Raw genomic sequence first — 56,605 nt, 5'->3', positions numbered from 1 at the left:
ATTTTCCCAGCACAACCTCCACTGCACGTCAGGGCGCATGCGAAGACTTCCTCTTTTTCGGGTTCTTTTGTGCACCTCACGCGGTAGAGCAATGGCGGTGCATGTCATGGGTCTATGAACGACCCTCCCGGATTGGTAAAATTGATTGTTTAGATCGCGAGCATCCACGCTATGGATGTTAAAACCATGCCTTTCAAAGGCCCTGATCTGAACCTTCTGGTCGTGCTCGATCGGCCTGATAAAGCGACGGCACCGATGGCCGTTCCGCGAAGCCTGGCTCGACAAGTTGCGGCAAGGCGGCATGCCAATGGCGCGCTGGTCGCGCTCGCCAACAGGAATCGTCTGGTCAATGCTCTCGAGTGTTGCCTGTCAACCGGACTGTCGGTGAAAGCACCTGGAGAGCGGGAAGGAGGGCGCGCCCGGATGGCGCTACTTCGAACGAATTGTTTGAGGTTTTGGCCGACTGGAACACCCGGCTTGAGCACCTGAAGCCTGAAGTGAGCGAAGGGGCTGGCCCCTAAGTCTTCATTCCCTGCGAGGGATCAAAGATCGCCGCACACAGAAAAGGCAGCCTAAGGAGCGTCAGCACTTGCGCCCGCCGAAGGGCCGGGACGCGGGACTGACTGCAACGACGAGATCGGTTAAAAGGGCACCCGTAGGAGTGTCAGCATAGCGCCGCCTAAGGCGGGACGCGGGACCGACGGCCCCCGACGAGGAGTGCCGCATTCCCGGCTAGGGATCGTCACCCACCTGGGCCGAAACCCCTTTGAGGTTTGGTGGCGGCAGCCACAGAGCCCGTCCCGCATAGGGAGAGCCAGGCAAAATAAGGACTTCGCTTCATTTGGGTATTTATGGGTCATTTATTGGGTAAAGCCGTTACGCAAAATGGCAGAGGTGGGGAACGGTCACCCCGTCGCTTCCGAACCTGATGTCTGGACCGGAAAGGCTTCGGCCGACGTCTGGGGGCCGTTGAGGTGGAAGCCGGCGAAAACCCCTCGAGGCTCGCGGCGCAGAACGTCGAGCCGCATGAAGAAGCCGGATGTAGTCAGCAGTTGTTACCATCAACCGGATCCAGCTAACTTGTTGCAATCGGGCGCTCTTATACGTCCCCATATTGGGTCAGCTTGACACCACAGAAAGCGCACAGAGGCTCCAAGTGTTTCATCAGGAAGCGGAAATCGGCTTTCGGAAGAGGGCCAACAGGCAGTCTTCATTGATCGACGCGCCCCGGCACTCGATGCACTCGATCTCGGTCAACGATTCGTTCAGCATGGCGATGGTGGTCTCTGCACCAGCAGCGTGCCCCCAACGTTGGCAATTGGCGTCACGTGCCGACCCGAAAACCAGCTGCCCGCCTGGCGCAAGCAGGCCTACCAAGTTGCGGACTGCCGCGCGGATCTGAACGAGGTCTCCGACGTAGTAAAGAACCTCCGCCACGACGATCAGGTCGAACAACTCATCACTCGAAAACTGTTGAACATCGGAAATTATCCAGCTGATGTGCGGCGGCTCCTTCATGCGTAAACGTGCTCGCGTAATCGCTGGCTCCACGACATCGATCACAGTGAGCCGCTGGCAAATGGGGGCTAGCCGCTCCGTAAAGGCGCCGGCAGCGCACCCGACTTCGAGCGCATTTGCGACTCGACCTTGCGCAAGTGACAACCGGAGAATTTGGGTGTGGCGCTCCCGCTCGAACGGGTTGCCATCAAGCCGCCATGGATCGTCTGCGGCCATTTCTCGATTCAGCAGTTCATGATCGATTTTATGGGTCAAATTCGCACCTAGCTAAGGCAGCAATCACCGGCGCTGCAAATGCCGTCAGATGTCGGTAGGGTCGGGACCCGCGCACGCTCATTCTGAGAAGCGGGGGCGTTCGTGAGACCCGAGGTCAAAACACCGCCACGGTTCATCGTGTGGCCCACCTCCCGGCACCAATTTCCACTGCCTTCGGATCGTTGCTTTCTGCTGCTCCCTTGGGCCCAGGTGGTTGGTGCTCAGGCTTTTTCGTCGGACGTACTTCGGGCCGAGGCAGTTGATTTCGGTCACGCTCCTAATTGGGTCGGCAGGATTGGCAAAATTGATTGTTTGGATGACAACCATCCACGCGCTGAACACATCGAAGGCGGAATTGGGCGTGGCTGGGTCCACTTCTGTGTGGCGCCGGCCGACAAACGCTTTGCGGCGGTCGGGAATTCCGCGCACACACGGCGATTGACACGCTGACGATCCGCGATGGAAGGGACTCGCGGCATTCAGCAGCCCGTCTTCATCAAGCTGATCCCGCGCAGCCGCGACCGCACCACACTCGCCCGCCTGCTACGACGCCGCACTGATGCTGACACTATGGTGACTGGGGTTTACCGCCTCAGCATGGCCGCAATGCCATGACGGACAAAGGGAAGATGTTGGCCGAGGCGCAGCCCCACATGCCTTGCAAGCCGTGCCGCCGGATGCTCGCTTGAGTAGAGTCCGACGAGGATATTCGTAGCATGGTAGAGCGGCGCCGCCGACAGGCGCAGTCGGCTTTCATATCTGTGGAGCATGTCAGGGTCGGCAATGTCGCGACGGTCGCGCCATGCGGTCTCTATACCGCGGGCGAGCTGCTTCTGGCCGCCGAGGCCGATGTTGAAGCCATGCGCGGTCACCGGGTGCATGCCAATGGCAGCGTCGCCGATCAATGCGGCGCTCGGCGCCCGGAACCTGTGCGCCCAGGTCGTGGCCAACGGATAGATATAGCGTTGGCTTGCCAGGCTCATGTTGCCGAGGCGCCCTCGACAGCGCTTTGTCAACTCCCTCAGGAACAACTCGTCGTCGAGGGCAAGCAGTCCGTCGGCCTCGTTTGAGGGCAAAGTTAGAAGCAGCGACGACACGCCTTGCGCGAGAGGCAACATCGCCACCGTCTGATGGTGATCGAACCATTCGATCGCGATCTGGTGGTGGGGGCGCTCGTGCCTCACCCGGCAAATCAGCATCGAGTTGCCAAGCCGATTGATATCGGCGCCAATGCCGAGCAGATTGCGGGTCGCGGAAAAACGCGAATCGGCTGCAACGAGAAGCCGAGCGCTCAGCTGCCTGCCATTGGAGAGCGTTATCACTGCTCCTTGACGGCTGTTTGTTGCACGCACGACCGAGTGGCCGCACAGCAGCCGGGCATGGCCCTGCAAGCGGATGATCTTGAACAGGGCATCGCGGATCTGGCAATTCGGGACCAGAACGCCCAGTGGTTCCGCGGATCCGCCGGGGGAATCGAAACACAGCGCAAAAGGGCTCGATCCGTTGAGGACGCGTGCGCCTTGAAGCGGTGACTTGTCCGAAGCAGGGATAACATCCCAGGCGCCGAGCTCGCGAAGGATTCCAATCGAGGCGTGGGTGAGAGCGATCTCGCGACCGTCGAAAGCCGGACTTGCCAGTCTTTCCAGGGATTGCCCTTCGACAACCGCCAGTTTGAGCTGGCTATGGGCAAGCGATGCGGCGAAGGAAAGTCCGACCGGCCCGGCGCCAACGACGATGATGTCGAAGCTGTCGTCACAGCCGGCCATCAGCGTGCCGCCAGCGCGTCGGCTCTCTTCGTGAGATGTTGAGGGAGTCGAGCCGCAGGTCGTGCATCGATTGCGCTGTGATCTATTGCCCGCATCGCCTCAGGCGCGTTTCTCACGTCGGTTCCTGGCTGGTGAAGCGTCATTTGCCCGCCATATGATCTGGATTGTCAAGATGTTGGGAGCGACGACCAGGCTGTCGGTCAGCACATGCGTTTTTCCCTGAAGGACTGATCGATCAAACCACGCCGACAAGGGCATGGCCCTGATCTGGGTCAGTCGAGGCGGAACCGGCGTCGGATGACATCGATCCGATCCAGTCATGCGTCAGCTGATCCCATGGCGGCGCAATGGCACCGCCAGCCCGAGGGAGAACCAGGCACGTCTGGTCTGGGGAAGGCGGTTTCAGGACTTTTGCGAGATCAGCGAATGACCGGCTCGCCATGGAAGCGCCGGCGCGAGGGCGGCGAGACACCGAAGCCGACTTCCATCATCAGCCGTGGCGTGCGCGAAGGCACGGTGCCCATGTGAAAGCCGAACGGATCCTCGACGAAACCGCCATAGACGTTGAGAACCTCTTGCGCCGAAGGGCCGACGAGCAGCGTCAGCTGATGCTTGAGGACGCGCCGCTTGTGGCTGCCCCGGACATAGACATGCGGGCCGGTGCCTTCGTCGACGGGCGTCAGGTAGAAGAAGAATTTCAGCATCCGCCAGTCATCGAGATCGAAATGATGCTTCCCGAGCGAGGCACGGTTCTTGTCGGCGTCGGAAGCCTGGCCGGTCGGAAAGCTCCACCAGACGCGTGTGGTGATCAGTTTCGCCTGAGCGCCAGATAATGCGCGGCGATGTCGAGCAGCAGCGGGTCGCTGTACGGCGAGCGCTGCCTGGCAATAAGGCCGCGTTCGAAATAATGGTCGCTGAGCAAGGGGCGGCCGAAGCGGACCTCTGCCTGCGCATGCTCACCGGCCAGGAATTCGAGACGGCGATCGAAGGCGTGCACCGGGCGAAGTGAGGAGAGCGGTTGATCAGGACGGATATGTGCGCGACGAGATCGTCCAGACGTGTCGCAACACCAAAGGCCGCCAGGCGCCTGCTGACGCGACCTCTGAAGAAGCGGGTCTGCCGCCAAAGCGTATGATCACCGACAAACTGCGCGCCTACGGGGCGGCCCAACGCCAGATCATGCCGAACGTGGAACACCGCTCGCACACAAATTCGGATCCATCGACGCCAGGCAATGGCCGCGTGGGAAGCCGTGAGTGCACGGCCTGCCTGAAAAAGCGCGGTGTCGGGCTCACGCGGCCACATTTCAAACGACGTGACAACGCCATGGCCTGCCACCGCAGAGCGCATCCTCTCCCGACAAGCAGGACGACCTTTGGTCATCTCTGTTGTCGGGTTGTCGAGTTCGCGACACGGCGATGTTCGACCCGGCGTGCCACCGCGCTCTCAATTAAGCGATTGAATCAAAGGCAATAAGCGCCGTTCACAAGTTTCCTGCGCAGTTGGCACGTCTCTTGATGTTCTCGTTATGCGGCGCCACACGCCGCTGACCGTGCACTACTGATTCATCCTCTTATTTTGAGCTCTAGGAAAGGAGAAAACAATGAAGGCGGAAATGTCAGCTTATGGTGTGACCGAACTGGCTCCCGAAGAAGCATCCAAAATTGCGGGAGGGATGTTTTGGGCAATAGCTTTCGCGATTTTGGGGACGTTAGGCCTTGCGCTTGTTTGTATAGGTGCAAAAATCCTCGACGAAAAAACCCACTGATTCACCCTCCTGTTTGAGATTTAGGAAAGTAAGACAATGAAATCAGACCTGTCGTCTTATGATGTGACCGAATTGACTCCTGAAGAGGCCTCTGCAATTTCAGGAGGGTTTTGGCAACTAATTTGGGCAGCTGCTACGATAATAGCCTTTGTAGCTGCATGTGTAGGGGAAGCGATAGTACGTCAGTCATATACGGATAGAACATAAGTGCCAACCCAACTATGCTTCATACTGAACATGGACCAGCAGTTCCCCTTTCTTCTGAGATAGCCTGCTACACCGCAGAGAGCATCCTCTCTCGCCGATCAGGGCGATCTTTGGCCATCTACAAGGTGGTTGTGCTCTCTGTGGTTGCGGCATTGTTGTCGCTGCCATTTATCACCATATCGGTGTCTGTCCAAAGTGCCGGTATCATTCGCCCCACCGTCGAGAAGACGCCCTTGGTCGCGCCCGTCTCCGGACGCATCTCCCGCATCCTTGCCGCTGAAAACGATCTGGTTGCTCAGGGGCAAGAGATCCTCGCCCTCGATGATGGGGTGGTTGAGGAAAAGCTCAGGGCGCTTACAGGCGATATTCGCGCAAAGAGCGATTTTGCCAGTGACCTCGAAATCCTGATCTCCTCCGGCACGCAAGCCAAGGACCCGATCCGCCTGTTGACCGAGTTCGCCACGGCCGAGCGCGCCCATTTCCTCAACCTTGTGCGGGAGAACCAATATGCCCGCGGTAATGCGGCTGCGGAACTGCAGCGTGTTAAGCGACTGCTCTCCGCTGCCGTAGCACCGGCAAAGGCCGTTGAGGAAAAGGCCTTCGCACTTCAGCAGGTTGAGATCCAGGGCGAGATCCTCGCCCGGCGCAAATTCGCCGAATGGAACCAGCAGCTGTCCGACGTTAAGCTGCGCCTTGAGGAACTCACGGCCGCCTTGCATCAGCTTGAGAGCGAACGGGACCTGACTCTCATTCGAGCTCCCATATCAGGCGCTCTCGAGCAATTCTCGGGCCTCACTTCCAGCAGCTACGTCCAGGCCGGGCAAACCGTCGCTTGGGTTTCGCCGGATGGTGAACTGGTGGCGGAAATCTTCGTTTCTCCCAACGACATCGGCTTTGTGCGCCCCGGCCAGTCGGTGCGTCTCCAAGTGGATGCCTTCAACTACAATCAATGGGGTGTCATTGACGCGACGGTGCTCGACGTGGCGCACGACTTCACCCTGCACGACGGGAGCCCGGCCTTCAAGGTCCGCTGCGCGCTCTCTCGCCGCCATCTCGCCCTCAAGCACGGGGTCATCGGTAACCTGAAGAAAGGCATGACCGTGCGGGCCCGCTTCCTCCTGGGCGACCGCACTGTCCTGGAGCTCCTGTACAACGAGGTCGACGATTGGCTCAACCCGCTCCTGGCGAGCCACTGATTCTCCATTTTCCAAACAGTCAGCGAGCCGCTATGTCGAGCAAGATCATCAAGTTCAAGCAGCGCGACATCACGGATTGCGGTGCCGCCAGCCTTGCTTCTGTCGCGGCCTTCTATGGCTACAAGCTGCCATTGTCGCGTATCCGACAGTATGCCTCGACCGGCCGCTCCGGCACCACTGTGCTGGGCCTCATGGAAGCGGCCCGGAAGCTGGGCTTCGTTGCCAAGGGGGTAAAGGGTGGCTTCGACAGCCTATACAAGATCCCCAAGCCCGCCATCGCGCACGTCGTCGTCAGCGAGGTTCTGCATCACTTCGTCGTAGTCCAGGCGATCAACGCCAGGTGGGTCATCGTCATGGACCCAGCCTATGGTGAAATCCGCAAGCTGGCGCACGAGGAATTCAAAAAGCAATGGACTGGCGCCCTGGTGCTCCTGGTTCCCGCAGACACCTTCAAGCGCCGCGACGAGACCACCTCACCCCTGGGTCGTTTCGCGCGTCTGCTTGCGCCACACAAGGCGGCGATGGCGCAGGCTCTCGCGGGGGCGCTGGTGACGACGATCCTTGGCCTCTCGACTGCCATTTACGTGCAGAAGATCGTCGACCATGTGATTACAGCGGGTAACCGCAATCTGCTCAACCTGATGAGCGTCGCCATGCTCTTGATCTTGGTTGTGCAGATCCTGATCAATCTCCTCAGAAACCGGCTCGTCCTGCAAACGGGGCAGAAGATCGACGTCCACCTGATCCTCGGCTACTACAATCATATCCTAAGCCTGCCTCAGAAGTTCTTCGACAGCATGCGCATGGGCGAAATCATTTCCCGCATGAATGACGCGGTGAAGATCAGGAGCTTCCTGAACGACGTCTCGATCAACATGTTCGTTGACGTGCTAACGGTACTGTTCTCGTTAGGGCTGATGTTCATCTACTCGTGGAAGATCGCCTTGGTCGTGGCGGTCTCCATCCCTTTGTACCTCTCGGTCTATTGGATCATCAACCGGCTGAATAGGAATCGTCAGCGCGCCGTAATGGAGAACGCTGCCGAATTAGAGACACAACTGGTGGAATCACTGGGAGCTGTCTCCACAATCAAGATCTCCGGCATGGAGAGCTTCGCCAACTTCAAGGTGGAGACCCGCTTCATCAAGATGCTGCACTCCGTCTACAGCTCCGGCCTGATCTCGATCTTCGGAGACAGCACCTCGACATTCCTCGCAACTTTATTCACCATCGTGCTGATGTGGTTCGGAACGACACTTGCCCTCGATCAAACCGTCACGCCTGGCGAATTACTCTCCTGCTATACCTTGCTAGGCTATATCACCCGGCCGATTGCCAGTCTGATCCAGACCAACCGGATCGTTCAGGATGCTTTTGTCGCAGCCGATCGCCTGTTCGAGATCTTCGACCTGGAGCCGGAAAGCGGTGGCGGCATCGATGCAGACAAATCCGACATTGGCGACATCCAGCTGGAGAAGGTCACGTTCCGATATGGTAGTCAGTTCGAGCTTTTCCAGGATCTTAGCGCCACCTTCCGCCGGGGGGAAATGACAGCAGTGGTGGGGGAAAGCGGCTCGGGCAAGAGCACCCTTGCGGCGCTGCTGCAGAATGTCTACCCGCTTGAGGGTGGATACATCCGGATCGGCCGTTATGCCCTCCAGGACCTGTCGACCGTATCCCTGCGCAAGGTTGTCGCTGCGGTGCCGCAATCGATCGATGTGTTCTCGGGCTCGGTGATCGACAACATCGCCCTTGGCGAGTTCGAGCCGGACATCGAAAAGATCCTCCAAATCTGCGATCAAATAGGGCTGCGGGAGGTGATCGAGCGCTGGCCCGGTGGCTTCCAGGCCTATCTAGGCGAAAACGGCGTACGCCTCTCCGGGGGCGAGAAGCAGCGCCTTTCGTTGGCTCGGGCTCTGTACCGGGATCCGGAGATCCTGATCCTCGACGAAGCAACCTCCTCTCTCGACTCGGTCGCCGAGGCGTTTGTCCTGCGAGTGGTTGAGGATCTGCGTCGGGGCGGCAAGACCATCGTCATCATCTCTCATCGACTCAGCACCATCCGTTGCGCCGACAAAATAATGGTCTTGGACAAGGGGCGGGTTGTTGCGGAGGGGAGGCATGCTGATCTGCTGACAGCTGAAGGCGCTTACGCTCGCTTGTGGCGGGCGCAAACCGGATCCAGCTAAACAGCTTCAGGTGAGGGGCACGGCAGAATTTTGGGGCAGTGAGGCATGGAACAGCAGCGGCGAATGTATATCGCCGTCGCTTGGTTTCAACCTTGTGGGTGTGCCGCGGTCGGCCATATCCTTCAATGCGAAAATGCGAGTTCATGTTTTGGGCGCCACGGAGCGTCCGAAAATTGTAGCTTACTTGGGGGCGCGATGAACCTGATCGATACGAGGCGCGCCGAGCTGCTCTACAGCCGCATGGGCCCGGCCATCGAAGCCTCCGGCGGCAGCGCCGGCAACACGGCGGCGGGTGTCGCCAGCTTCGGCGGACGCGCCGCCTTCTTCGGCAAAGTCTCGAACGATGCGCTCGGCGAAATCTACGCCCATGATATCCATGCGCAGGGCGTCGCCTTCAACACCAGGCCGCTCAATGGCGAGCCACCGACGGCGCGCTCGATGATCTTCGTTACCCCAGACGGCGAGCGCTCGATGAACACCTATCTTGGCGCCTGCGTCGAGCTCGGGCCTGAGGACGTCGAGCCCGACAAGGCCTCGGGCGCCAAGGTCACCTATTTCGAAGGCTATCTGTGGGACCCGCCGCGCGCCAAGGAGGCGATCCGGCAGACGGCCAGCCTGGCGCACGCCGCGGGCCGCGAAGTATCGATGACGCTTTCGGATTCGTTCTGCGTCGACCGCTATCGCGACGAGTTCCTCGACCTCATGCGTTCGGGCACGGTGGACATCGTCTTCGCCAACAGCCACGAGATCAAGTCGCTCTACCAGACATCGTCCTTCGACGGGGCACTGGCTCAGATCCGCAAGGATTGCCGGATCGCCGCCGTGACCCGTTCGGAAAAGGGCTCGGTGATCGTGCGCGGCGACGAGACCGTCACCGTCGAGGCGACCAAAATCCGGGAGCTGGTCGACACCACCGGCGCCAGCGATCTCTATGCCGCCGGCTTCCTGCATGGTTACACGCAAGGCCGCGACCTCAAGACCTGCGGCGACCTCGGCTCACTGGCGGCCGGATTGGTGATCCAGCAGATCGGCCCGAGGCCTCGTCAGAATTTGCGCCGCGAGGCCGAGCAGGCCGGGTTGTTGTAGGGACGCATCTCGGCGAGGTGCTGCTCACCCTCCCCTCTTTGCGGGCTGTCCAGACAAGCGCTGGGAAAACACCGTGTACCCGTCCGTGAAGGATGGCGGTTCTTCTACAAATTTCTGATTATGAAGGCTCAGGAACGTTGTCGCCCTTCGGCCCAGTACTGCCGGCCGATCATGATGGTCAACACGCCCTCTTACGAAAATCGTTCTGAGCCGGGATCGTACAATTGACAGATTGCCCGACCGGCCAGCCACAGCCACCGGTCAGCCACAGCCTGCGAACCGGAGAGGGGCGCAGATGGTTCAGCTCTACCGCGATCTGCGAATTGAGACACGCCGCGGGTGAATGATTCACATAAACACATAAACATTTCTTTATACAGCATTGACAAGAAAGCGGGCAGCTGCGATTGTCCGCATGTCGTGGTTCTCCGCAAGGCGTTGCCCTAGCGGAGCTAAGAGGGAAGCCGGTGCAATGCCGGCGCTGCCCCCGCAACTGTAAGCGGCGAGCCAACCCACCAATGTCACTGGGGCGAACTGCCCCGGGAAGACGGGCAGAGGCTGTGACCCGCGAGCCAGGAGACCTGCCACGGTGAACAACGTCCACGGGCGGGGTGTCTGGTGGCCGCGGCAGCTCGGCGTTGATGCCGGCCTGTTAGCGCCTTCCTTGTCCCCGCCGCTAGCCATCGGGGTATGGAATGAATGTCTCCCAGCAAGTTCCCATAGCAACGCTTGGTGTGCCGCGTATCGGTCGCCGGCGAGAACTGAAATTCGCGCTCGAAAGCTACTGGTCCGGAAAATCTTCTGCTGCCAACCTTCTGGCGACGGCGAAGGCGCTCCGTGCCGCCAGTTGGAGCGAGCAGCACGACCGGGGCGTGTCGAAAATCCCGTCGAACGATTTCTCACTGTATGACCATGTGCTCGACACCGCAGCAATGGTCGGCGCCGTGCCAACCCGTTACGGCTGGACGGGCGGCGAGGTCCCCCTCGACATCTACTTCGCGATGGCGCGCGGGACGCAAGGCGATACCGCGGGTTGCGGACATGCCAGTCACGGGCATGCCGTTCAGGGACAGCGCGTAACCGCGATGGAAATGACCAAATGGTTCGACACGAACTACCACTACATCGTGCCGGAGTTGGGCGACGATCAGACATTCGCCCTCTCGTCGACGAAACCAGTCGATCACTTTCTGGAGGCAAAAGAGCTCGGCATCCATACACGCCCGGTCCTCCTTGGACCGGTCACCTTCCTCAAGCTGGCGAAGTCTCCCGACCAAGGTTTCAATACCATGGCGCTGCTACCGCGCCTGCTGCCCGTCTACGAGCAACTCCTGCGAAATTTGGAGCTCTCTGGGGCCGACTGGGTTCAGATTGATGAGCCGGCGCTTGTGCTCGACCTTAACCCGAACGAACGAGCTGCCTTCGAATTCACCTACGGCCAGCTGTCGAAAGCCGCGCCCAAGTTGAAAATCATGCTGGCTACCTATTTCGGTCCGCTGGGAGACAATCTCGAGACCGCGCTTTCGCTGCGCCTGGCGGGCCTACATCTCGACCTTGTGCGCGCTCCCGAGCAGTTGGAGACGGTTGGTCGGCTCGCACCGAAGGATCTGGTGCTCTCACTTGGCTTGATCGACGGCCGCAACGTCTGGCGCGCGAAACTGACTGCCATTCTCGACCGTATCAAGCCGGTCATTGCCGGCTGGCCGCTGGACCGCGTCGAAATTGCGCCTTCCTGCTCGATGCTTCATGTGCCGATGGACCTGCGGATGGAGACCGCGCTCGATGTGGACGTCAGATCATGGCTGGCATTCGCCGCCCAGAAGACTGAAGAGCTGCTCGTGCTGGCCCAAGCCTTGTCCGAAGGCAGGGATACTGTAGCGGGCGCGCTCAAGGCTTCTGAAGAGGCCGCCGCCGCGCGCGCCATGTCTGCAAAGGTCCATGATCCGCTCGTCCATGGGCGAGTTGTCGGCATTGACGGCGTCATGAAGCAACGAAAGAGCGCATTTGCCAAGCGCTCCAGAGTCCAGGCTGACACGCTCGGCCTGCCGCCATTCCCCACGACGACCATCGGGTCCTTCCCGCAGACGGCCGAGGTGCGCAGGGCGCGCTCCGCTCATGCGAAGGGCCGGCTGAGCTATATCGACTACCAGGCCTTCCTGAAGAAGGAGACCGAAGCGGTGGTCCGTTGGCAGGAGGAGATCGGGCTGGACGTGCTGGTACACGGCGAGTTCGAACGAAACGACATGGTGCAGCATTTCGGCGAGCAGCTGTCCGGCCTCGCCTTCACCCAGCATGGCTGGGTGCAAAGTTACGGCTCCCGGCTGGTGCGCCCTCCCATCATCTTCGGCGACGTATCGCGGCCCAATCCGATGACGGTTCTCTGGTGGCAATTTGCCCAGTCGCTGACGAATAAGCCGGTGAAGGGCATGCTCACAGGGCCAGTGACGATTCTGAACTGGTCTTTTGTTCGCGACGACGTACCCCGCGCCGAGACCTGCCGCCAGATCGCGCTCGCCATCCGCGATGAAGTGACGGACCTCGAAAGAGCTGGCGCAAAGGTGATCCAGATCGATGAGGCCGCATTTCGCGAAGGCTTGCCGCTGCGGAAGGCCGACTGGAAACATTATCTCGGCTGGGCTGTCGAATGCTTCCGGCTCGCTTCGACGGGTGTGGAGGACGCGACCCAAATTCACACCCACATGTGCTATTCGGAGTTCAATGAGATCATCGACTCGATCGGCGAACTGGACGCGGACGTCATTTCGATAGAGACGTCGCGCTCTAAAATGGAACTTCTAGACGCCTTCACCAAGTCCAAATATCCGAACGAAATCGGTCCTGGCGTCTACGACATTCACTCACCACGTGTCCCGGAGATCGGCGAGATTTTGCATCTCGCTCAACTTGCCCGCGAGCGACTGTCGGACAGCCAATTGTGGGTGAATCCGGACTGTGGTCTCAAAACAAGGAAATGGGAGGAGGTCCGCCCTGCCCTCGTGAACATGGTCGCTGCGGCATTCGCCCTGCGGGAGAAAGTGCAGGCGCAGGCCGCTGGGCCACTGTGACCGGCAAACATGTGACCAGCGGGCTCCGCGGATGAGTTCAAAGCAGAAGGGACGGCATCGAAAAGCCGCCCACTGATTGGTAGAGGCCCCACCCTTGTCGTCCAGCCGAAGGCCCGCTGGACGGCTGAGCGGCGGGGCAGGATCTGGGAAGCCGCTTCTGGTCCGAGGACGGATGATTTCAACCAGGAACTGGAGTAAGGCGGCTTTGCCCGTGAGCTTCAGCCTCTCACAGCGCCAGCGGTCAACAGACACTTCACCGAGGGGCGAACGATGCCGCCTGTGCACCGACACATCAAGATATCGGCGGCCAGACCGACCATCGAGAGCATCGTGTCGAGTGATTGCGTCGCATGTGGCGGACATCGACGAAATAGCCATGCCGCCCAGCTGCAAGCTGCGACCATTCCTCATCGCTTGAATTGAAACTTCGCTGCATCTGGCGTGACGCTTGCTCCGCTTCCGCTGAGGTTCGCTGGACTGGGTTTTCAAGCGCACGGATCGCTGTGGAATGTTGCTTCGACACAAAGGCAGCCGTCAACATTACGATTGGTCCAAGGATCTCAGGTGTTCTCCGAGCCTACCTTTTCGTTGCGCAGGCTACCGGAGCAGGGCGAGGAGCGAAATCAACCAAGCGTAAGGAGCACCCGATGTCGAACATGATGAAGGCGCTGGTGAAGGCCAAGGCCGAACCGGGCATCTGGATGGAAGAGGTGCCGGTGCCGGAAATCGGCCCCAACGACGTGCTGATCAAGATCAAGAAGACGGCGATCTGCGGCACCGACGTCCACATCTACAATTGGGACCAGTGGGCGCAGAAGACCGTTCCGGTGCCGATGGTCACCGGCCATGAGTTCGTCGGCACGGTCGCCGATTTCGGCGCCGCTGTCACCGAATACAAAGTCGGCCAGCGCGTCTCGGGCGAAGGTCACATCGTCTGCGGTCATTGTCGCAACTGCCGCGCGGGCCGGGGACATCTGTGCCGCAACACGCTTGGCGTCGGCGTCAACCGTCCTGGCGCCTTCGGCGAATATCTGGCGATCCCGCAGCACAATGTCGTGCCGATCCCCGACGACGTGCCCGACGAGATCGCCGCGATCTTCGATCCCTTGGGCAATGCGGTGCACACGGCATTGTCCTTCGATCTGGTCGGCGAGGATGTACTGGTCACCGGCGCCGGGCCGATCGGCATCATGGGCGCGCTCGTCGCGCAATGCGTCGGCGCGCGAAAAGTGGTCATCACCGACATCAATCCGGTGCGGCTGGCGCTGGCGAAAAAACTCGGCGTCCAGCATGTGGTCGACGCGTCGAAGGAAAAGCTGCGCGACGTGATGCCGGCGCTCGGCATGACCGAGGGGTTTGACGTCGGTTTGGAGATGTCGGGTGCGGCGCCCGCCTTCCGCGACATGATCGATACCATGAACAATGGCGGCAAGATCGCCATTCTGGGCATTGCGCCGACCGGCTTCGAGATCGACTGGAACAAGGTCATCTTCAAGATGCTGCATCTCAAGGGCATCTATGGCCGCGAGATGTTCGAGACCTGGTATAAGATGATCGCGCTGGTGCAGGGCGCGCTCGATGTGAGCGGCCTGATCAGCCTCCGCATCGGCATCGATGATTTTCAGGTAGGCTTCGATGCGATGCGCAGCGGCAGTTCCGGCAAGGTGGTGATGGACTGGTAGGGCGATTGGCCGGAAGTAGCCTTTCGGCAACGCTGGAGGGACAGCCTCTCTGGCCTGCCGGCCATCTTTCCGCGGAGGGAGCATGGCTGGTGCAAGCAATAGCTCCTCCGCAATGTGCGCCGCTCAATCGCCCGCGACGCATCGTGGGCGATCAGAGGACGCTGCGCTTGTGGCAATTCGCCCAGATCGGTCAAGGAATGCTCACAGGCCTGACGCGATCGGCTGTTTTCCAAACGCCTATGATCGAGGCCGTGGCACGAATTGCAGGAGAAAACGCCTGAGGATGAGAGGCGTGGATCGAAGAACAGTGCCTTGCCGAGGGCAATCTTCTCCGGCGTGCTCGGGTTGGTGACTGCCGGTATGGAGGGCAAGGGCTTGAAGATGGCCAGTGCCGTTTCTCTCAGGTCTGGCGGAATGGACTGCGCAGCAAAAGCTGTGGCTGCCACAAGCGCAACAGCCACCGCAGGGGATAGGATTTTCATAGATGGAGTCCTTACGATGTGCACGCAAACCATTCTCCACATGCGGCTCGCGAACGCCCTGCGCTAGATCAGCAGATGAAGGGAATCGTACCTGCCGAGCAAGCCAATCGAGCGGCGGAGCAGTGACTGCGGTTCATCGCCCGACGGCGGACTCCAACGGTGGGGCGCGCGCAATCGCTGTTTGTTCGGTGAGGGTTTGGTCGGTTCCGTGGCCTGTCGCCGCATGCTGCCGCTGCGCCAACCTGTTTCATAGGCGCCTTCTGCCCACCGAGTGCACGGCTCATGGTTTACAAGGTTTCTGCGTCTTGCCTCTGCAATTCAGACGGACGAGATCGGGACTGAACGGCGGATAACGGCGCAGTTAGCGATTACCGCGCAGATCAGTGTCACGACAGCGTGAAGTGGACTATGACCTCAATGCTGGACGAGCAACGAACAATCCTGTCGCGAGATTTGTTGCTTTCATCGGAAATCATCACTAGAAGCGACGCTCCGCAGACCAATCCACTGGAGAGTTTCATGCCAGAAGAAGACCTCGAAAACACCAACAATCTCATCGACCTTACCGCGGATGTTGTCTCAGCCTATGTTTCCAACAATCCCGTACCGGTGGGGGAGCTGTCTGCTCTGATCGGCCATGTGCACGAAGCTTTGAGACGCACGGCGGCCGGTCGCGTCTCGGCACAAGAGCCGACGGTATTGACGCCGGCCGTCCCGATCAGAAAATCGGTGACGCCGGACTACATTGTCTCCCTTGAGGACGGCAAGAAATTCAAGTCGCTAAAGCGTCATCTGTCGACCCATTACGGGCTGAGTCCTGACGAATATCGCGCCAAATGGGGTCTGCCGGCGGACTATCCCATGGTCGCGCCGAACTATGCGGCTGCACGCTCTGCCCTGGCCAAGACGATGGGACTCGGCCGCAAGCCGAAAGAGCCCGAAGTCTCGGCGCCCGAAAAGCGGTCTAGAAAGAAGGTACTAGCGTGACTTCCTCCATCCAGACCCGTTGTGGGGCTGGCGGCTCGATCGGCATGATGTGAGCGAAACACTCGAAAAGGCGGGATCAAGTCCCGCCTTTTCCTTGCACGGTGTGATTGCACGCCGCGAAGCGGAATGGAACTGACATAGCGCAGAGACACAGGGAACCGCAGCGGTAAAAGGACCAACTTTTCAGCTTGGGACGGAACCGTTGCAGACCTCTACCCTGAAAGAATGTCGCGAGGCTCTCCTGCCTTGGTACACCATCTATCCGACTGTGCCGGAGTTCACCGCCAGCGTGGGGGTCGTAAGCTATGAGGAATGGCTAAGAGGTCTGCCGGCTGACGATCCGGTGTCGCTCTATCTTCACATTCCGTTCTGTCGATCGATTTGCTGGTATTGCGGCTTTCCGACCACGATTGCCCGCAATCAGGGTCCGATCCTCGATTATCTAGCCGTTCTGCGCGACGAGATCCGTTTGGTCTCGGATCAAGTGCAGCAGGGGCTCGTCATCAACGACGTGCATTTCGGCGGTGGAACCCCGACTCTGATCGGGGCAGCGGAGTTCTTGGCCATGATCGAACTGCTGCGCCGCCGCTTCGCGTTCAGGGAGTCCGCTACGATCGCCGTCGAAATTGACCCGCGCACGTTCACGGCCGAGATCGCCGAAGCATTGGGAGCAGCCAATGTGAGCCGCGCGAGTCTCGGGGTGCAGAGCTTTGATCCGATTGTTCAAAAAGCGATCAACCGGGTCCAGAGCGAGGCGCAGACGGCCGCTGCCGTCGAAGAGCTGCGCCGGCATGGAGTAAGCGGCATCAACGTCGATCTCATTTTCGGTCTTCCGAACCAGACGGTAGAGTCCTGCGTCCAGACTGCGGCGGCGACTGTCGCCATGCGTCCTGACCGGCTTGCTGTGTTCGGCTACGCGCACATCCCATCGGTGATAAGGAATCAGCGCCTGATCGAGAAGACTGCGCTGCCGGACAGCGCCGCCCGCGCCGAACAGGCTGCGGCCGTGGCAGAGACGCTGGTTGCGGCCGGCTACCGAGAGATCGGCCTCGACCATTTCGCCTTGCCGGACGACGAACTTACAATGGCGCAGACCAGCGGTCGGTTACGGCGTAACTCGCTGGGTTACTCGGCCGACACCTGCAAAACCCTGATCGGTTTCGGCGCGTCGGCCATCGGGCGGGTCGGCGAGGGTTACGTCCAGAACGAAGTGACACGTGAGTCCTACAACCGGCACATAGCAGCTGGCCGCCTGGCGACGTCAAAAGGCTACCGGCTCACAGACGAAGACCGCGTGCGAGCCGCAATCATCGAGCGGCTGATGTGCGATTTGCAGGCCGATGTGCCGGCAATTTGTGCGGCCTTTGGATTCGATCCAACTCGCCTCCTCGATTCGGCTGCTGAGCGCCTGGCGAAGCTCGCCGAGGAAGGGATACTTGACATCGAAAAGGGTTTCATCCGGGTGCGGCAGGAGCATCGCTTCGTGGTTCGCGCTGTTGCTGCCGCATTCGATGCTTTTCTCGACCGGGTTGTCCCATAAGCACAGCCAAGCAGCGTGAGCGGAGCCAAAGCGATAAGCTCGTGCCAAACCGCACGCTCGTAAAACTGCCGCAGGCCCCGGCCCCGGCGCCCCTGCGCGGATTGAAGTGTTTGACCTTCCCGAATGGAGGAGCGTGCCGCCGATAACGCGTCACAGTCATACAACGGTGACTGGTTTTGCGAGATGCCCGGCCGGTCGACATGTGTGCCTATGAATACCACGGCTTCGCAGGCAAGAAACTGGGCGGGAACGACAAGATCGTCGGCGCGATTGTCCATGGCCCGCGGCATTAGGCTTACATCGCATCGAGTTCGATGCGGCAGCTCTCGTTCATCAGTGATGAGATCAACAGGTTTGGAATTATGGACGGAACTGGCCTAGCCATAGCTAGTAACGACGTGGGTACGATCCGAGAATTCTCAGGCCATCAATTTCCGCCAACGCAGCCAGCGCCGGGTGCGTCAAAACGTGGCCTGCGACATCGATGACATAGTGATGGGTGTCCAGTCGCTCGCATGTCGGACGCTCATTGACATTGAGAACGGCCAAATCTTCCTTCGAGAACCTGTTCAGGACACAACTGAGATTTTGCTCTGAAACGCGGAGGTGAAGTGTTGTTCGGTCAAATCCTGAAGGCTCAGGGGTCCTGCGCCCGAGCACCCACCACCGCGTAACGTTATGCAGCCCTTCTTCAATTCCTGTTCGCAATATCTGCAGATTGTACAGCTTGGCACCAAGCGCAGGACCAAATGCCGCTATCCAGGGAGAGTTTTGCTCAGCCACGAAACATGTCGCTCCCCCACGGCTCTCTCGCTCGACGTTGGGCATGTTCTCGTCGAGCCACCCGGCCACCTCCTGCAGGGCCACGGGGTGGCCCACCACCTTTGTGATCATCGAGAAACTCGCGTCCTTGCTGGCCATGAGGCTGTAGCTCAGGACCTTCGGGTACTCGGCGACAATCGTGGGAGACCTCAAGCTCAAGACTTGGTCGAGGTAGGGAGTGGCTCCGACCAGAGAGGTCGTAGCTGGGACGCAGGCAATGTCGACGCAGCCATTCTCATATGCTTCGAACAATCCGACGCTGAACGGGACGAGTTCAACTCGGTCACCAAAGAGGTCCAGCGAGGCTTGATGGGTCCAGGTCCCCTCAGGGCCAATGTACCCTGCCCTCTTGATTCCGGAGGTGTCGATGGCTGGAGGCTGGCTCAATTGCTCGTTCATTCCCCGGCACACTCGATCGATAATGCGTCAGAGCCCTCATTCATGAAAATCACACGCACGGGGTTCATGACCGAAAAATAGCATTGATCGGTGTGAAGCGACCGGACCCACAAGAAGCTCGCAGCTTGATCTCATTTGTCCAGATTCGTTCTGATGCGCGCGGTTGCCGTCGGCATCTGCTGCGTAAGAATCTACTGCAGAAAATAAGAGGCTGGGGACCCGCCCCTCTTCACTTGCAAACATCTTGTTTCAGTAGAACTTAGCAGCTTCCCGCAATCCGCCGCCCGGTTAGCGGGAGATCCGTGTTCTTGCCCGCTCCTATAGCTGGTCAGTGGCACTTCTGCCCGGCTCTTGCCGGGCAGAAGCAGAAAAAGTCAGCCAGCTTTGCTGAGACTGCCTGCGGAGGACTTGCCAGTACGGCGGTCCTGTTCGACCTCGTAGTTGATCTTCTGGCCCTCATTAAGGGTCGAAAGGCCCGCTCGTTCGACAGCGGAAATGTGGACGAAAACGTCCTGACCTCCGTTGTCAGGCTGGATAAAACCGAATCCCTTGGTGCTGTTGAACCACTTTACCGTTCCAGTCGCCATAACGTATTCCTTTGTAACCATTCAATGCAGGCAGGCCATAAGCCAGGTCCGCTTCATATCCGAGATTTTAGAGGCAGCAAAAGTGAAAATAGCAAAAGCTCGGTTCAAATCGCAAACCGGCTCGCGCTCCTCGTGACCGCCTGTCGCCCCGAAGCGTCTCCCGCCCTGGCGCTCCGTTATGGGCTGAACCGCCCAGCCATATAGCGTTCGAGCTTGAGCTTGCGCTTTTCCCAATCCCGCCTCCCCTCCGCGCCCAATTATTTGACCCCTTATGGACTGTGCGACGGTCAGCGTTCGCCCGGGCGGAACTGGTCAAGGTTGCGTAGCCCGGGCGAGCGCGGATCGCGCTTGGCAGATGGAGGGTGATCAGGGGCGGCTCTTGAAGCGCCAGGACTCGTGTGGAAAGCTGTCAGGCATTGGTGCTGCTGCCTTGCAAGTTTTTGCTGTCGTGAAAGGACAAGTTTTTACTTCACATCCCATGAGGATGATGTTCCCATAGTCTTTTTGCGCGAGGATCCTCACCCGTATGGGGCAAGACCCTGCCTCGCCGAAGGCCGCAGGGGCTTAGCCCACTCTACAACGACGCGATAGAAGCCTTCTTGATGGGGCAGGTCCGGGCCATTGTGCAGGAACCGGGCTCCCACCGAAAACAACTCACACTGGGTAGAAAGGCTCGGAAACGCCGCAAACCAACCCTGCAAAATCGGAAAACGGCAGGAATGCTGGAAATTCGGTGAAAAAAGCCGCGAAGCCGATGGCGCGTCCTTGCGCGGAACCCTCGATTGGCTCGTGTCCACGGGCAGGCAAGCTGAGACTTACCGGTCGATCGCGGACCAGCCGCGCGCTCGCATACTGCGCCACGGCAGTTAGCCCTTTGAATTGCAGCGTTCTCGACATGGCGACGGCTGGCGGCGCGCCGTTCGACGTTATTGTCGTGCATTTCTTTTCCCGCTTTGCCCGCGATCATTTGATCGCTCGGATTATCATGATTAGTGACAGGTATCGGCGAAGCCGCCAACGCGACGCTGCCGCGACTGCGCTTTCCACCGTTGCTCGATCAGTCCCACGGAGATTGTTTCCAGGTTTCATGAACGGCATCCACGAGCGCTGCGGCTAGATCTTTGACATCGGTTTCGCTCATTGGGGTCGAGAGCGCGCCAGAGCAATTCGTCGTCATTAGAAAACTCCGTTCCAGCATTGCAAGGTGCACCTTTGCGAGCGCCGCCTTCTGCAATGCGCTTGGGAACGAGGTCCGGTAGTTTCGGATCACTTCAGTCTTCAGGTGGAGCCGAAAGAGGGAGCTCGCGCCGGTAACCTGCGCGGGAAGTTCGCGCCTTCTGAGTTGCTCGATGATTTCACTGCGAAGCGTTTCCCCCAACTGGTTTAGACGGGCCACGGCATCCTTTGTGTATGATTGCAGTGCCGCCAGCCCAGCTGTCATGCTGAGCGGGTTTGCGCTGAACGTGCCGCCGTGGGACACGGCTGGCTTGCCCCTGGTGTGATCGAAGACCGCCATGTACGACGCAGGCCCCGCTACGGCTCCAACGGGCAAACCTCCGCCGATGATCTTGCCCAAAGCTACAAGATCCGGCTCAAAGCCGAAGATGTCGTGGGCGCCACCGAAACCGACGCGGTAAGAAACGACCTCGTCAACCACAAGCAGGATGCCGTAGCGGTTACAGCAATCCTGGATGACCTCCCGCAAATCCGCCTCTATCGGAACCATGCCCACGCGGGAAGCAACTGGATCGAGAAGGATCGCGGCGAGGCGCTCATGGTGTGCACGGATGAGCTCTCTGCACGTCTCGGGCTCGTTGTAAGGAAGGACAAGGACATCCGCGGCAGTAGAGGCGGGAGTTCCTTTGGCATAGAGCACACTGCTAGGCGACGAATCGCCCCAGTTGTCTGGTGCAGAATCAAGGCTCACTTCCACATAGTCATAGGCGCCGTGATATGCGCCCTCGAACTTGGCAATCATCGGGCGCCCTGTAATAGCGCGAGCGGCCTTGACGGCGAACATAACAGCCTCGGTGCCGGAGCTCGTAAAGCGGACCTGCTCAAGTTTCGGCGAACGTGTCGTGATTGCTTCCGCAAGTCTGGCCTCGCTTGTGGTCGGAAGCCCGAATGCGGTGCCGTCGTCCAGAACCGTGTGCAGCGCCTCGATCACCGGCGGAAAGGCATGGCCGTGAACGAGCGAGAAGAAGTTGTTTGCGCAGTCGAAGACCTTGCTGCCGTCCGCGTCAGTAATCCAGCAGCCCGCTCCTGCCACAGCATAAGGCGGGTGGGGAGCGAAAAACTGCGCAGCACGCATGCTGCCGCCGGGCGTGATCTCTAGTGCTCGTTGAAACTCCTCGCGAGATTTTGGCCCAACGACCTCTCCCCGGTTGTGGCCTAGCCCTGAAATGCGCTGCATGTCCGAACTCCTTGACTACCTTTGTCGAGATGGCGAGGCGCTACGAAAATTTGCTGCCATTTTTTGCGCTGACAGCGAGTTCTGATGGAGGCTTACACCATCAACACGGATCGAGAATGCTGCCTGCTTTCGTGGCGGAATCGCAGCCCGCCGGCACTCTGGTGCCGCAACGATCACGCAAAAGTTCGGGGTCAGCATGCCGGCATCGCGGACTAGTTTCTGGCAATGATCTTGTCGAGCGCTAGCCATGTCCGAGCGGCCCGGTCCGGTATACGGGATGCCCGCCGGGTAGGCGGGAAGGTGGGTGAGACCGCTTCTCGCCCTGACTACCGTACGCATGTTGAAGGCGATCCCCGAGGACCCCGGCTTGCGGAGGGGCGGCATAAACCACACGAGCGAAGCGAGCAGATCTTTATCGCCGTTGCACCGCGGCATCTGGTGGCCGCCTCTCGCAGTACCGCGCCGTCACGCTTTTGACCTCGCCGCGGTGGTCGGCCTCCAAGGCGCGGCTATCCGAACCGATTGATCATTCCGGTGTAATCATGGATTTATACGACGACTACGCGCATCAGCTACTCCCTGAGATGCGCACCGTCACGTTCCGCGCGCAGTTGGATGATCGAGAGGAACAACTCGTCTGGCCTCCCGGACGTAACTGCCACCATGCAATTGACGTGCCACCGAGGAGTGCGATCAAAGGACGAAAACCACGCATTCATGACACTCGGGCGGGATGCCGGCGCGTCAGTTGTGTCGGGTTTCGAACCTAAGACGTCTTCATTCGGACACGGCCGGACACAAGAACAGTGAAGTCGTCTCCTCGACTTAAAAGTTAGAGGCCCGAGCTCGAGGCAACAAGAAACATGCGATCGGCGCCCATGCTATCTACAAACTGGATCCCTCCAACTCGCTTGCAGCCCCGCTCGTCGGAGCGGAGCTCGAGAAGCTCGGCATCGACAACATTCAGCGCCCCACAGCCTGATTCATCCGGTGATGCTCGATCAAGTCAGGGCAACGGCGGAGCTGCTTCCGGCCGAGCCCGCCATTACGATTCGCGTTCCTTCTGCCTTTTCTCGGGGATTTAATGCGGTTCGGTGAGAAAGGCCGGCGGAGCTGTTTCTCGCGGGCGTGCGAAGCACCTGCCGATTCAGTCGACCGATCCGCCGTGGGCGACATGCTTGCCGCCGATATCGGCGAGTATCAGATTGGCAATTTCCTTGTCGCGCATCAGGTCGAAGAGGGCGTCGTCGGCTTGCCAGCAAGCGGCCATATCGACATTCAGGTGATTGCCAAGCGCCTCGATGACGGCGCTGCCGGCTTCGACCGTCTCGGCCATGACAAGGCTGAGAACGCGCAGGACATCGTCGTCGCAAAGTGCCAGCAAACGGGCGAAGACGGTGCAGAGGGCAAAGGCGTCGCCATTGCCGCCGGCTATCGCACCCTCCTCGTCGGCCTGCCCAAGCAGCGCAAGAACCGCGCGCCGTTTTTCGGCGAATGCGGCTTCGGCCCTGGACGCGGCAATGCTTGCCGCCACCGCTTCATTGGCGGTGCGCTGCGGCTCGCGGCGAACCTGCCACAGGCCCGAACCTGCGACGGCATGCGCCACCATCAGGCGCAGCGCGACCCCCGGATGGTCGAGCATGGCGGTACGCACGGCACCGTGGCGGTGCAGATCGACATAGTTCTGCATCGGCCCGGTGAGTTCCGGTCGCGACGGCTTGGCTGGGGTTTCTTCATGCTCGCCGCCCTCGCCTTGTGCGCGAGCGCGGCGGGCCTCCTTGCGTGACAGCCAGCCCTCGTGGCACTCGACCGCGCCGCGATGCGAGACTGATATGAAGACCTTGCCGCCCTTCTTCCTCGGCGTCTTCTCATAGTCCCATGACTGGAAATGCTGCCCCGGTTCCAGCACGGCCACCTCGGGCCAGCCGGCTTCCAGATAGGCATCGCGCTTGGCGGCGATGGCCTCGTTCTGCTTTTGCCAGAACAGGTCGGCATCGGCGAAATAGCTGTCCTCGCCGAACAGGTCGCAGACGATCAGGCCCGGACAATCCTCGACGGCAAACAGCGCCACCTTGGTGGATATCGACTGGCCGCCGAACAGCCATTGCTTCAACTGGTGGCCGCGCGGCGCGTATTGCTCCGGATCGGTATAAAGCGCCAGCCAATCCTTCTGCTGCGCCTTAGAGGCCATGGTCAGATGGCGCGTCGTCTCGGCGTCGATGTCCTCGCGCCGATAGGCTTCGCGGATTTTGGGAAGCAAGTCGCCTAGCGCCAGAATGCGTTTGACCAGAAGCTCGGTGATGCCGAAAGTGGCGGCGATGTCGGCAACGCTGCGGCCCTCCATGATCAGCCGCGAAAACGTCTCCCACTGCGACACCTCGTCGGGATCGAGCCGGGCGAAGTTTTCGATCAGCGAGGCCTCGAGCGCGCCGGCGTCGTCGCCGTCTTCCATGATGGCGCAGGGCAAGGCATCGCGCTGACCACGCTCGTCGGCGAGCGACTTCGCGGCGAAATAACGTCGCCGTCCGGCGACGATCTCGAATGTTTCCGGCGTGCCGTTGGGCCGCACCAGAAGCGGCACCAGGACGCCGCGCGCGCGAACCGATGGCAGGATGTCCGACACGTCGGGCGCGCGTTTGGAATGGCGCATGTTGAGCGCGGAAATGTTGAGCTTATCAAGCGGAATGTGGGCAAGTTGCATGGTTTGTCTCCTTGGTTGAGGGGTGGGATTTCCCCGCCGCAGAGGCTGTAAGCCGGCGCGGCGGGACGGTTTTCGCGCCTAGCGGCGCGTCTGTTCCGCCGTGTCGGGCGGAAGCTTGGAATGGGCGTTGCCAAGGGCTTCTGCCGCCTGTCGCAGCAGCCGGTCGGCTTCGGTGATGTGGCCGGCGCTGTACGCTGCCTGGGCGTAGACGGAGAGCGGAAAGCGCGGCTTGAAGCAGAGGTCGCGCTCGATGCCGAGGCCAAGCCGCCCCTTGACGCTTGCAAGCTCGGCAAGGCTGACGCTGCCGAGTTCGGGGAAGCCGAAGCCGAGGTCGCAAAGGCCGAACATTGTGTCGCCGTCGGCGTCGAGTTCGGTGAGAAGCCAGGTTGCTGGCCCGGTCGGATCGAACAGTTTGACCACCGGGACATGGTCGGTTTCGGTGTCGGTTGCGCCATTAGCGAGCAGCCGGGCGCAAAGGTCGTCGGTAATCAGGATCATGGGAAAACTCCTCTCAAAACAGGTCGAGTTGATTTCTGGCGTTCGGCGGGAGAAAGATTCACTGGATCTTTCTCTGATCCGCCTCACCATCGAACAGCCCGATATCGAGCGGCTTCTGCGCCGCGCGCGGGCGCATCGGCCAAAAGGGCAAGGCGGTCGCGCGTGGTGACCGGCCGGACGCCGGGAATGAGCGTCTGCTCGCCTTGCGGCGTCGGTTCGGTCTGCAGGGTGTCGCGATCGCGTGCGCTCATGCCGCGATCTCGTCTTGTTGCGCGCCTTCGGCCTCGGCGTTGAAGCCCAGTAGAAAATCGGCGGCCTTGGAGGCAAGACTGGCGGCGCGGAAGATGGCGCGATTGTCCTCGCGCAGCACCTTCAGCCATGCGCCGATATAGTCGGCATGGCGCACGGTCGGCTCGATGCCGAGGGTCGAGCAGACAAAGGCAGCAGTGATTTCGGCAACCAATTCCTCGCGCGCATAGGTCTTGGAACCGAAGGCGCTGGAGAGGTCGCGCGCCAGCCGCGCCGGGTGGCCGGTCCAGTGGCCAAGCTCGTGGAAGCAGGTGCGGTAATAGTCGATCTGGTGAAAGAATGCCGGCTGCGGCGGCACCTGAATGGTGTCATTGCCCGGCATGTAGAAAGCGCGATCGCCGCCGATGCGGAAATCCGCGCCGATTCCTCGAATAAGCGCCTCGGCCTGCGGGATGATTTCGCGCTCGGGCAGCGGCTCGGCGGCGGCATGGAGATGGTCAGGCAGGTTCTCGCACTGCGCCACGTTGAAGACGGTAAAGCGCTTCAGGAAAGGGACCGCCTGCGGTTCGTCGCCATCGGCCTTGGCGCGTTCCTTTTCGTCCTTGGGAACAAAGCGGTCGGCATGCACTATTGTTGTGCCGCGCTCGCCCTTCCTGACATTGCCGCCAAGGACAAGCGCCTGCCGGAAGGTCAGCCAGTTCTGGCTGGGATAGCTGCGCTCGATGACGGCGCCCCACAGGATGAGGATGTTGATGCCGGAATAGCGGCGCCCGGTGGCCGCGTTGCTGGGTAGGCCGAGGTCGGCCTTTGCGCTGCCCCATGGCTTGACCCATGGCACGGTGCCGCGCTCCAGTTCGGCAATGATGCGGTCCGTGATTTCCTGATAAAGGCTGGCGCCCGGGCGCCCGCCCCTGCCCGCGCCAGCCTCTCGGCTGCCGGAACGCTGGTGTTTTGCAGACATCGTCTGGTCCTCCGCTCTTCTATCCCGCGCCTTTCCCCGGAAGCGGGGTGGGCGGCGAGACGCGACCGGAAAGGCCCGCCGTCGGAGGCGGACCGCATCCGAGGACCGGAACGAAGAGGAGGACCCGAAGCGAAGCGAAGGGTTGCGGGATGCCGCGGCGGGCCTAGAAGGGAGTGCCGCCCACCCCGCGCCGCCGGGAAAGGCCAACAAACAAACCGCGCCGGCCGACAGGCTGGCGACCGTCAGCAGCCGAAGGCTGCCCGCGCCAGGGGGCGAAGCCGGATGGCCGAGACCGCCTGAGCCTGTCGAAGAAAAAGCGGGCTCGGTTCACGAGCACCCGGCACGCGCCGTCAGGCGCGCGGGCGCGTCAAGCTTAGGCCAAATTGGGTTGTTCCGCATATTTGGTGCAGGGACTACTTTTTTCGGGTGTCCCTTTGTCCAGTTGGGCCAAGCGGCTGCCAGAAGTCGGCTTCCGGAGGAGTGGATAGGCGGCGCGCCCGTACATCTGGCGCTTGATCGTCTTGAGGCGGTTGATCTGGCCTTCGGCCGGGCTCGTGCTCCAGGACTGGTGATTGACGCCCGGACACCTCAATGTCACGGCTGAGACCTACTGCAAGGGAAGCCAGTTCGCTGTTCATGGCATCCCCGATCCATTGACCGAGGCCTGCGTCGTCGTCGCCACGTATCATCGCGGCAAAGCGGCGGGCCAGGCCAGCCGCGATTGAAAGTTCCGGAGCATCTTCATGCAGATGGTGGAGGGACCGCTCGGTCTGCTCAACCGACGTCGCGTGCTTCGCGCTCGATCGCATCTGAAAGAATTGGGCCATTCCCTCGCGGCCGTGAATGTTCGGTGCGACGCGCTCTCAGTCGGCGGTGAACAACACGTCCGTTGGTACCGATCGTCCGATAAAGTTGAACGCGGGTTCTGAGTGCGGCTCGACGTTGTTCTGGAAGCCGACGATTGAAGGCTATCAGCTCACAGCTGTCGCAATGGGCCTATTCGATGGCCCAACCGGTTTGCATTTCTCCAAACACCATTTGTCGGGGACAAGGACGACTGCTGCGAGATCAGAGACGGTCTACCGCGGAACGACAGCTCGGCGAAAGAACGTCGTTCATATCGCGCCCACAGATTTCTGCGCCGTTGCGGACATCGGTTCGGCGTTCCGGTCGAGTTCGTTCAATCAGAACGAGGTCTTGATGCCGACCATAACCGTCGCCGCGGCAAAATCGCCGCCAACCCAGTCGTCGTTGCCGCCTGTCTCTGCGCCGGTGGGAATGTCATAGGTGTTGTAGTCGCCGCGAGCGGTGAACACCTTTTCGTAGGAACCGGAGACGAAGAAGCTGGTGCGCTCGTTGTACTGGTAGCCGACGCTGCCGCCGACCATCAGAACCGGCGCCGATTCAAAATCATCCTCGAAGCGCAGGTCACGCATCCAGTGATGATCGGTATCGCCGGCCGAGAAGGTCGTGCCGCCCTTCAGCGCAAAGCCGAAGTTCCAGCGATCCTGGACATAGGTCGCATCGATGCCGGCGAAGGCGACCGGCAATTTCTGCTGGTAGCTGATGCCCTTTGTGTCTCCTGGCCAGTCGCCAACCGAATCCCGGAAGCCGGCAACGCTGTAGACATAGGAGCCGCCATAGGCAGTCCACTTGACCGAGGTGTACTTGAAGCCACCGTTGACGTTGATCAGCAGCTGGTCGCTGACCTGGAAATCGTGGCCGAGCGCGACGGTTGCCGAATAGAAGTAATCAAGATCGGTTTCGGAATGGCGCGAACGGTTGCTCCAGTCGTTCCAGCCATCATTGGTCGAGAATCGCGGGATCCAGTCATAGTCTTCCATGTAGCTGTCGCCGCTGAAGGCGATCTGGCCGGAAAGCTTGCCGGTCCAGCCGGCCTCGCTGCGCGCCGTCATCTCGGCTGAAATGACCGGAGAGGAGCTTTCCCAGATAAGGTGGCTCAGCTTCGAGCTGCTGCCGGGAGCCCGATAGACTAGCTCGTTGGCCTCGATGTCGATGACGCCGACGCCGCCAACGAAAGAGAAATTGGGATTGTAGGGCGCCGGTTCGCTCACCACCGCGTCGCTGGCCATCGCCGGCCAAGCAGCGAGCAACGCTGCCGCTCCACCAAAGACTTTCGCGTACAATTTCATAAAACTGATCCGCCATTCAGCTATACGCTGCGTAACCGGTACACGTCACGTGCGGTCGTCTATGCAGCGCCCCTGTAGGTTGGCAAAATTGTCGCCCTCGACTCTGTTCCTCAACACTCAAGGAAACGCCGTTAGCGTGACCCGATTGACGGCGGTTTTTGCCGATGCGTTCCGGGCGGGCGGCGTGACGGGAACCTTGCATTATCTGAGGCACACATTTGCGATGACGATGCTGGTACGATTGCAGCGGCAGGCAGCGACCACGCCGGACCTCAATCCGCTGAGATCGTGCAGGTTGCTTTGAGCCAGTCCACAGCAGACACTCTGAGTCTAGATTATCCGACAGAGCCAAGGGCCGACTTCCTCGAACCCGTTCCGCAGATAGAAATCGAGCGTGCGCTTCCATTTTGGTTGCCCGGGCGCTGCAACCTCAAGTCGCTTCCAACCACGAGCACGGCTTTCCTGCGAGGCGACCTCAAGCAGATGAGGGGCAATCCCTTTGGAGCGCTTGTCGGGTCGAACATACAGCTCCGAAATATAGCCGAACTTGCCTCCTGCATAGATCGCCGTGCATTCATTCAGCACCATGATGCCGAGCGGCTCGTCATTTGCGCTTGCGATCACAGCGAGCACGCCGGCGTCGGCAAGCACTGTCTCCGCGCTTTGTCTGACGACGTCGGGCGTGGGCGCTTTCCCGCCAGAGAGTTCATCGAGTAGCGCGTGACTGAAACGGGCGACCGTCTCTGCGTCCGTTGCGTTGGCGCGGCGAGTAGATATGGAAGACATATTTTCTCCTTCTAGTGGTCAAAATCCCGATTCATGCTGCCATCCGCGCAGATCCGACTCACTCTTTTAAGTAACTCGGACGAAGGAACAGCATTTTTCATCAAAAGTATGATAAAAAAATGCCAAATAAATATTACAAGCATGCATGGTTCCGGATGACTTGAGGTGAATTGCGCGGATAGGAGACCTTCTTACAAAAAATCAACCCGGTTACTTCGCAACCGCACGGTGAAGCCGCCTTGCCGAGGTAAAAAGCGGGCTCGGTTCACGAGCACCCGGCACGCGCCGTCAGGCGCGCGGGCGCCCCTAGGAGCCGGTTGGATTCACCGAGGTTGATCGCGAATGCCCGCCCTTGCGCGGCGGTTTTACGAGCTCGCACGAACCGATGCTAATGCTTGGCGGGAATGGCAAGTTCGCCAGGAAACCCAAGCGCGACCCCTCCGATCTGACGGACGAGGAGGGGGATCGGATCGCGCCGCTATACCCAAGCCTGGGCGTTGATCCGTCGGCACGAGGTTGATTTCCGTGAGGTGATCAACGCTGTGCGCTCAGGTTTGCGGCTGGCGGATGCTGCCGGTCGGTTTCGGCGCCTACGACCCGGTCTACGGGCTGGTTCCGCAAGTTGGCGCGGCGTTTTCTGTTCCAGCTGGCGCTGGACCGGCGTGAGGCCAGTCCGACGGCGGTCGTGATCGGCAAGCAATCGGTAAAGGCTCCGCAAGCGGGAATAAGAGGTTACGATGCCGTCAAGAAGATTGTCGGCGGTAGCGCCACATTGGGACAGTGCTGGAGCCCGGCGATTCTGGATGAGATCTAAGCGCGGGCCTCGGCCTCGCGGACCTCTTAGCGGCGGGGCATCGGCTGTCCGGATGCCGGGTCGGCGCCGTTGCTTTTCAACGTGAACTGCCGCCAGCGCCGTTTTGCGAATCATCTCATGCTGGCATGAAGAGAGCGGTCCGCCTCACAGGTGCCCTCTATCCATCTCGCCTGCGCGAGTCTGACGTCAATGCGCTAAAAAGGGCGCCCGGGAACAGGGCGCCCCTTCTCATCGACGAAATGCTCGGATTGGAGGTCCGTAATCAAGCAATGCGCCGACAATTTTGTGGTCTCTTCACCGACCGGGCTGGTCTCGGGTGGTGGCGCTCGTAGTTGTCGCTGCGAGCGCTGGGACCTAGCCCTATCCCTTAGAACGAGCGCTGGAAGCGGAGGAGGCCGCCGAAGTTGTCGTCGTCATCGGCACCGGTCCAGTTGCTGACGGTCTCATCACCAAGATGGAAGTAGCTGGCTTCGGCCGTGATCGTCAGGCCGGGGACGATATCGTAGGCGATGTTCGCCACGACGCCGAGATTCTCACCTTCGTCATACGAGATCTGGGTGTTGAACGAGGTCTTCTCGTTGATGGTGTAGGTGCCACCGCCCCAGACTGCCCAATTGCCGCTCCACAGCTTGTACATGCCGCGGCCGCCGGCGGGGATTGCGAAACCGCCATCCGTGTAGTTGTCGTCCGTGCCGTAGCCGGCCATGATGAACAGCGACAGGTTCTCCATCGGGGTGACGTCGAGGCGAACCTTGCCGGCCACTTCTTCATAGTTGCTGTCGTAAGCGATGACGCCGGCGATGGCGCCCCAGCCCTGCGTCCACTTCACACCGCCGACTATATGCGGAACATAGCTGTCGATCGTGAAGTCGCCATAACCTTGTTCGAGCGAGACGACGGCCGAGAAGCCGTTGCCGGCGTCGAAGTAGTACTGGACGACGTTGGTGTCGAAACCGCCGTAGGGAACCAGCGTATCGTTCAAGACGTTGCCGGCGTAGCCGCTGAACGTATCGAAGGCCGATTCGTCCTTACCGACGCGCAGCCCACCGAGTTGGATCCAGGCGAAGTTCAGCGAAACGGCTCTGTTGTCGGCTTCGTTGAGGATCGGAGATGTATCGCCTTGGGTGTTGCGGAAGTTGAAGTTGGTCTGGGTGTACGTCTTCAACGTGCCGAGCTCGGTTTCCTGGCCGGTCCAGGTCTTCAGCGAGAAGCGAGCACGCTTCCAGTAGGTATCCTGATCGTCGCCGTCCTCGACGTCGACGGTCCCCGCACCGGTGAATGTGCCGATGTCGCCGACGCCGATGTCGTAGCGGACATAGCCGCCGATGCGCAGGCAGGTTTCGGTGCCGGGGATGTAGAAGTAGCCAGCGCCGTAGACGTCGCAGATCCTGACGTATTCAGCGGGTTCCGGCTCGGCGACGACGACGGCGTCGGCGGCGCGCGCACCGGAAACTGCGACCAGCGCCGCAGCTGAGCCGAGAAGAAGGCTCTTGATCTTCATTTTGATCTCCTTGAATGATTTGAAAAGGGCGAGGACGTCGATGGACGAACCGCTCCCTTGTCCCCACGATCGAAAAAGATGCGCATCACGAAGCATCCTTCCCGGCTCGAACGCTATTCACCGGGCGGAATAGTGCAAGTTCAAACTCCGCCTTCCGACCAGATCTTGAAGTATCAGTTGTATTTTTATCACGAAATTCCCAGTATTACTTGCACAAATTGAACAAATATACATTTGTACAAACTGCACAATTGGTACATTGACTATTTGCGTACGCGTCAAATGTGCACGAACAACCACCGATGCCTGACCAACGTCAGACAGCTCCAATCAGAGAAATGGCCTGGGCGGCTGATGCAACGACTTCTGTGTTCGTACCTTCCCTGAGCAATTCGATAGGAACGCGGCCCTTGAGAAGAGGCGAGGGACTGATCAGCCACAGCCAAGCCAATCTGGGATCGGAGATCGAGGAGAGCACCTGCCGGATTCCGGGCATGGGCCTGCCGTCGATGAACTGAGCCAGGGGAAATACATGCTTGCGGGAGCCTCTTCGAAAGGCAACGACATCATTGTGCTGCTGCCACCAATGCAGCGTTGACCGCGGTATCCCAAAACGTCTCTCGAGATGCGTCGAGCCAGCAACTGGACCGGCCCACTCTGCAACGCGCGCGCCTTCTCTCGGATAATCTTTCAGTACCGAATGCCCGAGCGGATGATCGGCTGGCCGGGGTCGCGAAGCGATCTCACACGCCTGAGCGTTCAGCCGTCGCGCTGCTTCGGCCTCAAGCCTGCCAAGCAATTCAGCGGCCACGGCGGTCAAATCGGCGGAAGCAGAACCCGAAGGCGCAACAGCAGCCCTGTCACCCTGCCTCGCCTCATCGCATTGGGCGAGAATGCGCTGCACCTCCCTCATGACGAAGCTTGAAAGCTCGCTCTGGCGGTTTTCATCCGCAAGATCACTCGACCCGGACATATGTGGCTTTCCCAATTGCATTCCCTCAGCAAGCCGCTGAAAGAGCGCTGAAGACCTGAAGCTTGGAGGACAGCGACAATGTTGCGTCTTCGTATGCTCGCGACCTAGCAGCCGTCTTGCGGTTTCAACTTGTGCCTCTCAATAAAAAGGGGAGAACGTCGATGGACGACTGTCTTTGCCCCTCCCCCACGATCGAAACAGATGCACATCGCAGCGCTTCTTCGCAGCGTGACGCTATCCGCGACGCCCATTTGTGCAAGTTCAAAGTTTAGCGTGCCAGCGTCTTCGTATTTTACTTGGACAGATTGAAAGTTGGCACATTTATAAAACTGTACATTCGGGTACAAACTTTGACGACCGCCTTTAACGCGGATACATGCTTCACTGTTGCCGCATTGTATTGGCCAGGTGCGCGGCGCCTCCTTCATGACAAAGGTTGAAATCCCGTCCTTGGGCGTTTTATTTCCAAGATCATCTGGATCCACTCCTAAGGGCTTCCCGGCAGGGAGAGCAGATTTTATCCGGTGCCTCAGCGAACTATCTGCGGCCGAAGGACCAGGCGCCGCGTCCGCATCACTACCGACCAGCAGGCCCCGTGCTCACGCCAGTCGTATCGAGCATCGAAGGTAAGGTGTGGTACTTCGCTCATTGTAGGCACCCGAGGATATCTCTACCGGCCGCATGGGCGTTTGTCCCCGTCAGCTGCAAGTATGCGCGACGTGGTGTTCAGTTCGCCAATATAATATTCCGGACGATACCATCGCGTTTGCAGATGGCCGCGTCCCATAGACAACTGCCGCTGCTACGCGGGCAAGCCATTCTGGGGGTGTCCACGGTACGCAGTCTGCGACGGCATCGTGAACACACGCTGACGCCGTGTGAAATCTCCGAGAGAGTTTTGAAACGTGCAGCCCGTTGCCGTCCCAGAACCGAGGCGACTGGGGACTGCATCGGCTACCCGGCGGCGGCTACGGCTGCACTCATTGTCGGATCTGCGACGAAGTCGGACATGAGACACAGCGCTATCAGAGTGGTCGCACTGTTTCGCAATGATTTTCTCATTTGGCACGACACATGCGGGGGCTATCCCGCATGAGCGCTCCGTCAATCTCGATTGATGCGAGCAGGATTCAATCAAGGCGAAGTGCGTCGTTTCTGAAGATCAAGGAGAGAAGAGTATGGCGAGAGCGCGAATTGGGGTGGCGCGGGCAGTAACAGCGGCTGTCGTCCTCATCGTTGCGGGACAGGCCGGCGCGGCAGATGTTCATCAAGCCGCGAGCATTCCGCAGGCAGGAGCCCCGGTCGCGGAAGCGCCAAGCCCCTGGCAGATCCGCCTGCGCGCGTTGGGGGTGATCACTGAGGATTCGGGCTACGTCAACGCGGTGCCCGGCTCCGGTCTTTCCTATTCGAACACGCTGACGCCGGAACTCGATATTTCGTATTTCTTCACGGACAACATCGCCGCCGAACTCATACTCGGCACCACCTATGCCAACATCGATGGCCAAGGTGCGATCGGCGGGCTGGGCAAGGTCGGCAAGGTTTGGCTGCTGCCGCCCACGGTCACATTGCAGTATCATTTTACCGATTTCGGCGCCTTCAAGCCCTATATCGGCGCCGGCGTGAACTATACGATCTTCTATCATCAGCAAGCCGGCAGCGCCGATGATCTCAAGGTCAAGAACACGTTCGGCACCGCGCTGCAGGTCGGGTTTGACTACAAGCTCGACCAGCACTGGGGCGTCAACTTCGACGTGAAGAAGCTTTTCCTGAAGCCAGACTTCGACGTCACCGTGGCCGGCAACAAGCAGACCGGGAAGGCGGAGCTCGATCCCTGGCTGATAGGCGCAGGTGTCACCTACCGTTTCTAATGTCGAAAGGACACTGAAGGGGCACTTTTCGAAGTCCGCGCGCGGATCATCCGTGCCGAGAAGTGGACCCGCGATGGTTCTTAAAGGAGTTGTTGGCATGCGCGTAGAAAACGATCATTGCGATGTGATCGGTGTGCCGGTCGCTCCTACGCAACTTGATGATCTGTCTTCTGCGATTCTGCAGCAGGGAGGGATGGCGCGAGTGTCGCTGCCAGGCGATGTGGTGACCTGGGCGGCAGGCCGTCACCAGACGCTCAGGCGTATGCTTTCCGACCAGCGTTTCAACAGGGACTGGCGACAGTGGCGGGCGCTGCAGGACGGCGAGATTCCCGAGGATCATCCGCTGATCGGGATATGCAAAGTGGACAACATGACCACGGCGCACGGCGCCGATCACCGGCGCTTGCGCGGCCTGCTGTCCAGCAGCTTCGCGCCCAGCCGTATCGCCTTGCTGGCGCCACGGATCGAACAATGCGTCGATCGACTCCTGGCCGAGATGGCGCAGCGCGGCGGCAGTGCCGATCTGATGTGCGAGTTCGCCGTTCCGCTGCCCACCAACGTGATTGCCGAACTGTTCGGTTTGCCGGACGAACAGCGCGAAGAGATCGTCGCGCTCACCTACAGCCTGGCCAACACCTCCGCCACAGCCGAAGAGGTGCGACAGACGCGGCAGCGCATCCCGGAGTTCTTCCGTCGCCTGATCGCGCTCAAGCGGGGCCAGCTCGGCGATGATCTGGCTTCGGCCCTGATCGTCGCGCGTGACAATGGCGAGCTCGTTTCCGACACCGAGCTCATCGACATGCTGTTCATGGTGCTCTCTGCGGGCTTCGTGACCACCGCCGGCGTCATCGGCAATGGCGTGCTGGCATTGCTGACGCATCCGCAGCAACTGCACCTGGTGCGCAGCGGCCAAGTTCCGTGGTCACAGGCGATCGAGGAGATCCTGCGCTGGGGCAGCTCAGCGGCCAATCTGCCGTTCCGCTATGCCACCCAGGACGTGGAGATCGACGGATGCGTGGTCCGCCGCGGCGACGCCGTCCTGATGGCGTTCCATGCGGCGAACCGGGACGAAAAGGCATTCGGTCCCGGCGCCGACAGGTTCGATGTCACCCGGCGGCACAACCCGCACCTGTCGTTCGGCGAGGGGCCGCATTCCTGCCTGGGCGCTGCGCTGGCGCGCCTGGAATTGCGCTGCGCCTTCCCCGCGCTGTTCGGGCGGCTGGAGGATCTGGCGCTGACCATCGCCGCGGAGGACGTCGTCTACATGCCGTCTTACGTCATTCGCTGCCCGCAGCGCCTGCCGGTCACCTTCCGCCCTTCCGTCGCTTAGAGAGCGCGGCATTCACCCCGGATTCGGTGATTCTCGGTTCGCCGGGGTGGCTGGTCTCGCAACGAGGGGGCGATCGCCGACCCCCCGCTCCCGACCGTCGGAAGAAGCATCGGCGATCACGCGCCGCCGGTCCGCGGACCGCGTTCTAGGAGACCGGATGCAGGGCTTAGCTGGGGAAAGGTTCAAACGGCACTTCTGGAGACTATGAGGCGGCATCGACGCTCTGCCATCTGCAGCGGACCAACTCCCGCTCGATGGCTCCGTCTGCCTCTGTCTCCAATCATGATCGCCAGGAAGGCGAAGCCGAGCGACCGCAGCTAGGTCCGCGGACCCCTTGTGTTTTGATGGTGGAAGTTCCGGCGCCGGACCAGGAAGCCATCGCGAAAAGTGCGGGGTTGGCTGGCTCCTGGCGGATGCCGGCAGGGGTGTTCGGACCGCGCCAAATAGAGATGCGCAGATGGCCGAGATTCATGAGCGGCGTCCTAAATCTCAATCGCTGCGTAGAATGCGTGCTTCGAGCGCGGCTGCGACGAAGGCTCGTCTAGCGGCTGGTGGATGGGTCTTACCGCGTAACACCTGCAGACAGGTGTCCATCGCTATTCTGCGCTTATCGGTCTTATGATGCAGATCCCGCAGCAAGATAGCGGCCGCGTCGTTGACGTCGAACACGATACGCTCCGAGCTGCGGCGGCTAACCTGAACAACGACTGGCCTCTCAAATCTGATCAAGCCGGTCATCTCTCCCCTCCTCCACAGCCACTATGCGGCAAACAGCCCCGGGTCGCATTTATTTACTCAGCCGAACGCCACCGCTGCATCTGCGCCACTGAGTCTGGCCATTGCCGACCAAGCGATCGCCATGAGCTGCGTCTGGCCATGGTCAGGTTGCGTGCGATCTGCGGTTTTGTAGTCGGTGGTGAGGAACTGCTTCTCACTCGCGTGGTCTAGCTGTGAAACCTGGACATACTGCACTGTTTGACGCGTCTCGCGCCAGTCTCAAACACGTCGTCGAAGTTTACACCTGCACTTTTCCACTGCCCGATCTGCAGGCGGCGATCCACTGCATCGCGGAGGTTGGATCTTCCAATATGGCGACCCGCTTCGCAAAGCCGAAAAAGGCATTGCGCGCCGTGCTTACCGGCTTGCGCCCATCGTACGCATCGTAGCATGCCCTCAGGGCGGCTTCGTGGATCAGGTCTCTGCGATCTTCTGGCCATTCATTGAGAAAATCGATTGCATGCGCAAGGCCGGCAATCTCTTGGATGATGTGCGTAGCGCGCTTCACGAAAAGGGGGCTGCTGAAAGCCTCAGCGTTCATTGGTTTCTCCCAACTTTCTAAATAGCCAATTTGCGGTGAAGAGGCGCCGCATCGACACGGCGACCCTGGCACAATGTGTTGTCAGGGCGATGACGGTTCAAGAGGAAGATCCGCGCCTGCGGCCGGACGTGCAGCGATCCGCCAACACATCATGCAATGGCTTGGTTGCTATCAAAGGCGGTCGTCACTATTAAGCTATGAAGTGATTCTTCCCCGCCTAGTCTAAGTCCGCAGGAGCGTTTTCATGACCGAAGAAACCGAGAGCAAAGCCGACAACCTCATCGAATTCACCGCCCATGTCGTCTCAGCCTATGTTTCGAATAATCCGGTTCCCGTCGGTGAGCTGCCTGGGCTTATCGGCCAGATCCACATCGCATTGAAAAGCACTGCTGGTGGTGCCGCACCAGAAAAGTCGGAAGCCCTCAAGCCTGCCGTACCGATCAGAAAATCGGTTACACCCGATTACATTGTCAGCCTTGAGGACGGTAAGAAGTTCAAGTCGCTCAAGCGTCACCTGGCTACCCACTATGGCCTCACGCCCGACGAATATCGCGCGAAATGGGGGCTGCCGGCGGACTATCCCATGGTGGCGCCGAACTACGCTGCGGCGCGCTCGGCATTGGCCAAGACCATGGGTCTGGGCCGCAAGCCGAAGGAACCGGGAGCGCCGGCACCTGCCAAGCGTGCCCGCAAGAAAGCCGCAGCCTGACCGCGCTTTTTCGGGACCGACGAAGCGGATCCGGCATCATTTCGCAAGCGCGAGATAAAATTTGTGCGTTGCAATATCCGCGGCGATCGATATGATCACGGTGTCGGCCATCTACTCCTCCCAGATGTGGTGCCGACGCTGGATGGGGCGCACCTCCTCCCGCGTCTCATTCTAAATCGAGCCCGCTGCCACCTCCTCCCGGTAGCGGGCTTTTTCTTTGTCTGAGGCGCGATTTCGGTAGGGCCAACGCATTTGGCTCTAAGCGAAGCGAATGCTCCGAACTTCCAGGCCTTTCTTGCCCTGCCCGCATTGGACAAACACCTTCTGACCCTCCATCAGCATGCTCAGTCCTGAGCGGGTCAGCGCGGTGGCATGAACGAAGATGTCCTTCTCACCGTTTTCAGGAGCAATGAAGCCGAAGCCCTTTTGGGGATTGTACCACTTGACGGTGCCCTCGCTCTCCAACTGGGAACTCGTCCCGGCGGTGGACTTTCCAGCGCAACGCGTATGTACCTGAGTTCTCGCGGTCTGATCGCCGACCTCCAGCACTTGCGAGACCTGGTGACCTCTTGGACTTTCTTCCGTTGTGACCTTGAGACGCGTCCCCTTGGAAACACTGGGGCTTCCGGCGGCCTCCAGCACCCGGATGTGCAGATAGGCCTCGATGCCCTCCGGCAATTTGACAAAGCCAAAACCCTTGCTGGTGTTGAACCAGATCACGTCGGCGTCGACAGGGTCCGCGGTTACGATCGACGAACGCTGAAAGTAGCTTGGCTCGGAAGGCCGTTCCGCAAAAGAAACCGCGTCATCGTCATGACGATGCCGGCGTGGCTCACGATGGTCCTTATATTTGCCCATGATCGTCCGACTGGCTTGAACAACGCACTGCGCTCCCGGCAGGATAATCTCAATCGGGCGATGCGTTGATGTCAATTCACCAGTTGGCCGCTTCACCCGCTCTATCGCATCACGATCCCGGCCGACCTGTTGCCACTCGAGGTCGATGATGGCGGTGAGCAATATATGCCGCAGGTCGAGCAGCTGATCCGAACGCGTTCCCTATATCGCACGGCAAAAGGGTCGCGCTGAAGGGCGGCACCGCCATCAACCGTTTCGATCGTGACATGCCGCGGGCTGCCGCCTCACGCGGATGCGCATCCGACATTTCGATTTATGCGCACTTCCCCGCACAGTCCGCAGGAGGGGAGAGACGCTCGTCGTTGAATCGCCCGGCTAGATCAACCCCGCCTGCTCGGCCTCGCGGCGCAAATTCTGCCGTGGCCTTGGGCCGATCTGCTGGATCACCAATCCGGCCGCCAGCGAGCCGAGATCGCCGCAATGCTTCAGGCTGCGCCCTTGCGTATAGCCGTAGAGGAAGCCGGCGGCATAGAGGTCGCCGGCGCCGGTGGTGTCGACCAGCTCCCGGATCTTGGTCGCGTCGACGGTGACGGTCTCGTCGCCGCCCACGATGACCGAGCCCTTTTCCGAGCGGGTGACGGCGGCGATCTTGCAGTCCTTGCGGATCTGGGCCAGCGCCTCGTCGAAGGAGGCGGTCTGGTAGAGCGATTTGATCTCGTGGCTGTTGGCAAAGACGATGTCGACCGTGCCCGAGCGCATCAGGTCCAGAAACTCCTCGCGGTAGCGGTCGACGCAGAACGAATCCGACAATGTCATCGACACTTCGCGCCCGGCGGCATGCGCGAGCTTGGCCGTCTGCCGGATCGCTTCCTTGGCACGCGGCGGGTCCCACAGATACCCTTCGAAATAGGTGACCGCCGCACCCGACGCCTTGTCGGCCTCGACATCTTCCGGCCCGAGCTCGATGCAGGCGCCGAGATAGGTGTTCATCGAGCGCTCGCCGTCGGGCGTGACGAAGATCATCGAGCGCGCCGTCGGCGGTTCGCCCTGAAGCGGCCTGGTGTCGAAGGCGACGCCCTGCGCGTGGATGTCGTGGGCGTAGATCTCGCCGAGCGGGTCGTTCGAGACCTTGCCGAAGAAGGCGGCGCGGCCGCCGAAACTGGCGACGCCCGCCGCCGTGTTGCCGGCGCTGCCGCCGGAGGCTTCGATAGCCGGGCCCATGCGGCTGTAGAGCAGTTCGGCGCGCCTCGTGTCGATCAGGTTCATCGCGCCCTTGATGATGCCGTTCGTCTCGAGAAACGCTTCGTCGCACTGGGCGATGATGTCGACGATGGCATTGCCGATGCAAAGCACGTCATAATCCGGCATCAATGTCTCCGCCAACTACCCATCGGCTTTCTGCCACGCCGGCCGGGCGCGGGTCCAGCGAGTTGAAATGGCTTGTCGCATGCGCTTGATCCAGCGGCCCTCACGCAGCAGCCGGTCCTGCTTCACGCAGCAAGTCGTCGGCTCTGTCCGTCTTCTCCCAGGTGAACTCAGGCTCTTCACGGCCGAAGTGTCCGTATGTCGCCGTCTTGCGGTATATCGGGCGTAAGAGATCAAGCATCTTGATGATGCCTTTCGGTCGGAGATCGAAAAGCTCAAGAATAAGGCGCTCGATCGTTCTTTCGTCAATCCTTGCGGTTCCGAAGGTATTGACCATGACAGAAACCGGACTGGCCACGCCGATCGCGTAGGCAAGCTGAACCTCGCAGACCTCCGCAAGTCCGCTGGCAACGATATTCTTCGCGACGTACCGCGCCGCATAGGCGGCCGAGCGGTCAACCTTGGACGGGTCCTTACCCGAAAAGGCGCCGCCGCCGTGACGCCCCATTCCACCGTAGGAATCGACGATGATCTTGCGTCCAGTGAGACCGCAGTCGCCGGCAGGCCCACCGACCACGAACCGCCCTGTTGGGTTGACCAGAAATCTGATCCCCGTCGTATCCAGGTCGGGCGGCAAGAGCGGCTTGATGATCTCCTCAATGACGCCTTCGCGGACCGTGGCTTGTGAAACCGCCTCGTCATGCTGCGTCGACAGGACTATGGTATCCAGCGCCACCGGGCGCAAACCCTCGTAGCGTACGGACACTTGAGATTTAACGTCCGGGCGAAGCCAGCCAAGGCGTCCGGTTTGGCGCACCTCTGCCTGTCTTTTTGTCAAATGGTGAGCAAGTTGGATTGGCAACGGCATCAATGTTTCGGTCTCGTTGCACGCGTACCCGAACATGAGGCCCTGATCCCCCGCTCCCTGCTCGAGATCTTGCCCTCGTCCTTCGTCAACGCCTTGGCTTATGTCGGGCGACTGCTCGGTGAGAGCCAGAACGACGGCGCAACGCCGACCATCAAAGCCGATGGCATCGTCGTCGTACCCAATATCGAGTATCGTATCCCGGGCAACTTGGCTGTAATCGATCTCCGCGTGGCTGGTGATCTCGCCAGCCAGAACGACCATCCCTGTCTTCAGCAACGTTTCACAGGCGACGCGCGCCTTCGGATCGGTGCGGAGGACCGCATCGAGGATGGCATCGGAGATGTTATCTGCCATCTTATCCGGGTGTCCCGCGCCGACGGATTCGGAAGAGAACACGAACTGCCTGGTCATGGAATGCCCTCGCTTCAAGTGTTGGGGTTAGGTGGGAGTTACTGGATTGGGGGTGGCTTACCGGTCGGGGATGCCGGGGACGTCGAACGCAGTGCAGAAGTTGGCAACGTCTCTTCGTACGCTCGCATGAACTTCCTGGTCGTCGGGCCGGCGGCAGACCGAGTCGATGAAAGCGGCGATCTGCACCATTTCCGCCTCACGCATGCCCATGGACGTCACTGCCGGCGACCCTAACCGGATCCCGCTTGTAACCGCTGGATCGCGCGGGTCGCCCGGCACCATGTTAAAGTTCGTAATGATGCCTGCCTTGGCCAGGCGCTCGGCATAGGCTTTGCCTGATAGCGGCCGGTCCCGCAGATCAAGGATCAGCATGTGATTGTCAGTCCCGCCGGTGACCAGGTCGTAACCACGGTCCAGAAGCGCCTCGGCCAGAGCCTTGGCATTTTTGACGATCTGCTGACCGTAGGTACGGAAAGAGGGGGTCGCGGCTTCCTGCAAAGCAACAGCTAGCGCGGCGATGACATTCATGTGCGGCCCACCTTGCAGTTGAGGAAACACCGCGCGATCAATCCGTCTGGCGAGATTGTATTTACTCGTGGGATGATAGAGCGCCTGATAGCGATCTTCATTCTTCGACAAAATAAAGCCTCCACGGGGGCCGCGGATCGACTTGTGAGACGTGCTGGTGACGACGTCGCAATGGGCCACGGGATTCGGATGCGCTCCAGCGACAATCAGGCCGCTGATGTGCGCAATGTCGGCCACGAGATAGGAGTTCGCCTCCGAAGCGATTTCTGCCATTGCCGCGTGGTCAAAGACACGCGGATAGGCAGTTCCGCCGGCCCAAATCAGTTTCGGCCGTTCCCGCCTGGCTGTCTCGCGCAAGCGGTCATAGTCAATTTGCTGCGTCTGTTCGTGCAGCCCATAGGGGACGTGTTGGTAATCGCTGCCGGAGAAGTGGCCGGCCCAACCATGGGTCGGATGGCCACCCTCGGGGAGAGGCAAGCCCATCACTTTGTCTCCCGGACTCAACAGTGCTCGATAAATGGCCTGATTGGCCGGCGAGCCGGAATAAGGCTGGACGTTGGCGTGTTCACTGCCAAACAGCGATTTCAAGCGCCCAATCGCGAGGGTCTCAAGCTCATCGACGATCTCGTTTCCAGCGTAGTCGCGCTCACCCGGGTACCCATGGGCGTATTTGTTCGTGAAGATCGAGCCGGTCGCTTCCAGCACGGCTGAGGAGGCAAAGTTCTCAGATGCGATGAGTTTGAGCGTCGTCCGCTCCTGCCGCTCCTGTCTCAGAAGCAGTTCGTGAACATGGCAATCGACGTGGACCAAGGAAGACCATCCAGATGTGCCGGGCTCTGCGATGGCTAGGTCAGCGGAGTTCTTCATGGTAGTTTCGCGCTCCCGTCTGGGCAGATCTTTTTACGATCAAGCAGCAGTCTCCTTCGACCACGCGTCTTGTACCGCCTCGAGCCGCTCCAGGTCCCGCTTATGACACCCATCGTCGTGGGGCAGGAGATCGACCAAGAATTGAACAAACCCTCCGTCCTTGCCCCCTGCATTGAGATGATATGAGGACAAAGGACGTTGTCCGTTGCCGCAAAGAAAATCGGCTCTGGCGAGCATCCGGACGTGTCGCGCAACGCGCTCCCGACGAAGATCGAGAATCTCCGCCAGTTCGCAAACAGTCAGGTCGGCATGCGCGCAAAGGCCCAGGATCCGTAGGCGATCAAGATGCGCTGCTGTCATTAGGCGATCGACAAGTATCATCATTGGTCAGTACGGCGCCAAATAGAAGAACCGAACCCGTCGTCCTGCTCGCTTTGTCATATCGGGCTCTTCGCAAATGCTGTTCGGCCGCAGAACATGAACACACCAGATTTCTGCCGCCACTGAACTTGAAAGTTGTGGTGAGCGTACCATTGACAGCGATTTGTGGTCGCAAAGATTCCATGAATTTCCTTGAAGGATCTGTTGCAAGGCCTAAACAGGAACGCAACGAGATTGGCGAGGTGCTGGTAAGACGGCAAGCTGGCGAACTGCTTGGCCAAGAGAGAGGCGACCGGCGCCACCTTTTCCCAGGCGACAGTGCTAACCTGCTGGTGCACCTGATCCGCCATTTACTTGATTTCGTGTGACGGAAGGGCCGCAAAGCCGTCGCGCCGACGCTCAGCGCCATCTGCCGGGGCGCGGACGCCAAGCCGGCATGAAGGCTCTGGAGGACTTCGAGGCCGGCGACTGGGCCGCCGATACCCGGCGATCACTCAGAGCTGGCGGCGCGACTGGCAGCACGTCGTGCCGTTCTTCGCCTATCCGAGTGTGCGCAGCATCATTTACACGACGGATGCAGTCGAAATGTCCGCGGCGCGTCGGCGCCGTTTCCAAATAGCGCCTAATCCTGGTCAGTCAGGTCGCACCAGATCGATGTGGCTGACACGGAGGGCTTGTGCCAGTTCATAAAGCGTGACGATGGTGGGGTTCCTTTTGCCCTTCTCCAGCCCGCTGATGTACTGCTGGCTGAAGCCGGAGATCTCGGCAAGCTGCTCCTGCGTCAAGCCGGCCTCCTCCCTGATCCTGCGTGCATTTCGTCCGACCAGCTTGCGCATATCCATGCGCGGAGGTCAGCGGATCACGGGCCTTGAGTTTATCAACTATAATATGTAATCCACATTGTCATCGATTTGCCCAAACCATCTGCCGCGGGGGCAGCAAATCCAGGGATGCGGTTTTGATGACGATGGTCGCTCAGGCCAACCACAGCACGAGCTATCGGTCACGCAAGCGACGCACATGTGCGAGAAACTCGCAAGGGTCGATTTCGAGGGCTTCCGCTACGTCGAGGAACTCAATGACGTCCATGCGACGTTCACCGCCCTCATACTTGGCCACGGAAGACTGCGGGCGGCGAAGCGCGTCGGCAACCTTGGCCTGGGTTAAGCCCTTGTTCTTGCGCGCCGCTATCAGCTGTTCCAGCAGCCGGCGTTGGCGGGGCGATCGAAGGGAGTTCGGCATCAGACGGTGCTTAAGTCTATTCAGATCGCGGATCGAGCAGCGTTGCCGGCTCAACCTCCAGCACCGTAGCGAGCTTCTCGACCATGTCGATGGTAGCAGCATATACACTGCGCTCAAGAGCGCTGATGTAGGTTCGATCAACACCAGCTTCATGCGCCAGCGCCTCCTGCGACAGCTTCTTTTCCTCGCGAAGCCTACGCAGATTGCGGGCAAAGACCTCTCGGATTCCCATAGGCGAGAGGCCACCCTCTTGTTGAGGATTTCACCACGGAGTATACTCTACAAACTTAGGGAGCAACTCGCACGAGCATCGACTTTGCCCGAACTACCTGCTGTTAGGGATCGCGACTTCCCGGATGCGATCTGACGATGATTATCGCTCAAGGTCAGCGCTGTAGGCCACGCAAGCTGCGCCAGGGAGCGAAGCCGAGTGGTCTAGACCCATGTCGAAGAAAGCGGGCTCAGTTCACTGGCGGCCGGTTGCGCGCCATCAAAATCGATTTCGGCAATCCGGGATGGGCCAGATCGCCTTTGTTACTGCGGCCTAATCAACTCACAAGGATCAACGTCAAGTGCTTTTGCGAGCCGGCCAAGCACACTGACGCTTGCGGAAACCCGAGCACGCTCGATCGAACCCACATAGCGCATGCTCAGCTCTGCGCGGGCAGCCAATTCTTCCTGCGTCAGGTCCTGATCATGGCGCAAACGACGCATGTTGATCGCCATGACCTCCTTGAGGTCCATGGCGAGATAGGGACCAGAACCGGAACTATCGTTCTAGGAACGATCGTGCCTATTCGCTATGGTGAGCCAACCGAGGAGGAGCCGTGCCCGATCACAACAAACCCCAAACCGGCAAAAGGGTCGCGATGAAACGCAAAGTCCAAGACGAAGTCCCGTGGTCGGACAGCCTGACCGCTTACGACAATGAACACTTCACGATCTATATGAGGCTCCTGGACGCGTCCGCCGACGATGCCAGCGAAGACGAGATGGCGCAGCTCGTCCTCGGCATCGATCCGATGCGAGAACCTGAGCGCGCTCGAATGGCGGTTCGCAGCCATCTCGATCGGGCAAACTGGATGGTTACGACTGGATACAAAGAACTGTTCGCGCGCTGACCGGCTCCAGGTGAGCTATTGCAATCACTTTAGACGAGGAAATCCCGATAGCCACGATCCACGAGCATGTGACCGCGCCGGACGGCACGGCGGATGCGATCGCGAAGGTGGTTGCGCGGATCCGTCCAGTCGGCCTGGACGCGTTGCCGGCCCAACACGGCCATTGCGATTTGGCGGTGCGATGCACCGCCGAGCGAGCCGTCGAGCGCCTGGAGGACAAAGCGCAGACGGCTGGCGCGCGCTTCGGGAGGAAACAGCCTGTCGGGAAGTCGTCCAGTCGCGTGAAGAGCATTGAGGCATTCGAGCGCATTCAGGTGCTGCCTCATCCGATCGGCGGGCCAGATCGCGTCGACGGAAAGCCGAACGGGGCGCAAAACCTCCGCGCCCTTCACAACCAGTTGTAAAACCCGGTGAGCATTTCGCATCATGACATGCTGGCGACCGTCCGCCGTGATCACGAGTGCCGCCCGACATGGCAATGCAGCGAGATCAAACGAAAGCTTTTCGGCCGACAATGCCTTTTCCGCAATGACCGGCAGGACATGCGGGCATTGGCGGAAGCACCAGAACACAGCCGCATCGCGCCTCAACGAGCTTGCGAAAAAGGAGCCCCCACTGCGTCAGATCGAGCGACGATCTCACCACTTCCACCTCGAACCGCCTTTCTGCAAATTCTGCCTGCTCAAGCGAGAGCCTGCAGTCACGCTGGAAGGCCGGATTGCGCCGCAGGAATTCCCAGGCCCAGCCGCGTCGCGTCAGGTGCCGCGTATAGCGATAGGATTTCTCATCCTGCCAGTCCGGCCAGTCGGCGCCGTTACCTATCATAACCATGTCAGGCGGCCGTGCAGAGCACCGGCGCCCACAGCACGGGACCGCCAAGACCGCCATTGTGGCAGACCGCAGCAAGGCTTGCCTCTGAGACATCCAAAAAGCCGGCAACGGCGCGCGTGGTGCCGATTGTCTGGGGCGGCCCGATGCGAGCCAGCGGCCATCCGGCGCGACGCAGGATTCGCTCCATGCGCAAATCCGTAACCGTAACGATATGCGTGAGCCGCCGCGACAAACCGAACTCGATCATGCCGGCGAAGAGTTCATAGGTGGCAACAGCAATGCTCCCACTGCCCTTCGGTGCAGACGGTGGGAGATCAAGGGCGAAACGGCTGCTTTCCCAGACACTCGGTTCCTCGGGTGCCGTTCTCCCTTCCAACAGCCTCGAAAAGACATCTCGCAGCATCGTCGGCCCCGTCGAGGGCAGAAGGCGTAGGCCGCCCCCGACGCGACCGTCGGAATCGCGCAACACGAGATAGTGCGGTTTCAGGGAATCGAATGAATCGATCTCGAAGCCGCCGGTCGTGCGCACGTTCCAGTCGAGCCGCTCCTTGAAGACGCGGTAGCGCAGGCGGTGCATTTCGTGAAGTTCGTCGGCAAAGGCGCCGAACCAGCCGGGCGCAATAAGCTCAATCATGATGCTCTCCTCGCAGGTATGACCCTGCCATTGGAGGCGAACCTTCATGCCGCGACTGCCTGTGCATTTGCACAGGTAGATCAAAGAGGGATTCTATCCCTCAGAGAATTGATGATCGTGAGGAGGCCAGCAGTGTCACTGCCTGATTTTTGGTGCGCACGCCGAGCTTCTTCTTGGCATTGTCCAGATGGAAAGCGGCCGTGCGCTCCTTGATTCCCAAGATGCAGCCGATCTCCCAGGCGGACTTGCCCTTCGCCGTCCATTGCAGGCATTCGTACTCACGGGGCGTCAGCGAAACACCATCCACCGCCAGACCGCCCGAAAGCTTGCGGCGAACGCCAATGTGAAAGCACATCGCCATAATCTCGAGCGCCTGCTCATATTGTTCGGCGACGCGTAGGAAGGTCGGATCGAGCCTGTCTGCCGCGAAGGTCATCGCAGCGACACCGCCGCGGCGATCGACGAGTGGAATCGTCAGTCCGCAGCAGATGCCGAATTCGGCAGCCTCATCGAAAAGCTGTTGCTGTCGCGTTGAAATGCCGGCATGGCCGAAACCTGGTCCCCACTGAAAGGGACATTCGCTGCATCTTGCCCATTCTATGACCGGGTCGATCCTTTCATATTGGTGGCGCAAGTAGTGCGACGTCCAACCGGAATGATAGTTCGATATCAGCCTGGGTTTTGTGACGCGATCAGACACCAGAGACAGATAGGCGAATGCGGGAATGTCGAAGGCGGCGGCGGCGCTCGCCAGTGCGTTATGGAAGTCGACTTCATCAACGCTCAAAGACAACTGTTCCAGCAAAGTTTCGAAGACGAGCTGCATTTTCCCCTGCGGCTGTTTTCAATTAAACCTGGGACTTTCTGGCTTCTTGGCAGCTACGGCGAGAGGACTCGCCCCCGAGATATTCGACGCTGGAGAAAATTCACCACGGTGACTGCTCCCTAGACCTTCGATCATGTGAAGGGGTTGCGTGCGACCTCCACGCCGGCTGCGCGTCAGCCGCGCGTCGGAAGCTGCGATTGTGGGCGGTTGGCATGGCGTAATAGAGATATCGAAGCTCGATGTGCCATCTGGATATGCAGATGACCTCCTTCTCGAACTCTCGATTGCGGGCGCGCCACAATCACCCAGATCCAGCGGGTCAAAAAAGGCGCCCTGCCGGCGGGGAGGTACACCGGCAGGGCGCGCCGCACAAACACCCTGGTCGTTGGGCAACAGGACAGCGGCGGCAGAACTGATTTGGTTATCGCTTGCGATCAGAGTTGTCCGAAGCATGCATAGAATCTGACGGCATGAAGTTTAGCAGTTTCGGTCGGCTCGGCGCGGAATGCGCTGTCAACCCGTCTTCACCAATGGGACACCAATGGGCGACCAGTCCTAACGACAGGCTGACGTCAAAGCGTCTGGTCCGTGGGAAAGTTCCTCCCAGGGACCACCACACTGGTTACCCGGGACGGCGTCGAACCCGGGGCTCGCTTCCGTCGGCACTCGCATGTTCATATCGCACCCTCGGCCTTCAGCGCGCGATAGGTCGTCTCGACTGATTTCGCGGTTGCGTTGACGATTATGTCGATCTCCTTCCGGGTGATGATCAAAGGCGGGGCAAAGCCGAGGATATCGCCGTGCGGCATGGCGCGGCCGATGACACCGTTCTCGAACAGAGCAGCGGCGACCCGAACGCCGACCTGAAGATCGGATTCAAACGGTATTCTCTGCTTTGGATCTCGCATCAGCTCTACGGCGGAGAGGATTCCGACACCACGAACCTCTCCGACGATGGGGTGTCCCGCCAGTTCGGCATTCATGCGGGCATGCCAATACGGTCCGACATCGCGGACATGCTCCAGGATATTTTTTTCCTTTAGGAGTCGAATATTGGCGAGCGCGGCCGCAGCGCAAAGCGTGTGACCCGAATAAGTCCAGCCATGGCCGAGCGCGCCGTGCTTCTCTGTTCCTTGTTCCAAGACCGACCAGACACGGTCGCCAATGATTGACCCGGAGATGGGCAGGTAGGCGGAACTCAAACCCTTGGCGATGGTCACGAAGTCCGGCCGCATGCCATAGAGGTGGGAACCGAATTTCTCGCCGGTTCGTCCAAACCCGCAGACCACTTCGTCGGCGATCAGAAGGATATCGTACTTGTCGAGCACGCCTTGGACAGCGGCCCAATATCCTTCTGGGGGCGGAACGATACCGCCTGTCCCAAGCACCGGCTCTCCAATAAAAGCTGCGACGGTCTCCGGGCCTTCAGCCAGGATAAGGGCTTCAAGTTCATCCGCGCAGCGTTTCGAGAACGCTTGCTCACTTTCGCCGTCATGCGCCTGGCGATAGTGGTGCGGCGTCGTGGTATGGCGTACCAAGTCCAGCGGCAGGTCGAAGAAATTATGGAAGTAGGCAAGGCCTGTCAGGCTCCCGGTGACCAGCCCAGATCCGTGATAGCCGCGATTTCGCGAGATGATCTTTTTCTTATCGGGCCGGCCGAGGATATTATTATAATACCACACCAGCTTGATATTGGTTTCGTTGGCATCGGAACCGGAGAGGCCGAAATAGACCCTTCGCATGTTCCGTCCGAAATACTCGACCACGGCCTCTGCCAAAAGGGCGACCGGCTCCGTACCTTGGCTGGCATAGACGTGCGCGAACGGCAATTCGTGTGCTTGCCTGGCAATGGCCTCGGCGATCTCCGTGCATCCATATCCCATGTTGACGCAGTAGAGCCCTCCGAAACCGTCGAGGCTCCTTCGGCCTTCGGTATCCCAGATATAGACGCCCTCCGCACCGGCCATGATCCGATTTGGGGTCTCGCCTCGGCTGTGCTTGGCCAGATGCGTAGAAGGATGGAAGACGAAGCTTCGATCCTTCTCTCTGAGTTGCTCGGTTCCCAGATTGCTCAACCGCATAGTCCTCTCCTCGCGATGGATTGGCGGAGGGCACTCGGCCGGCCGCCTCCTTAGCAATTACCATACCGCAAACGCCTCTCCAGTTTCGCGGGAATGCACGTCCTTCGCCGACGAATTCGCGGAATCGGGACCAAAAGCCGTGGAAACCAAGGCCTCGGCGTTTACCGTCGCCTTAGTGCGGACAAGGGGAGTGGTGAATTGGACTTGATTGGTTTGGTCACGACAAGACTATAATATTGATCGATCCCCAAGCCTGCCTGCAGCAGTCCCTCCATGAAATCCTGATACGCAGCCATAGAAGGAGATGCGACGCGCATCAGATAATCGATCCGCCCGCCGATAGCCCAGCAATCCAGGATTTCCGGAAATTCTCCGATCGCAGTCTCGAAGTGTCTTTGGTCCTCGAGGCGATGACGTTCCAGCACGACCTCCACCATGACAAAGACCATGCCGCCGATGAGGGCCGGACTCAGCCGCGCGTAGAACCCCTCAATAATCCCTGCGACCTCGAGTGCACGGAGCCGCTCCGAGCAGGCCGACGCCGAAAGATGAACGCGTTTTGCAAGCTCGCTTTTTGAAATCCGGCCGTCTGACTGAATCTCGGAGAGAATCCGGAAGTCCCAAGCGTCCAGGCGCGCAGGATTGGGCTTCGACTTCATGACCTTGTGCTCTTACGCCGTTGTCGACAATGAAATTTGACGCCAACCGACCGAGCTTGGTCGGAAGGCTTAAACGCCGATGTTGCGTGCGATGCTGTCAGCCGCCATGCGCTTGCGCCACTCAAGAGGCCCGGAATTGTGAATGGAGTTTCCCTCAATATCGACAGCCATGATGACAGGCATATCCTGCACTTCGAATTCATAAACTGCTTCCATGCCCAGGTCTTCGAAGGCAATGAGCCGCGCTGATTTGATCGATTTTGAGATCAGGTAGGCAGCCCCACCCACTGCGATGAGATATGGCGTTTTGTGTCTTACGATCGACTCGATGGCAGCCCGTCCCCTCTCCGCTTTGCCCACCATCGCGAAAAGCCCGGTTTCGGCGAGCACCTTGTCCGTAAAATCGTCCAAGCGGCTGGAAGTTGTTGGGCCAGCCGGTCCGACGACCTCATCTCTCACGGCGCGGACGGGTCCAACGTAGTAGATAACGCGCCCCTCCAGATCGAATGGAAGCGGCTTGCCTGCGTCGATCAACTCGACGATCCGCTTGTGGGCGGCATCCCGGCCTGTCAGCATCTTTCCGGACAGAAGAAGCGTTTCACCGCAGCGCCACGTTGCCGTCTCTTCCTTCGTAAGTGCATCGAGGTTGACCCTTCGCACGCCGGCTGGACTCAATTCGTCGATTCCAATATCGGGCCATTCGCGCAAGTCGGGCGGCTGAAGCCTGATGGGTCCAGAGCCGTCCAAGGTAAACTTCAGGTGCCGGTTGGCGGCGCATTGCGGAATGAGTGCCACGGGCTTGGACGCGGCGTGGGTAGGATAAGTCGCAACCTTGACGTCAACGACTGTCGTCAGGCCGCCTAAGCCCTGAGCGCCGATACCTAGGGCATTAATTCGTTCATAAAGCTCGACCCGCAGTGCCTCCTCCGCACCTGATGGCCCCCTGGCGATCAATTCCGCCATATCGATCGGCTGGTTCATGGCCTCTTTGGCCAACAGCATCGCCTTTTCAGCGCTACCACCGATGCCAACGGAGATCAGGCCGGGCGGACACCACCCACTGCCAAGCGTCGAGACTGTGTCAACCACCCAATCGGAAACAGACCCGCTGGGGTTCAAGGTGGTAAAGCGTGCCTTGTTCTCCGATCCGCCGCCTTTTGCGGCAATGGTGATCTCAATCTGGTTACCTTGCACAAGGTCGACGTGGACGACCGCCGGCGTGTTGTCACGGGTGTTGACCCGTCCGGCCAGCGGATCGGCAACGATCGATGCCCGAAGGGGATTGTCCGGGTCGAGATAGGCCTGACGGACGCCCTCATTCACGAGGTCTGCGAAACTGACTGTTGACTTGATGCGGGTGTCCATGCCGACTTTGGCGAAGACCACCACAAGGCCGGTGTCCTGGCAGATCGGCCGCCGCCCGAAGGCCGCCATGCGGGAGTTCAGCAGAATCTGCCCTATTGCGTTCTTCGCCGCCGGGCTCTGTTCGCGCGCATATGCTTGCGAAAGAGAGCGGATATAATCTGGAGGATGGTAGTACGAGATGTACTGAAGGGCGTCGGCCACGCTCCTTGTGATGTCCTTGCCGGCGATGTTGCGTGTTCTACTTCCCACCGGAATTCATCCAAATGAGCTGAGGCCGTTGACCATTTTCAAGATCTGGAAGCTCCGTACCCCCTGCTCGCCTCCTTCATATCCATAGCCGCTCTGTTTAACGCCTCCATAAGGCGCATCCGCTGAAACCCCTTTCAGGTAATTCACACTGACAGCGCCCGCCGAAAGACTGTTGGTCAGCTTTCGTTGCGTATCGGCAGCGTCCGTGAAGAAGTAAGCGGCCAAGCCATACTCAGTGGCGTTGGCTTCCTCGATGGCCTCTTCGAGCGTATTGAACGGAGCCACGGTGAGGATCGGTCCGAACGGCTCTTCATGAAGGACTCTGGCATCCTTCGGCACGCCCGTCAGGATGGTTGGCGGCCAGTAAAAGCCCGGTCCGTCGAGGCGGGTTCCACCAGTCTCGATGCGGGCGCCGCGATCGACCGCATCCTTGGTCAGACGCTGCATGGCCTCGATTCGCCGCGCGTTTGCCATCGGTCCCATCTCCGTTGCAGGGTCGTCCGGTTGGCCGATCCTGATCTTGCGGGCTGCTTCCGTCATCCGGGACAAGAATTGCTCATAGAGAGACCGAGCGACGAGAATCCTGCTAGGCGCATTGCAGCTCTGGCCCGCGCACTCGAACTTGTATTCCGAAATTGCCGGTATCGCCTTTGCCAGGTCGGCATCCTCACACACAACGACCGGGGAGTGCCCACCGAGTTCAAGGATGCAACGCTGCAAATTATTTGCGGCGAGCGTGGCCAGCTGCTTTCCAACCGCGGTTGAGCCCGTGAAAGTCAAGACCTTCACGATTGGCGAACTGAGCAGATGCCGCGATATATGCACCGGCACGCCGAAGACCAGATTGACCACGCCCTCCGGGATGCCTGCTTGGTGCAACGATTCAACGATATGGACCGCCACGCTCGGTGTCTCTTCGGCCCCTTTGAGGATCACCGGGCAGCCTGCCGCCAGCGCGGGGGCGAGCTTGCGGGCGATGAGAACGGCCGGATAGTTCCATGGCGTAAAGGCAGCAACGACGCCAAGGGGTTCCGGGACAATCATCCGGTTCGCACCCAACGGAATCGGGGCCGACAGCTCTTGAGCGTGCGTGCCGTTCCACTCCAGCGTTTCGACAGCGCGCGCGTACTCACCTGTCGCTTCGGCAATCGTCTTTCCCTGTTCGGCTGACAGGTCCCTGGCTGCTGCTTCAATCTTCGTTGCCAAGATTCTTGCGGCTGCTACCAGGATTTCGGCACGTTCTTTTGCAGGCCGTGAAGACCAAGCCTTACGGCTGCGTTCTGCCGAAGCGAGGGCCTCATCCAGATCCGACACCGTCGCCGACGCCACCGAGGCAAATACCTTCTCCGTCGCCGGATTAATCACCGGCAATGTGGCTCTGCTACCACCGGCTCGCCATTTGCCGTTGATGAAGAGCTCGTAGCTCCTGGCGTCGAACATCGCGTGCTCCACTTAAGTGAATTCTTGCCATACGAGCGCCGTTCGATACCGAAATCGCTGAACTCGCTTGAGCTAGTTTCATCGCCATGATCGCGGCGGGTCAAATATCGAATATTGCCGAAATCCATCTGGAATCCAGATCGATCTGTTTCTGATGGCCGCAAGAGGTCATGGCGTTGCCATATAGGTCGAAGAGTTATCAGGCCGTGTCAGGCGCCACAGCCGCCCATCCCCGGCTCTCAATTAATTCCCTGGCGACCTTGGGGATGAGCTTGCGGACCGCGGACACGGCCGCAGAACGCTCATCTTTCGGATTTACGGCAAGCACGACGGAGCGGGTAATCACCGGATCGACGATCTTGACCGTCCGGACCAGCCCTTGAGAGGCTTCTTTCTGAACCGCGCAGGGGGCGAGAATAGAATGAGCCTTTCCCTCTATGATCATGTTGATGATCGTCGAGAGCGAGTCCACTTCAAACTTGACGTCCAGCGCGCAACCGTGTTGTGCCACGACATCCGCCACCGACCGTCTAACATTGTTATTGCGCATGGGAACCGCCAGCGGGAACGCATGCAGGTCCGCCAGCGATATCGACTCTTCGAAAGGCGGTTCACCTGACGGCACCACCAGACAAAGCTCTTCGCGCGCTAGCACCGTCATTCGCGCCACACTGTCCGCGGTGCGGTAGAGAACCGCTAGATTGAATCGTCCAGCAGCCATCCACTCCTCCAGCGGTCCTGTCATACCTTCGACCATCTTGAGAGACACCTTGGGCAATTCGTTTCTCACTGACTCAAGCAGCGGGCCGCTCAGGACGCGAGCGGCTCCGGACGGAATGCCAATGGTCACCTCGCCGGCAGGGGAAGCGGCTGTATTGGTCAATTCCGCCTCGGTGAGTCGAATTTCCTTGAGAATCGCCCGCGCTCGCTCGAGCAGTTTGGATCCGGACGCCGTTACGCTGACGCCTGTCCTGTCGCGTACCAGTAGCTGAGTGCCAAAGCCTTCCTCCAGTTGACGCACATGCAGGCTAAGGGCGCTCTGAGCGACGTGAAGGAGCGCAGCGGCCTTCGTAAAACTGCCTGCTTCCACTACGCCGACAAAGTATTTTAACTGTCTGATATCCACGGTTTAGGGGCCCAACTGAGGCACTCTCCCCAGATTCTCTATATCTATCTCGAAACGAGATGGCAATCAAGCGGCAATACTGCCGAGCTCATGCCGGGACAGGCGCCCTGTCCCGCCCGTTGAGCAGAGCCATAGGTCAGTTACTGCCGGCGAGGGTCAGCATTTCGTGGGCCCGCCGCACCACCGGCGGGCAAATCATCTTGCCGTCCATTGCGAAGGCGCACAGACCCCGCCCTGCGGCATCGCTTTCCGCCGCGACGACACGGCGGGCCCACTCGAGTTCCTGTGCGCTTGGCGAGAAAGCCTCATTGAATATAGCCATCTGCGTCGGATGGATCGCCAAAGCTCCGGCAAAGCCAAGCCGCCGCGCATGCGTCGCGGCTTCGCGAAGTTTATGGGTGTCGGATAACTCGCCGATGCTTCCTATGAAGCCTAGTGGAAGCAAGCCGCCCGCACGGGCGGCAAAAAGAAGGGAAAGGTTCGTTGTCAACAGAAGGTCGAACTCCGGAGGGCCGCCAACAGCGGCACTGAAGTCTTCAGGACCAAGCGTCATGCGACCATCCGGGGTGCGCCGATGCGATGGCCGCGAGCCTTTGCGCGGCGCATGGGGTCATGGGCAAGGGACGATGCGTTCCGGCGTACGAGGCCCAGATCAGGGCGTGACTTGAGGCCGAGCCTGCGATCTCGGCGGCGACGGTGCTACAGCGTCTCATGGGTGCCGATCGGTCGCGCTTCACGAAAGCCTGAGAATGGTGCAAAGGGTCGTGAAGGCATGGCGGGCTCACCTGACAGGGCGGATCATCCTCGACGGCGACTGGATAAAACGTGCGCCTGCTTCTCCTTTCGCGGCTGGAGGACAAAATGACCCACTTCTATCACGGCGCGGTAAAACTCTCCGGTGAGGCAACAGGGGGGTCAAATCTTCATTTCACTTGACAAACGTCCCGAACCCGCCGGTGTCTCGTGATCGTTGGAGTTATCGAAACCTCTGAAAATCATCATGTCGAAGCCGTGTCAGATTTGATCGTTCCTCACAAACACGCATCGAGGTACCGCGAAAGAGACTTACGAAGATCAGTACAGTTCAAACTATTCTCGGTATGGCCATTCGGCGACTGACAATGCCCGGATCGAATGTACCACTGTCCGCCTCGGCACTGCGCCCAAGCTCGGCCATCACATCCGGCAGGAATGGTTCTACGCGGCGCGATAGCAGGTTGAAATTCAGGAAAAGCTGTTCAGCTGTCGATAGTAAAGTTCCGTCGCCGCGCAACATCGCTTGCGCCACATGGACTCGCTTTTCGTCAAGGTCGGCTACCCAAGTAGTGAGGAGCAAATCGTCGCCACGCATCGCTTCCTTCTTGTAAACGACACGCGCTTCGGCGGTGACAAGGCCAGAGATCACCGAGCCATCCGGACTTAAACGTATGGCAGCGTCGAGCCGTATATCCGCAGCTCTACTGAACGCTGCCAGATAGTGCACCATATTCATGTGCCCATATCCGTCGACAAGATCGTCGGTCACAATTGCTGCGAATTCTCGGGGCGCATCCATCTATTTGCTCATCTCTTGCGGTCTTAGCTCTGATGACGCTTTGAACAAGATCCGCCAGTCGGCAGCTTCTCTTTAGTTCAAGCTGTGCAAAAACGAAATTCAACTTCTCTGTGTCGTCTGAGCGGAACAATTCCGGGTTCTCGGGCTGCATTTGGTAAGAATTTCTTCGTTGAAGCCAAACGGCGAAGCTCCGATGGAGTATGGCTCGGCTTGGTCACGACAACCGTTGGCATGGCGCAGGTCGCCACGCCACCTTGAATCACGCCAACATCAACTTGGGAATTTCCATCGAGGTATAGACGACGACATCTAAACCGGCCCTCATAAAATGAGCAGCCCAACCAACCAGCTCCAATCAGCCCCCCGCCGATG

At 59.8% G+C, this 56,605-nt stretch carries 52 protein-coding genes, 4 pseudogenes and 1 riboswitch (1 of these 57 cut by a window edge); of the genes and pseudogenes, 17 read left to right on the top strand and 39 right to left on the bottom strand.

Features of this window, described 5'->3' with window-relative positions:
- The 4 genes and pseudogenes from AC0L3I_RS29015 to AC0L3I_RS29000 all read right to left on the bottom strand — a co-directional run.
- A protein-coding gene (locus AC0L3I_RS29015; RefSeq protein WP_473529159.1) for a NodA family N-acyltransferase crosses the window boundary here: on the bottom strand, nt 1–39 show its 5' end (the start). The gene continues 558 nt to the left of window position 1, outside the view; only the first 39 of its 597 coding nucleotides appear in the window; its start codon is at nt 37–39; its stop codon lies off the left edge, out of view.
- A 1,125-nt stretch (nt 40–1,164) separates the two neighbouring features.
- Entirely contained in the window at nt 1,165–1,773 is a 609-nt protein-coding gene (nodS, locus tag AC0L3I_RS29010; RefSeq protein ID WP_172352356.1) for a nodulation methyltransferase NodS, read from the bottom strand.
- 584 nt (nt 1,774–2,357) lie between these two features.
- A complete protein-coding gene (ubiM, locus tag AC0L3I_RS29005) occupies nt 2,358–3,539 on the bottom strand; it encodes a 5-demethoxyubiquinol-8 5-hydroxylase UbiM (protein ID WP_473529158.1) in 1,182 nt (393 codons plus the stop codon).
- A gap of 419 nt (nt 3,540–3,958) precedes the next feature.
- Nucleotides 3,959–4,527: pseudogene (locus AC0L3I_RS29000) on the bottom strand (hypothetical protein); the annotation flags it as partial.
- 23 nt (nt 4,528–4,550) lie between these two features.
- On the opposite strand from AC0L3I_RS29000, the pseudogene AC0L3I_RS28995 reads away from it, so the two are divergent.
- The 7 genes and pseudogenes from AC0L3I_RS28995 to tdh form a co-directional block, all read left to right on the top strand.
- Nucleotides 4,551–4,745, top strand: a pseudogene (locus AC0L3I_RS28995) (DDE-type integrase/transposase/recombinase); the annotation flags it as partial.
- Nucleotides 4,746–5,142: 397 nt separating this feature from the next.
- On the top strand, nt 5,143–5,307 hold the full coding sequence (locus tag AC0L3I_RS28990) for a hypothetical protein (RefSeq protein WP_473529157.1): 165 nt from the start codon (nt 5,143–5,145) through the stop codon (nt 5,305–5,307).
- A 317-nt stretch (nt 5,308–5,624) separates the two neighbouring features.
- Nucleotides 5,625–6,710, top strand: coding sequence for an HlyD family secretion protein (locus tag AC0L3I_RS28985; protein ID WP_473529156.1), 1,086 nt, complete (start codon nt 5,625–5,627; stop codon nt 6,708–6,710).
- Nucleotides 6,711–6,742: 32 nt separating this feature from the next.
- Complete coding sequence (locus tag AC0L3I_RS28980) at nt 6,743–8,899, top strand: peptidase domain-containing ABC transporter (protein ID WP_473529155.1); 2,157 nt, start codon at nt 6,743–6,745, stop codon at nt 8,897–8,899.
- Nucleotides 8,900–8,962: 63 nt separating this feature from the next.
- Entirely contained in the window at nt 8,963–9,985 is a 1,023-nt protein-coding gene (locus tag AC0L3I_RS28975; RefSeq protein WP_473529154.1) for an adenosine kinase, read from the top strand.
- 404 nt (nt 9,986–10,389) lie between these two features.
- A riboswitch (cobalamin riboswitch) is annotated at nt 10,390–10,588 on the top strand.
- A gap of 116 nt (nt 10,589–10,704) precedes the next feature.
- A complete protein-coding gene (metE, locus tag AC0L3I_RS28970) occupies nt 10,705–13,050 on the top strand; it encodes a 5-methyltetrahydropteroyltriglutamate--homocysteine S-methyltransferase (protein ID WP_473529188.1) in 2,346 nt (781 codons plus the stop codon).
- Nucleotides 13,051–13,697: 647 nt separating this feature from the next.
- Entirely contained in the window at nt 13,698–14,732 is a 1,035-nt protein-coding gene (gene tdh / locus AC0L3I_RS28965; protein ID WP_473529153.1) for an L-threonine 3-dehydrogenase, read from the top strand.
- Here the strand turns inward: tdh and AC0L3I_RS28960 are convergent.
- Entirely contained in the window at nt 14,672–15,214 is a 543-nt protein-coding gene (locus tag AC0L3I_RS28960) for a cytochrome c peroxidase (RefSeq protein ID WP_473529187.1), read from the bottom strand. The two genes, tdh and AC0L3I_RS28960, sit on opposite strands and share 61 nt — an antisense overlap.
- A gap of 519 nt (nt 15,215–15,733) precedes the next feature.
- Between AC0L3I_RS28960 and AC0L3I_RS28955 the strand changes: the two genes are divergently transcribed.
- Entirely contained in the window at nt 15,734–16,201 is a 468-nt protein-coding gene (locus AC0L3I_RS28955; protein ID WP_473529152.1) for a Ros/MucR family transcriptional regulator, read from the top strand.
- A gap of 202 nt (nt 16,202–16,403) precedes the next feature.
- Entirely contained in the window at nt 16,404–17,741 is a 1,338-nt protein-coding gene (gene hemN, locus AC0L3I_RS28950) for an oxygen-independent coproporphyrinogen III oxidase (protein WP_473529151.1), read from the top strand.
- 387 nt (nt 17,742–18,128) lie between these two features.
- On the opposite strand, the gene AC0L3I_RS28945 is transcribed toward hemN, so the two are convergent.
- The 7 genes from AC0L3I_RS28945 to AC0L3I_RS28915 all read right to left on the bottom strand — a co-directional run bounded on the left by AC0L3I_RS28945 (nt 18,129) and on the right by AC0L3I_RS28915 (nt 26,371).
- A complete protein-coding gene (locus tag AC0L3I_RS28945) occupies nt 18,129–18,962 on the bottom strand; it encodes a prephenate dehydratase (protein WP_473529150.1) in 834 nt (277 codons plus the stop codon).
- A gap of 374 nt (nt 18,963–19,336) precedes the next feature.
- Nucleotides 19,337–19,549: a cold-shock protein gene (locus AC0L3I_RS28940; protein WP_008874821.1), complete on the bottom strand. Its 213-nt coding sequence runs from the start codon at nt 19,547–19,549 to the stop codon at nt 19,337–19,339.
- A 1,057-nt stretch (nt 19,550–20,606) separates the two neighbouring features.
- On the bottom strand, nt 20,607–21,962 hold the full coding sequence (locus tag AC0L3I_RS28935) for an aspartate aminotransferase family protein (protein ID WP_473529149.1): 1,356 nt from the start codon (nt 21,960–21,962) through the stop codon (nt 20,607–20,609).
- A 1,147-nt stretch (nt 21,963–23,109) separates the two neighbouring features.
- Nucleotides 23,110–24,663 (bottom strand): ParB/RepB/Spo0J family partition protein, encoded by a 1,554-nt coding sequence (locus AC0L3I_RS28930; protein WP_473529148.1) that lies wholly within the window; start codon nt 24,661–24,663, stop codon nt 23,110–23,112.
- A 78-nt stretch (nt 24,664–24,741) separates the two neighbouring features.
- Nucleotides 24,742–25,161 (bottom strand): DUF2958 domain-containing protein, encoded by a 420-nt coding sequence (locus tag AC0L3I_RS28925; protein ID WP_473529147.1) that lies wholly within the window; start codon nt 25,159–25,161, stop codon nt 24,742–24,744.
- 83 nt (nt 25,162–25,244) lie between these two features.
- Nucleotides 25,245–25,412, bottom strand: coding sequence for a hypothetical protein (locus AC0L3I_RS28920; protein WP_473529146.1), 168 nt, complete (start codon nt 25,410–25,412; stop codon nt 25,245–25,247).
- The gene (locus AC0L3I_RS28915) at nt 25,409–26,371 is read right to left on the bottom strand and encodes an ArdC family protein (protein ID WP_473529145.1); all 963 of its coding nucleotides are present in this window, start codon (nt 26,369–26,371) and stop codon (nt 25,409–25,411) included. The genes AC0L3I_RS28920 and AC0L3I_RS28915 overlap by 4 nt, the downstream gene beginning before the upstream one ends.
- A 572-nt stretch (nt 26,372–26,943) precedes the next feature.
- Here AC0L3I_RS28915 and AC0L3I_RS28910 point away from each other — a divergent pair.
- Complete coding sequence (locus AC0L3I_RS28910; protein ID WP_473529144.1) at nt 26,944–27,096, top strand: hypothetical protein; 153 nt, start codon at nt 26,944–26,946, stop codon at nt 27,094–27,096.
- Nucleotides 27,097–27,555: 459 nt separating this feature from the next.
- On the opposite strand, the gene AC0L3I_RS28905 is transcribed toward AC0L3I_RS28910, so the two are convergent.
- Nucleotides 27,556–28,524, bottom strand: coding sequence for an omptin family outer membrane protease (locus AC0L3I_RS28905; protein WP_473529143.1), 969 nt, complete (start codon nt 28,522–28,524; stop codon nt 27,556–27,558).
- Between the two features lie 136 nt (nt 28,525–28,660).
- On the opposite strand from AC0L3I_RS28905, the gene AC0L3I_RS28900 reads away from it, so the two are divergent.
- Nucleotides 28,661–28,828 carry a hypothetical protein gene (locus AC0L3I_RS28900; RefSeq protein ID WP_473529142.1) on the top strand — a complete coding sequence of 56 codons (168 nt, stop codon included), beginning with the start codon at nt 28,661–28,663 and terminating at the stop codon, nt 28,826–28,828.
- Nucleotides 28,829–28,854: 26 nt separating this feature from the next.
- On the opposite strand, the gene AC0L3I_RS28895 is transcribed toward AC0L3I_RS28900, so the two are convergent.
- Complete coding sequence (locus tag AC0L3I_RS28895) at nt 28,855–29,175, bottom strand: GNAT family N-acetyltransferase (protein ID WP_473529141.1); 321 nt, start codon at nt 29,173–29,175, stop codon at nt 28,855–28,857.
- Between the two features lie 520 nt (nt 29,176–29,695).
- Here AC0L3I_RS28895 and AC0L3I_RS28890 point away from each other — a divergent pair.
- Nucleotides 29,696–30,070 (top strand): annotated as a pseudogene (locus AC0L3I_RS28890) (transposase); the annotation flags it as partial.
- Between the two features lie 421 nt (nt 30,071–30,491).
- Here the strand turns inward: AC0L3I_RS28890 and AC0L3I_RS28885 are convergent.
- Complete coding sequence (locus AC0L3I_RS28885) at nt 30,492–31,625, bottom strand: porin (protein WP_473529140.1); 1,134 nt, start codon at nt 31,623–31,625, stop codon at nt 30,492–30,494.
- Between the two features lie 316 nt (nt 31,626–31,941).
- Nucleotides 31,942–32,619 (bottom strand): antitoxin Xre/MbcA/ParS-like domain-containing protein, encoded by a 678-nt coding sequence (locus tag AC0L3I_RS28880; RefSeq protein WP_473529139.1) that lies wholly within the window; start codon nt 32,617–32,619, stop codon nt 31,942–31,944.
- Between the two features lie 1,157 nt (nt 32,620–33,776).
- Between AC0L3I_RS28880 and AC0L3I_RS28875 the strand changes: the two genes are divergently transcribed.
- The gene (locus AC0L3I_RS28875) at nt 33,777–34,469 is read left to right on the top strand and encodes an OmpW/AlkL family protein (protein WP_473529138.1); all 693 of its coding nucleotides are present in this window, start codon (nt 33,777–33,779) and stop codon (nt 34,467–34,469) included.
- Between the two features lie 262 nt (nt 34,470–34,731).
- Nucleotides 34,732–35,799, top strand: a complete 1,068-nt coding sequence (locus tag AC0L3I_RS28870; protein WP_473529137.1) for a cytochrome P450 family protein — start codon at nt 34,732–34,734, stop codon at nt 35,797–35,799.
- Between the two features lie 489 nt (nt 35,800–36,288).
- On the opposite strand, the gene AC0L3I_RS28865 is transcribed toward AC0L3I_RS28870, so the two are convergent.
- Complete coding sequence (locus AC0L3I_RS28865) at nt 36,289–36,537, bottom strand: DUF982 domain-containing protein (RefSeq protein WP_202351517.1); 249 nt, start codon at nt 36,535–36,537, stop codon at nt 36,289–36,291.
- A gap of 277 nt (nt 36,538–36,814) precedes the next feature.
- Nucleotides 36,815–37,117 carry a DUF982 domain-containing protein gene (locus AC0L3I_RS28860; protein WP_473529136.1) on the bottom strand — a complete coding sequence of 101 codons (303 nt, stop codon included), beginning with the start codon at nt 37,115–37,117 and terminating at the stop codon, nt 36,815–36,817.
- A 244-nt stretch (nt 37,118–37,361) separates the two neighbouring features.
- Between AC0L3I_RS28860 and AC0L3I_RS28855 the strand changes: the two genes are divergently transcribed.
- Entirely contained in the window at nt 37,362–37,826 is a 465-nt protein-coding gene (locus AC0L3I_RS28855; protein WP_473529135.1) for a Ros/MucR family transcriptional regulator, read from the top strand.
- A gap of 258 nt (nt 37,827–38,084) precedes the next feature.
- Here AC0L3I_RS28855 and AC0L3I_RS28850 read toward each other — a convergent pair whose 3' ends face one another.
- The 5 genes from AC0L3I_RS28850 to AC0L3I_RS28830 form a co-directional block, all read right to left on the bottom strand.
- Entirely contained in the window at nt 38,085–38,846 is a 762-nt protein-coding gene (locus AC0L3I_RS28850; RefSeq protein ID WP_473529134.1) for a cold-shock protein, read from the bottom strand.
- 213 nt (nt 38,847–39,059) lie between these two features.
- Nucleotides 39,060–40,052 (bottom strand): adenosine kinase, encoded by a 993-nt coding sequence (locus tag AC0L3I_RS28845; protein ID WP_473529133.1) that lies wholly within the window; start codon nt 40,050–40,052, stop codon nt 39,060–39,062.
- A gap of 100 nt (nt 40,053–40,152) precedes the next feature.
- Nucleotides 40,153–41,328, bottom strand: a complete 1,176-nt coding sequence (gene metK, locus AC0L3I_RS28840; protein ID WP_473529132.1) for a methionine adenosyltransferase — start codon at nt 41,326–41,328, stop codon at nt 40,153–40,155.
- A 57-nt stretch (nt 41,329–41,385) separates the two neighbouring features.
- Nucleotides 41,386–42,723, bottom strand: coding sequence for a serine hydroxymethyltransferase (locus AC0L3I_RS28835; protein WP_473529131.1), 1,338 nt, complete (start codon nt 42,721–42,723; stop codon nt 41,386–41,388).
- 39 nt (nt 42,724–42,762) lie between these two features.
- Nucleotides 42,763–43,083 (bottom strand): ArsR family transcriptional regulator, encoded by a 321-nt coding sequence (locus tag AC0L3I_RS28830; RefSeq protein ID WP_473529186.1) that lies wholly within the window; start codon nt 43,081–43,083, stop codon nt 42,763–42,765.
- Nucleotides 43,084–43,389: 306 nt separating this feature from the next.
- Between AC0L3I_RS28830 and AC0L3I_RS28825 the strand changes: the two are divergent.
- A pseudogene (locus AC0L3I_RS28825) lies at nt 43,390–43,713 on the top strand (transposase); the annotation flags it as partial.
- A gap of 23 nt (nt 43,714–43,736) precedes the next feature.
- On the opposite strand, the gene AC0L3I_RS28820 reads toward AC0L3I_RS28825, so the two are convergent.
- The 4 genes from AC0L3I_RS28820 to AC0L3I_RS28805 form a co-directional block, all read right to left on the bottom strand.
- Nucleotides 43,737–43,946 (bottom strand): helix-turn-helix transcriptional regulator, encoded by a 210-nt coding sequence (locus AC0L3I_RS28820; RefSeq protein ID WP_473529130.1) that lies wholly within the window; start codon nt 43,944–43,946, stop codon nt 43,737–43,739.
- Nucleotides 43,947–44,100: 154 nt separating this feature from the next.
- The gene (locus AC0L3I_RS28815) at nt 44,101–44,346 is read right to left on the bottom strand and encodes a helix-turn-helix domain-containing protein (RefSeq protein WP_473529129.1); all 246 of its coding nucleotides are present in this window, start codon (nt 44,344–44,346) and stop codon (nt 44,101–44,103) included.
- 16 nt (nt 44,347–44,362) lie between these two features.
- The gene (locus tag AC0L3I_RS28810; RefSeq protein ID WP_473529128.1) at nt 44,363–44,578 is read right to left on the bottom strand and encodes a helix-turn-helix domain-containing protein; all 216 of its coding nucleotides are present in this window, start codon (nt 44,576–44,578) and stop codon (nt 44,363–44,365) included.
- A gap of 302 nt (nt 44,579–44,880) precedes the next feature.
- Nucleotides 44,881–45,090, bottom strand: coding sequence for a helix-turn-helix domain-containing protein (locus AC0L3I_RS28805; RefSeq protein WP_096453812.1), 210 nt, complete (start codon nt 45,088–45,090; stop codon nt 44,881–44,883).
- Between the two features lie 125 nt (nt 45,091–45,215).
- Between AC0L3I_RS28805 and AC0L3I_RS28800 the strand changes: the two genes are divergently transcribed.
- Nucleotides 45,216–45,467, top strand: a complete 252-nt coding sequence (locus AC0L3I_RS28800) for a DNA -binding domain-containing protein (RefSeq protein ID WP_027033327.1) — start codon at nt 45,216–45,218, stop codon at nt 45,465–45,467.
- A gap of 29 nt (nt 45,468–45,496) precedes the next feature.
- Here AC0L3I_RS28800 and AC0L3I_RS28795 read toward each other — a convergent pair whose 3' ends face one another.
- The 12 genes from AC0L3I_RS28795 to AC0L3I_RS28740 all read right to left on the bottom strand — a co-directional run.
- The gene (locus tag AC0L3I_RS28795; RefSeq protein ID WP_473529127.1) at nt 45,497–45,982 is read right to left on the bottom strand and encodes a DNA -binding domain-containing protein; all 486 of its coding nucleotides are present in this window, start codon (nt 45,980–45,982) and stop codon (nt 45,497–45,499) included.
- Nucleotides 45,957–46,298, bottom strand: coding sequence for a transcriptional regulator domain-containing protein (locus AC0L3I_RS28790; RefSeq protein WP_473529126.1), 342 nt, complete (start codon nt 46,296–46,298; stop codon nt 45,957–45,959). The genes AC0L3I_RS28795 and AC0L3I_RS28790 overlap by 26 nt, the downstream gene beginning before the upstream one ends.
- A 1-nt stretch (nt 46,299) precedes the next feature.
- Nucleotides 46,300–46,932: an acyl-homoserine-lactone synthase gene (locus tag AC0L3I_RS28785; protein ID WP_473529125.1), complete on the bottom strand. Its 633-nt coding sequence runs from the start codon at nt 46,930–46,932 to the stop codon at nt 46,300–46,302.
- A gap of 100 nt (nt 46,933–47,032) precedes the next feature.
- The gene (locus tag AC0L3I_RS28780) at nt 47,033–47,758 is read right to left on the bottom strand and encodes a LuxR family transcriptional regulator (RefSeq protein WP_473529124.1); all 726 of its coding nucleotides are present in this window, start codon (nt 47,756–47,758) and stop codon (nt 47,033–47,035) included.
- Nucleotides 47,759–48,432: 674 nt separating this feature from the next.
- Nucleotides 48,433–49,839, bottom strand: coding sequence for an aminotransferase (locus AC0L3I_RS28775; protein WP_473529123.1), 1,407 nt, complete (start codon nt 49,837–49,839; stop codon nt 48,433–48,435).
- Between the two features lie 161 nt (nt 49,840–50,000).
- Complete coding sequence (locus AC0L3I_RS28770) at nt 50,001–50,498, bottom strand: Lrp/AsnC family transcriptional regulator (protein WP_473529122.1); 498 nt, start codon at nt 50,496–50,498, stop codon at nt 50,001–50,003.
- A gap of 69 nt (nt 50,499–50,567) precedes the next feature.
- Entirely contained in the window at nt 50,568–52,112 is a 1,545-nt protein-coding gene (locus tag AC0L3I_RS28765) for a fumarate hydratase (protein ID WP_473529121.1), read from the bottom strand.
- 6 nt (nt 52,113–52,118) lie between these two features.
- Complete coding sequence (locus AC0L3I_RS28760) at nt 52,119–53,552, bottom strand: NAD-dependent succinate-semialdehyde dehydrogenase (protein WP_473529120.1); 1,434 nt, start codon at nt 53,550–53,552, stop codon at nt 52,119–52,121.
- A gap of 199 nt (nt 53,553–53,751) precedes the next feature.
- Nucleotides 53,752–54,678 carry a LysR family transcriptional regulator gene (locus tag AC0L3I_RS28755; protein ID WP_473529119.1) on the bottom strand — a complete coding sequence of 309 codons (927 nt, stop codon included), beginning with the start codon at nt 54,676–54,678 and terminating at the stop codon, nt 53,752–53,754.
- A 136-nt stretch (nt 54,679–54,814) separates the two neighbouring features.
- Nucleotides 54,815–55,231 carry a hypothetical protein gene (locus AC0L3I_RS28750; RefSeq protein ID WP_473529118.1) on the bottom strand — a complete coding sequence of 139 codons (417 nt, stop codon included), beginning with the start codon at nt 55,229–55,231 and terminating at the stop codon, nt 54,815–54,817.
- 531 nt (nt 55,232–55,762) lie between these two features.
- Nucleotides 55,763–56,233 carry a thioesterase family protein gene (locus AC0L3I_RS28745; RefSeq protein ID WP_473529117.1) on the bottom strand — a complete coding sequence of 157 codons (471 nt, stop codon included), beginning with the start codon at nt 56,231–56,233 and terminating at the stop codon, nt 55,763–55,765.
- Between the two features lie 77 nt (nt 56,234–56,310).
- Nucleotides 56,311–56,605: hypothetical protein (locus AC0L3I_RS28740; RefSeq protein ID WP_473529116.1), on the bottom strand; the 295-nt coding region annotated here is incomplete at its 5' end.

It is taken from the genome of Mesorhizobium sp. WSM4840, assembly GCF_055811755.1.
Note: the sequence above shows the minus strand (reverse complement) of the source record. Positions and strands in the feature narration are given on the sequence as shown.

Bases quoted from the DNA above. Each gene is read 5' to 3' on its own strand.
- AC0L3I_RS28875 (WP_473529138.1), top strand. From the start codon at position 33,777: ATGGCGAGAGCGCGAATTGGGGTGGCGCGGGCAGTAACAGCGGCTGTC.
- AC0L3I_RS28920 (WP_473529146.1), bottom strand. From the start codon at position 25,412: ATGAGCGCACGCGATCGCGACACCCTGCAGACCGAACCGACGCCGCAA.
- AC0L3I_RS28975 (WP_473529154.1), top strand. From the start codon at position 8,963: ATGTATATCGCCGTCGCTTGGTTTCAACCTTGTGGGTGTGCCGCGGTC.
- AC0L3I_RS28960 (WP_473529187.1), bottom strand. From the start codon at position 15,214: ATGAAAATCCTATCCCCTGCGGTGGCTGTTGCGCTTGTGGCAGCCACA.
- AC0L3I_RS28915 (WP_473529145.1), bottom strand. From the start codon at position 26,371: ATGTCTGCAAAACACCAGCGTTCCGGCAGCCGAGAGGCTGGCGCGGGC.
- ubiM (WP_473529158.1), bottom strand. From the start codon at position 3,539: ATGGCCGGCTGTGACGACAGCTTCGACATCATCGTCGTTGGCGCCGGG.
- AC0L3I_RS28815 (WP_473529129.1), bottom strand. From the start codon at position 44,346: ATGCCGAACTCCCTTCGATCGCCCCGCCAACGCCGGCTGCTGGAACAG.
- AC0L3I_RS28820 (WP_473529130.1), bottom strand. From the start codon at position 43,946: ATGGATATGCGCAAGCTGGTCGGACGAAATGCACGCAGGATCAGGGAG.
- AC0L3I_RS28770 (WP_473529122.1), bottom strand. From the start codon at position 50,498: ATGAAGTCGAAGCCCAATCCTGCGCGCCTGGACGCTTGGGACTTCCGG.
- AC0L3I_RS28870 (WP_473529137.1), top strand. From the start codon at position 34,732: ATGCTTTCCGACCAGCGTTTCAACAGGGACTGGCGACAGTGGCGGGCG.
- AC0L3I_RS28865 (WP_202351517.1), bottom strand. From the start codon at position 36,537: ATGACCGGCTTGATCAGATTTGAGAGGCCAGTCGTTGTTCAGGTTAGC.
- AC0L3I_RS28880 (WP_473529139.1), bottom strand. From the start codon at position 32,619: ATGCAATTGGGAAAGCCACATATGTCCGGGTCGAGTGATCTTGCGGAT.
- AC0L3I_RS28990 (WP_473529157.1), top strand. From the start codon at position 5,143: ATGAAGGCGGAAATGTCAGCTTATGGTGTGACCGAACTGGCTCCCGAA.
- AC0L3I_RS28775 (WP_473529123.1), bottom strand. From the start codon at position 49,839: ATGCGGTTGAGCAATCTGGGAACCGAGCAACTCAGAGAGAAGGATCGA.
- AC0L3I_RS28805 (WP_096453812.1), bottom strand. From the start codon at position 45,090: ATGGACCTCAAGGAGGTCATGGCGATCAACATGCGTCGTTTGCGCCAT.
- AC0L3I_RS28855 (WP_473529135.1), top strand. From the start codon at position 37,362: ATGACCGAAGAAACCGAGAGCAAAGCCGACAACCTCATCGAATTCACC.
- AC0L3I_RS28745 (WP_473529117.1), bottom strand. From the start codon at position 56,233: ATGGATGCGCCCCGAGAATTCGCAGCAATTGTGACCGACGATCTTGTC.
- AC0L3I_RS28835 (WP_473529131.1), bottom strand. From the start codon at position 42,723: ATGAAGAACTCCGCTGACCTAGCCATCGCAGAGCCCGGCACATCTGGA.
- AC0L3I_RS28945 (WP_473529150.1), bottom strand. From the start codon at position 18,962: ATGAACGAGCAATTGAGCCAGCCTCCAGCCATCGACACCTCCGGAATC.
- AC0L3I_RS28980 (WP_473529155.1), top strand. From the start codon at position 6,743: ATGTCGAGCAAGATCATCAAGTTCAAGCAGCGCGACATCACGGATTGC.
- AC0L3I_RS28940 (WP_008874821.1), bottom strand. From the start codon at position 19,549: ATGGCGACTGGAACGGTAAAGTGGTTCAACAGCACCAAGGGATTCGGT.
- AC0L3I_RS28955 (WP_473529152.1), top strand. From the start codon at position 15,734: ATGCCAGAAGAAGACCTCGAAAACACCAACAATCTCATCGACCTTACC.
- AC0L3I_RS28785 (WP_473529125.1), bottom strand. From the start codon at position 46,932: ATGATTGAGCTTATTGCGCCCGGCTGGTTCGGCGCCTTTGCCGACGAA.
- AC0L3I_RS28790 (WP_473529126.1), bottom strand. From the start codon at position 46,298: ATGGTTATGATAGGTAACGGCGCCGACTGGCCGGACTGGCAGGATGAG.
- AC0L3I_RS28810 (WP_473529128.1), bottom strand. From the start codon at position 44,578: ATGGGAATCCGAGAGGTCTTTGCCCGCAATCTGCGTAGGCTTCGCGAG.
- AC0L3I_RS28935 (WP_473529149.1), bottom strand. From the start codon at position 21,962: ATGCAGCGCATTTCAGGGCTAGGCCACAACCGGGGAGAGGTCGTTGGG.
- AC0L3I_RS28780 (WP_473529124.1), bottom strand. From the start codon at position 47,758: ATGCAGCTCGTCTTCGAAACTTTGCTGGAACAGTTGTCTTTGAGCGTT.
- AC0L3I_RS28925 (WP_473529147.1), bottom strand. From the start codon at position 25,161: ATGATCCTGATTACCGACGACCTTTGCGCCCGGCTGCTCGCTAATGGC.
- AC0L3I_RS28760 (WP_473529120.1), bottom strand. From the start codon at position 53,552: ATGTTCGACGCCAGGAGCTACGAGCTCTTCATCAACGGCAAATGGCGA.
- metK (WP_473529132.1), bottom strand. From the start codon at position 41,328: ATGACCAGGCAGTTCGTGTTCTCTTCCGAATCCGTCGGCGCGGGACAC.
- AC0L3I_RS28860 (WP_473529136.1), bottom strand. From the start codon at position 37,117: ATGAACGCTGAGGCTTTCAGCAGCCCCCTTTTCGTGAAGCGCGCTACG.
- AC0L3I_RS28885 (WP_473529140.1), bottom strand. From the start codon at position 31,625: ATGAAGATCAAGAGCCTTCTTCTCGGCTCAGCTGCGGCGCTGGTCGCA.
- AC0L3I_RS28750 (WP_473529118.1), bottom strand. From the start codon at position 55,231: ATGACGCTTGGTCCTGAAGACTTCAGTGCCGCTGTTGGCGGCCCTCCG.
- AC0L3I_RS28800 (WP_027033327.1), top strand. From the start codon at position 45,216: ATGAAACGCAAAGTCCAAGACGAAGTCCCGTGGTCGGACAGCCTGACC.
- AC0L3I_RS28930 (WP_473529148.1), bottom strand. From the start codon at position 24,663: ATGCAACTTGCCCACATTCCGCTTGATAAGCTCAACATTTCCGCGCTC.
- AC0L3I_RS28830 (WP_473529186.1), bottom strand. From the start codon at position 43,083: ATGACAGCAGCGCATCTTGATCGCCTACGGATCCTGGGCCTTTGCGCG.
- tdh (WP_473529153.1), top strand. From the start codon at position 13,698: ATGTCGAACATGATGAAGGCGCTGGTGAAGGCCAAGGCCGAACCGGGC.
- AC0L3I_RS28905 (WP_473529143.1), bottom strand. From the start codon at position 28,524: ATGAAATTGTACGCGAAAGTCTTTGGTGGAGCGGCAGCGTTGCTCGCT.
- AC0L3I_RS28845 (WP_473529133.1), bottom strand. From the start codon at position 40,052: ATGCCGGATTATGACGTGCTTTGCATCGGCAATGCCATCGTCGACATC.